General features: G+C 65.1%; 49 protein-coding genes, 2 tRNA genes, 2 rRNA genes, 1 pseudogene and 1 riboswitch (2 of these 55 only partly in view). Of the genes and pseudogenes, 31 read left to right on the top strand and 23 right to left on the bottom strand.

Translation table 11 applies throughout. The annotated features are described in order from the left end of the window. The 3 genes from ACVINW_RS05975 to ACVINW_RS05965 all read left to right on the top strand — a co-directional run. A protein-coding gene (locus tag ACVINW_RS05975) for an electron transfer flavoprotein subunit beta/FixA family protein (RefSeq protein WP_456750440.1) crosses the window boundary here: on the top strand, positions 1–657 show its 3' portion. It extends 93 nt beyond the left edge of the window; the window shows 657 of its 750 coding nt (coding positions 94–750); its start codon lies beyond the left edge, outside the window; its stop codon occupies positions 655–657. Then, positions 657–1,607 carry an electron transfer flavoprotein subunit alpha/FixB family protein gene (locus tag ACVINW_RS05970; protein ID WP_456750439.1) on the top strand — a complete coding sequence of 317 codons (951 nt, stop codon included), beginning with the start codon at positions 657–659 and terminating at the stop codon, positions 1,605–1,607. The genes ACVINW_RS05975 and ACVINW_RS05970 overlap by 1 nt, the downstream gene beginning before the upstream one ends. A 246-nt stretch (positions 1,608–1,853) precedes the next feature. Continuing rightward, positions 1,854–2,735: a 3-hydroxybutyryl-CoA dehydrogenase gene (locus ACVINW_RS05965; RefSeq protein ID WP_456750438.1), complete on the top strand. Its 882-nt coding sequence runs from the start codon at positions 1,854–1,856 to the stop codon at positions 2,733–2,735. Positions 2,736–2,746: 11 nt separating this feature from the next. On the opposite strand, the gene ACVINW_RS05960 is transcribed toward ACVINW_RS05965, so the two are convergent. The 3 genes from ACVINW_RS05960 to ACVINW_RS05950 are packed head-to-tail and all read right to left on the bottom strand — an operon-like array spanning position 2,747 to position 4,460. Further along, positions 2,747–2,872: a hypothetical protein gene (locus tag ACVINW_RS05960; protein WP_456750437.1), complete on the bottom strand. Its 126-nt coding sequence runs from the start codon at positions 2,870–2,872 to the stop codon at positions 2,747–2,749. Beyond that, positions 2,869–4,080: an aminotransferase class I/II-fold pyridoxal phosphate-dependent enzyme gene (locus ACVINW_RS05955; protein WP_456750436.1), complete on the bottom strand. Its 1,212-nt coding sequence runs from the start codon at positions 4,078–4,080 to the stop codon at positions 2,869–2,871. Before ACVINW_RS05955 ends, ACVINW_RS05960 begins: the two co-directional genes overlap by 4 nt. Then, the gene (locus tag ACVINW_RS05950) at positions 4,077–4,460 is read right to left on the bottom strand and encodes a tautomerase family protein (RefSeq protein ID WP_456750435.1); all 384 of its coding nucleotides are present in this window, start codon (positions 4,458–4,460) and stop codon (positions 4,077–4,079) included. The genes ACVINW_RS05955 and ACVINW_RS05950 overlap by 4 nt, the downstream gene beginning before the upstream one ends. A 108-nt stretch (positions 4,461–4,568) precedes the next feature. Between ACVINW_RS05950 and ACVINW_RS05945 the strand changes: the two genes are divergently transcribed. Together ACVINW_RS05945 and ACVINW_RS05940 are read left to right on the top strand one after the other, a co-directional pair. After that, the gene (locus ACVINW_RS05945) at positions 4,569–5,420 is read left to right on the top strand and encodes a LysR substrate-binding domain-containing protein (protein ID WP_456750434.1); all 852 of its coding nucleotides are present in this window, start codon (positions 4,569–4,571) and stop codon (positions 5,418–5,420) included. Positions 5,421–5,517: 97 nt separating this feature from the next. Then, positions 5,518–5,706: a putative motility protein gene (locus tag ACVINW_RS05940; protein ID WP_456750433.1), complete on the top strand. Its 189-nt coding sequence runs from the start codon at positions 5,518–5,520 to the stop codon at positions 5,704–5,706. Here ACVINW_RS05940 and tlpA read toward each other — a convergent pair whose 3' ends face one another. Further along, positions 5,707–6,399, bottom strand: a complete 693-nt coding sequence (tlpA, locus tag ACVINW_RS05935) for a thiol:disulfide interchange protein TlpA (RefSeq protein ID WP_456750432.1) — start codon at positions 6,397–6,399, stop codon at positions 5,707–5,709. Positions 6,400–6,516: 117 nt separating this feature from the next. Here tlpA and argH point away from each other — a divergent pair, with 117 nt between their 5' ends. From argH to lysA, 3 genes are all read left to right on the top strand, one after another. Next, the gene (gene argH / locus ACVINW_RS05930) at positions 6,517–7,914 is read left to right on the top strand and encodes an argininosuccinate lyase (protein ID WP_456750431.1); all 1,398 of its coding nucleotides are present in this window, start codon (positions 6,517–6,519) and stop codon (positions 7,912–7,914) included. A 92-nt stretch (positions 7,915–8,006) separates the two neighbouring features. Then, positions 8,007–8,276 (top strand): LPS translocon maturation chaperone LptM, encoded by a 270-nt coding sequence (gene lptM / locus ACVINW_RS05925; protein WP_456750430.1) that lies wholly within the window; start codon positions 8,007–8,009, stop codon positions 8,274–8,276. A 99-nt stretch (positions 8,277–8,375) separates the two neighbouring features. Continuing rightward, entirely contained in the window at positions 8,376–9,641 is a 1,266-nt protein-coding gene (lysA, locus tag ACVINW_RS05920; RefSeq protein ID WP_456750429.1) for a diaminopimelate decarboxylase, read from the top strand. Positions 9,642–9,735: 94 nt separating this feature from the next. On the opposite strand, the gene ACVINW_RS05915 is transcribed toward lysA, so the two are convergent. Next, positions 9,736–10,647, bottom strand: coding sequence for an NAD(P)-dependent oxidoreductase (locus tag ACVINW_RS05915; RefSeq protein ID WP_456750428.1), 912 nt, complete (start codon positions 10,645–10,647; stop codon positions 9,736–9,738). Between the two features lie 198 nt (positions 10,648–10,845). Next, positions 10,846–11,226 carry a carboxymuconolactone decarboxylase family protein gene (locus ACVINW_RS05910; RefSeq protein WP_050629459.1) on the bottom strand — a complete coding sequence of 127 codons (381 nt, stop codon included), beginning with the start codon at positions 11,224–11,226 and terminating at the stop codon, positions 10,846–10,848. Positions 11,227–11,398: 172 nt separating this feature from the next. Here ACVINW_RS05910 and ACVINW_RS05905 point away from each other — a divergent pair, with 172 nt between their 5' ends. The 4 genes from ACVINW_RS05905 to ACVINW_RS05890 all read left to right on the top strand — a co-directional run bounded on the left by ACVINW_RS05905 (position 11,399) and on the right by ACVINW_RS05890 (position 16,405). Continuing rightward, on the top strand, positions 11,399–14,035 hold the full coding sequence (locus ACVINW_RS05905) for a TIGR02302 family protein (RefSeq protein ID WP_456750427.1): 2,637 nt from the start codon (positions 11,399–11,401) through the stop codon (positions 14,033–14,035). A gap of 166 nt (positions 14,036–14,201) precedes the next feature. Continuing rightward, complete coding sequence (locus ACVINW_RS05900; protein WP_456750426.1) at positions 14,202–15,518, top strand: TadE/TadG family type IV pilus assembly protein; 1,317 nt, start codon at positions 14,202–14,204, stop codon at positions 15,516–15,518. Between the two features lie 48 nt (positions 15,519–15,566). Next, complete coding sequence (locus tag ACVINW_RS05895) at positions 15,567–16,031, top strand: TadE/TadG family type IV pilus assembly protein (RefSeq protein ID WP_456750425.1); 465 nt, start codon at positions 15,567–15,569, stop codon at positions 16,029–16,031. Then, on the top strand, positions 16,028–16,405 hold the full coding sequence (locus ACVINW_RS05890; RefSeq protein ID WP_456750424.1) for a TadE/TadG family type IV pilus assembly protein: 378 nt from the start codon (positions 16,028–16,030) through the stop codon (positions 16,403–16,405). The genes ACVINW_RS05895 and ACVINW_RS05890 overlap by 4 nt, the downstream gene beginning before the upstream one ends. A gap of 94 nt (positions 16,406–16,499) precedes the next feature. On the opposite strand, the gene ACVINW_RS05885 is transcribed toward ACVINW_RS05890, so the two are convergent. Together ACVINW_RS05885 and ACVINW_RS05880 are read right to left on the bottom strand one after the other, a co-directional pair. Continuing rightward, positions 16,500–16,877, bottom strand: coding sequence for a response regulator (locus tag ACVINW_RS05885; RefSeq protein WP_456750423.1), 378 nt, complete (start codon positions 16,875–16,877; stop codon positions 16,500–16,502). A 37-nt stretch (positions 16,878–16,914) separates the two neighbouring features. Further along, positions 16,915–17,781, bottom strand: a complete 867-nt coding sequence (locus ACVINW_RS05880; RefSeq protein WP_456750422.1) for an MJ0042-type zinc finger domain-containing protein — start codon at positions 17,779–17,781, stop codon at positions 16,915–16,917. A 172-nt stretch (positions 17,782–17,953) separates the two neighbouring features. On the opposite strand from ACVINW_RS05880, the gene ftsE reads away from it, so the two are divergent. The 5 genes and pseudogenes from ftsE to ACVINW_RS05855 all read left to right on the top strand — a co-directional run. Then, a complete protein-coding gene (gene ftsE, locus ACVINW_RS05875) occupies positions 17,954–18,613 on the top strand; it encodes a cell division ATP-binding protein FtsE (protein ID WP_456750421.1) in 660 nt (219 codons plus the stop codon). After that, complete coding sequence (locus tag ACVINW_RS05870) at positions 18,606–19,577, top strand: cell division protein FtsX (protein ID WP_456750420.1); 972 nt, start codon at positions 18,606–18,608, stop codon at positions 19,575–19,577. The genes ftsE and ACVINW_RS05870 overlap by 8 nt, the downstream gene beginning before the upstream one ends. A 159-nt stretch (positions 19,578–19,736) precedes the next feature. Further along, the gene (locus ACVINW_RS05865) at positions 19,737–20,447 is read left to right on the top strand and encodes a YdcF family protein (RefSeq protein WP_456750419.1); all 711 of its coding nucleotides are present in this window, start codon (positions 19,737–19,739) and stop codon (positions 20,445–20,447) included. 124 nt (positions 20,448–20,571) lie between these two features. Next, positions 20,572–21,336, top strand: coding sequence for a lysophospholipid acyltransferase family protein (locus tag ACVINW_RS05860; protein WP_456750418.1), 765 nt, complete (start codon positions 20,572–20,574; stop codon positions 21,334–21,336). 14 nt (positions 21,337–21,350) lie between these two features. Further along, positions 21,351–21,691 (top strand): annotated as a pseudogene (locus ACVINW_RS05855) (cyclophilin-like fold protein); the annotation flags it as partial. Positions 21,692–21,810: 119 nt separating this feature from the next. Here ACVINW_RS05855 and ACVINW_RS05850 read toward each other — a convergent pair. From ACVINW_RS05850 to ACVINW_RS05830, 5 genes are all read right to left on the bottom strand, one after another. Beyond that, on the bottom strand, positions 21,811–23,292 hold the full coding sequence (locus tag ACVINW_RS05850) for an aldehyde dehydrogenase (protein ID WP_456750417.1): 1,482 nt from the start codon (positions 23,290–23,292) through the stop codon (positions 21,811–21,813). A 95-nt stretch (positions 23,293–23,387) separates the two neighbouring features. Next, positions 23,388–23,855: a peroxiredoxin family protein gene (locus tag ACVINW_RS05845; protein WP_456750416.1), complete on the bottom strand. Its 468-nt coding sequence runs from the start codon at positions 23,853–23,855 to the stop codon at positions 23,388–23,390. A 58-nt stretch (positions 23,856–23,913) separates the two neighbouring features. Further along, entirely contained in the window at positions 23,914–27,216 is a 3,303-nt protein-coding gene (locus ACVINW_RS05840) for an efflux RND transporter permease subunit (RefSeq protein WP_456750415.1), read from the bottom strand. A 136-nt stretch (positions 27,217–27,352) separates the two neighbouring features. Beyond that, complete coding sequence (locus tag ACVINW_RS05835) at positions 27,353–29,149, bottom strand: caspase family protein (protein WP_456750414.1); 1,797 nt, start codon at positions 29,147–29,149, stop codon at positions 27,353–27,355. 86 nt (positions 29,150–29,235) lie between these two features. After that, a complete protein-coding gene (locus ACVINW_RS05830) occupies positions 29,236–29,844 on the bottom strand; it encodes a gamma-glutamylcyclotransferase (RefSeq protein WP_456750413.1) in 609 nt (202 codons plus the stop codon). Positions 29,845–29,970: 126 nt separating this feature from the next. On the opposite strand from ACVINW_RS05830, the gene ACVINW_RS05825 reads away from it, so the two are divergent. Beyond that, positions 29,971–31,158, top strand: coding sequence for a DUF2125 domain-containing protein (locus ACVINW_RS05825; RefSeq protein WP_456750412.1), 1,188 nt, complete (start codon positions 29,971–29,973; stop codon positions 31,156–31,158). Between the two features lie 9 nt (positions 31,159–31,167). Here ACVINW_RS05825 and ACVINW_RS05820 read toward each other — a convergent pair whose 3' ends face one another. Further along, a complete protein-coding gene (locus ACVINW_RS05820) occupies positions 31,168–31,593 on the bottom strand; it encodes a GFA family protein (RefSeq protein WP_456750411.1) in 426 nt (141 codons plus the stop codon). A 365-nt stretch (positions 31,594–31,958) separates the two neighbouring features. Between ACVINW_RS05820 and ACVINW_RS05815 the strand changes: the two genes are divergently transcribed. The 3 genes from ACVINW_RS05815 (at position 31,959) to ACVINW_RS05805 (ending at position 36,004) form a co-directional block, all read left to right on the top strand. Then, positions 31,959–33,533, top strand: coding sequence for a hypothetical protein (locus ACVINW_RS05815; protein WP_456750410.1), 1,575 nt, complete (start codon positions 31,959–31,961; stop codon positions 33,531–33,533). Positions 33,534–33,572: 39 nt separating this feature from the next. Further along, the gene (locus tag ACVINW_RS05810) at positions 33,573–34,082 is read left to right on the top strand and encodes a hypothetical protein (RefSeq protein ID WP_456750409.1); all 510 of its coding nucleotides are present in this window, start codon (positions 33,573–33,575) and stop codon (positions 34,080–34,082) included. A 743-nt stretch (positions 34,083–34,825) separates the two neighbouring features. Further along, on the top strand, positions 34,826–36,004 hold the full coding sequence (locus ACVINW_RS05805; RefSeq protein ID WP_456749619.1) for an IS481 family transposase: 1,179 nt from the start codon (positions 34,826–34,828) through the stop codon (positions 36,002–36,004). Positions 36,005–36,084: 80 nt separating this feature from the next. On the opposite strand, the gene ACVINW_RS05800 is transcribed toward ACVINW_RS05805, so the two are convergent. The 3 genes from ACVINW_RS05800 to ACVINW_RS05790 all read right to left on the bottom strand — a co-directional run bounded on the left by ACVINW_RS05800 (position 36,085) and on the right by ACVINW_RS05790 (position 39,055). Next, on the bottom strand, positions 36,085–37,017 hold the full coding sequence (locus ACVINW_RS05800; protein ID WP_456750408.1) for a prephenate/arogenate dehydrogenase family protein: 933 nt from the start codon (positions 37,015–37,017) through the stop codon (positions 36,085–36,087). Positions 37,018–37,021: 4 nt separating this feature from the next. Beyond that, entirely contained in the window at positions 37,022–38,119 is a 1,098-nt protein-coding gene (hisC, locus tag ACVINW_RS05795) for a histidinol-phosphate transaminase (protein ID WP_456750407.1), read from the bottom strand. A gap of 87 nt (positions 38,120–38,206) precedes the next feature. Continuing rightward, the gene (locus tag ACVINW_RS05790; RefSeq protein WP_456750406.1) at positions 38,207–39,055 is read right to left on the bottom strand and encodes a chorismate mutase; all 849 of its coding nucleotides are present in this window, start codon (positions 39,053–39,055) and stop codon (positions 38,207–38,209) included. A 186-nt stretch (positions 39,056–39,241) separates the two neighbouring features. After that, positions 39,242–39,321, top strand: a riboswitch (SAM riboswitch). 86 nt (positions 39,322–39,407) lie between these two features. On the opposite strand from ACVINW_RS05790, the gene metX reads away from it, so the two are divergent. After that, a complete protein-coding gene (gene metX / locus ACVINW_RS05785) occupies positions 39,408–40,613 on the top strand; it encodes a homoserine O-acetyltransferase MetX (protein WP_456750405.1) in 1,206 nt (401 codons plus the stop codon). Next, entirely contained in the window at positions 40,610–41,275 is a 666-nt protein-coding gene (metW, locus tag ACVINW_RS05780) for a methionine biosynthesis protein MetW (protein WP_456750404.1), read from the top strand. The genes metX and metW overlap by 4 nt, the downstream gene beginning before the upstream one ends. Before the next feature lie 122 nt (positions 41,276–41,397). Here the strand turns inward: metW and ACVINW_RS05775 are convergent, their stop codons facing one another. Beyond that, entirely contained in the window at positions 41,398–42,270 is an 873-nt protein-coding gene (locus ACVINW_RS05775; protein ID WP_456750403.1) for an alpha/beta fold hydrolase, read from the bottom strand. A 244-nt stretch (positions 42,271–42,514) separates the two neighbouring features. On the opposite strand from ACVINW_RS05775, the gene ACVINW_RS05770 reads away from it, so the two are divergent. Beyond that, entirely contained in the window at positions 42,515–43,186 is a 672-nt protein-coding gene (locus ACVINW_RS05770) for a TIGR02594 family protein (protein WP_456750402.1), read from the top strand. Between the two features lie 83 nt (positions 43,187–43,269). On the opposite strand, the gene ACVINW_RS05765 is transcribed toward ACVINW_RS05770, so the two are convergent. The 3 genes from ACVINW_RS05765 to ACVINW_RS05755 all read right to left on the bottom strand — a co-directional run bounded on the left by ACVINW_RS05765 (position 43,270) and on the right by ACVINW_RS05755 (position 45,690). Further along, on the bottom strand, positions 43,270–44,190 hold the full coding sequence (locus ACVINW_RS05765) for a YARHG domain-containing protein (protein ID WP_456750401.1): 921 nt from the start codon (positions 44,188–44,190) through the stop codon (positions 43,270–43,272). 145 nt (positions 44,191–44,335) lie between these two features. Further along, complete coding sequence (locus tag ACVINW_RS05760; protein ID WP_456750400.1) at positions 44,336–45,118, bottom strand: MOSC domain-containing protein; 783 nt, start codon at positions 45,116–45,118, stop codon at positions 44,336–44,338. Positions 45,119–45,174: 56 nt separating this feature from the next. After that, positions 45,175–45,690, bottom strand: coding sequence for an N-acetyltransferase family protein (locus tag ACVINW_RS05755; RefSeq protein ID WP_456750399.1), 516 nt, complete (start codon positions 45,688–45,690; stop codon positions 45,175–45,177). Positions 45,691–45,746: 56 nt separating this feature from the next. Here ACVINW_RS05755 and ACVINW_RS05750 point away from each other — a divergent pair, with 56 nt between their 5' ends. From ACVINW_RS05750 to ACVINW_RS05740, 3 genes are all read left to right on the top strand, one after another. Further along, a complete protein-coding gene (locus ACVINW_RS05750; protein ID WP_456750398.1) occupies positions 45,747–46,310 on the top strand; it encodes a helix-turn-helix domain-containing protein in 564 nt (187 codons plus the stop codon). A gap of 191 nt (positions 46,311–46,501) precedes the next feature. Then, positions 46,502–49,153 (top strand): ATP-dependent chaperone ClpB, encoded by a 2,652-nt coding sequence (gene clpB / locus ACVINW_RS05745; RefSeq protein WP_456750397.1) that lies wholly within the window; start codon positions 46,502–46,504, stop codon positions 49,151–49,153. Positions 49,154–49,251: 98 nt separating this feature from the next. Continuing rightward, positions 49,252–49,413 (top strand): hypothetical protein, encoded by a 162-nt coding sequence (locus ACVINW_RS05740; RefSeq protein ID WP_456750396.1) that lies wholly within the window; start codon positions 49,252–49,254, stop codon positions 49,411–49,413. Between the two features lie 7 nt (positions 49,414–49,420). Here ACVINW_RS05740 and ACVINW_RS05735 read toward each other — a convergent pair whose 3' ends face one another. Continuing rightward, positions 49,421–49,678 (bottom strand): hypothetical protein, encoded by a 258-nt coding sequence (locus ACVINW_RS05735; RefSeq protein WP_456750395.1) that lies wholly within the window; start codon positions 49,676–49,678, stop codon positions 49,421–49,423. A gap of 107 nt (positions 49,679–49,785) precedes the next feature. Further along, positions 49,786–51,807: a M23 family metallopeptidase gene (locus tag ACVINW_RS05730; RefSeq protein ID WP_456750394.1), complete on the bottom strand. Its 2,022-nt coding sequence runs from the start codon at positions 51,805–51,807 to the stop codon at positions 49,786–49,788. Positions 51,808–52,858: 1,051 nt separating this feature from the next. Here ACVINW_RS05730 and ACVINW_RS05725 point away from each other — a divergent pair. The 4 genes from ACVINW_RS05725 to ACVINW_RS05710 form a co-directional block, all read left to right on the top strand. Beyond that, positions 52,859–54,347, top strand: a 16S ribosomal RNA gene (locus ACVINW_RS05725). A gap of 210 nt (positions 54,348–54,557) precedes the next feature. Further along, a tRNA-Ile gene (locus ACVINW_RS05720) sits at positions 54,558–54,634 on the top strand. A 110-nt stretch (positions 54,635–54,744) separates the two neighbouring features. Then, a tRNA-Ala gene (locus tag ACVINW_RS05715) sits at positions 54,745–54,820 on the top strand. A gap of 404 nt (positions 54,821–55,224) precedes the next feature. Continuing rightward, positions 55,225–55,919 (top strand): 23S ribosomal RNA (locus ACVINW_RS05710) (it continues 2,145 nt past the right edge of the window). Together the 16S and 23S rRNA genes with 2 tRNA genes alongside form the textbook arrangement of a ribosomal RNA operon.

Below are 55,919 nucleotides of genomic sequence, written 5' to 3'. Positions count from 1 at the left end.
AAGATGTCGATGAACCCGTTTGACGAGATCGCCGTCGAGGAAGCGCTGCGGCTGAAGGAAGCCGGCAAGGCGACCGAAGTGGTGGTGGTGTCGATCGGACCGGCGCAGGCCTCCGAGACCATTCGCACCGGACTTGCGATGGGCGCCGACCGCGGCATCCTGGTCAAGGCCGAAGGCAATGTCGAGCCGCTCGCGGTCGCCAAGATCCTGAAGTCGGTGGTCGAGGCGGAGCAGCCCGGCCTCGTCATCCTCGGCAAGCAGGCGATCGACGACGACAGCAATCAGACCGGCCAGATGCTGGCCGCGCTGCTCGGCTGGTCGCAGGCGACCTTCGCCTCCAAGCTCGAGGTCGACGGAAGCGACTTCAAGGTCACGCGCGAAGTCGACGGCGGCCTGCAGACCATCAAGCTGAAGGGCCCGGCGATCGTCACCACCGACCTGCGTCTCAACGAGCCGCGCTATGCGTCGCTGCCCAACATCATGAAGGCGAAGAAGAAGCCGATCGACGACAAGAGCGTCGCTGACTACGGCGTCGATGTCACGCCGCGTCTGGAAGTGCTGAAGACCGCGGAACCCTCAGGCCGCAAGGCGGGCGTCAAGGTCAAGGACGTCGCCGAACTCGTGAACAAGCTCAAGACCGAAGCCGGGGTTCTCTGATGACGACGCTGTTGATTGCTGAACACGACCACGAGACCCTGAAGGACGCGACCAACAAGGCACTGACCGCGGCTTCCCAGCTCGGCGGCGACGTCCATGTGCTGGTTGCCGGTGGCGGCCAGGGCACCAAGGCGGCGGCGGAAGCGGCCGCCAAGCTTGCCGGCGTCACCAAGGTGCTGGTCGCCGAAGGTCCCGCCTATGAGCACGACCTCGCCGAGCCGCTGGCTGCGCTGATCGTCGCGCTGGCGCCCGGCTACGACGCCTTCGTCGCGCCCGCGACCTCGCGCTTCAAGAACGTGATGCCGCGCGTCGCAGCGCTGCTCGACGTCATGCAGGTCTCGGAGATCATCAAGGTCGTCGCGCCCGACACCTTCGAGCGGCCGATCTATGCCGGCAACGCGATCCAGACCGTGAAGTCGAAGGACGCCAAGAAGGTGATCACGGTCCGCACCTCGACCTTCGCCGCCGCCGGCGAAGGCGGCAGCGCGGCGATCGAGAACGCCGCATCCGCCGCCGATCCCGGCCTGTCGACGTTCGTCGGCGAGGAAGTCGCCAAGAGCGACCGTCCGGAACTGACCTCGGCCAAGATCATCGTCTCGGGTGGCCGCGCGATGCAGAGCCGGGAGAACTTCGCCAAGTACATCGAGCCGCTCGCCGACAAGCTTGGCGCCGGCGTCGGCGCCTCGCGCGCCGCGGTCGATGCCGGCTATGCGCCGAACGACTGGCAGGTCGGCCAGACCGGCAAGGTGGTGGCCCCGGAACTTTATGTCGCGGTCGGAATCTCCGGCGCGATCCAGCATCTGGCCGGCATGAAGGACTCCAAGGTGATCGTCGCCATCAACAAGGATGAAGACGCGCCGATCTTCCAGGTCGCCGATTACGGCCTGGTCGCCGACCTCTACCAGGCGGTTCCGGAACTGACCGAAGCGCTCGGCAAGCTCGGAAAGTAGCGACAAGACACCGGCCGGGTGGCTAAGCTCCGGCCGGTGTTGATATTTTCGAGGCAATGATCCGGAAACGTTTTTCCGAAAGGATCATGCTCGACGGGGAGAATGGGGGTCTGACGTGATGATGGGTCATCACATCATGGTCCCGGGAAACGTTTTCCGGCGGATTGGGCAACCCGGAAGGCTTCACTTCGGGTATCGTTGGGATTGGGCAGGCGCGACATGCGCGCCGTTCCGGTGGATGACAAGATGACGGTGGCAATCAAAAAGGTCGGCGTGATCGGTTCGGGCCAGATGGGCAACGGCATAGCCCATGTGGCGGCGCTGGCCGGCTTCGACGTGGTGCTCAACGACGTGTCCGGCGACCGGCTGAAATCGGCACTGGCGACCATCAACGGCAATCTGACCCGCCAGGTGGCCAAGAAGGCGATCAGCGAAGCCGAGCGCAAGCAGGCGCTCGACCGCATCGCCTCCGCCGAGACGCTCGACGCGCTGGCCGATTGCGACCTCGTGATCGAGACCGCGGTCGAGAAGGAAGAAACCAAGCGCAAGATCTTCCAGGAGGTCTGCGCGGTGCTGAAGCCGGACGCGATCGTCGCGACCAACTCGTCGTCGATCTCGATCACACGGCTCGCCGCCTCGACCGACCGCCCGGAGAAATTCATCGGCATTCATTTCATGAATCCGGTGCCGGCGATGGAGCTGGTCGAGCTGATCCGTGGCATCGCCACCGACGACACGACCTTCGACACCGCCAAGGCGTTCGTCGCCAAGCTCGGCAAGCAGGTCGCGGTGTCGGAGGATTTCCCCGCCTTCATCGTCAACCGCATCCTGCTGCCGATGATCAACGAGGCGATCTACACGCTGTATGAAGGCGTCGGCAACGTCGAGGCGATCGACGCCGCGATGAAGCTCGGCGCACATCATCCGATGGGCCCGCTCGAGCTTGCCGATTTCATCGGCCTCGACACCTGCCTGTCGATCATGCAGGTGCTGCATGAGGGGCTCGCCGATTCAAAGTATCGGCCGTGCCCGCTGCTGGTGAAATACGTCGAGGCCGGCTGGCTCGGACGCAAGAGCCAGCGCGGCTTCTACGACTATCGCGGCGACAAGCCGATCCCGACGCGGTAATCACTGCGTCTTCAGGGCAGTGCCCGCAGCAGCGCGAGCGTCGCGGGCACGAGACCGACGATGACGGTCGCACCCATTCCAAGCCCGAGCAGATGCGCCGCCAGTGCGAGGCGCTGGCTTTGTGCGCGCGGCGTCATTGCAGGGCTCCGCAGGCGCGCTTCAAGCGCGTAGCCGCCTCCTCGATGGTCGCTGACGGGTTGGCGAAGCTGACGCGGACATAGGGCGACAGCCCGAGATCCTCGCCGGGGAACACCACCAGATCGGCGTTCTCGAGCAGATAGGCCGAGAAATCGCGGTCGGTCGCGATGATCTTGCCGTCGGGTGCGCGCTTGCCGATCACGCCGGCGCAACCGACCAGCAGATAGAACGTGCCGTCCGGCGGCGTGCAGGACAGCCCGGCGCATCCGTTGATCAGTTCGGCAAAGCGGTCGCGTCGCGCGCGCAGGATGGCTGCGCGCTCGGCCAGCACATCCTGTGGGCCATCGAGCGCGGCAATTGCGGCGGCCTGGCTGATCGACGATGCGCCCGATGTGGTCTGCGACTGGATCGTGATCATCGCGCGGATCAGCGCCGCAGGTCCGGCGGCATAACCGATCCGCCATCCCATCATGGCGTAGCTCTTGGCGAGGCCGCTGACGGTCAACGTCCGCGGCCTCAGGCGCGGCTCGATCTCCGCCAGCGTCGGCGCCGGCGCGCCATCGAACGTGATGTGCTCGTAGAGCCCGTCGGCAAGCACCCAGATATCCGGATGCCGCGACAGGACCGCGGCGATCTCGGAGAGATCCTCGCGTGAATAGCGCGCGCCGGAGGGATTCACGGGATTGTTGAGCACGATCCAGCGCGTCCGCGCCGTGATCGCCGCCTGCAGATCCTCGCCGCGCAGCCTGAAGCCGTTGTTCTGCGCGCACGGCACGACCACCGGCGCCCCGCCTGCGAGCCGCACCTGATCGAGATAGGGCGCCCAATAGGGTGCAGGGATGATCACCTCGTCGTCGGGCGCCAGCGTCGCGAGCAGCGCGTTGAACAGCGCTTGCGTCGAGCCGTTGGTGATGACGATCTCATCCAGCCGATAGTCGAGACGATGGTCGCGCAGCAGCGCGGCCTGCACCGCGCGCTTCACATCCGGCGTGCCGTCGACGTCGGTGTAGCGGGTCTCGCCGCGCAGGGCCGCGTCATGCGCCGCCGCGATCACATGCGCCGGCGTCGGAAAATCCAGATTGCCCGACGACAGCTCGATGATGTCGCGCCCATTGGCGCGCAGCTCGCGGGCGCGCCGCCGCAGCACCGATGCGGGCGATGCCTTGATGCCGCTCATCCGCGGCGAGAGGATCGGGGATGCGCTCATCGGACGTACTGCGCCTCGCCGTTGCCGAACGACCAGTTCTCGGGAAGCACCTCGACCAGGTTGATGAAGATGTCCTCGGTCCGCAGGCCGGGGCTGTCCGTCAGCAGCTCGGCGATCCGGCGATAGAGCCTCTGCTTCTGCGTCACCGGGCGGGTGTTGCTGACGGTGATCTGGATGATGACCAGATCGTCGCTGCGCCTGATGCCGAGATAGTCGGCGCCATAAGCGAAATCGTCGCCATCATGCTCGGAGACCGTCATGAAGGGGTCGCCGTCCGGCACATCGAAGGTCTCGCGCATGGCGCGATAAAGGCTGTCGAGAATGGCCTTGCGGTAGGCGGCGGGCTTGCCCCGTCGCAGCGAGACGCGGGTCAGCGGCATGATGGTGGCTCCTTGAAGATTTGCGTGCAGCCAATCCTAGGCGCTGATTGATCATTTAAAAACGGCATGGTAATTCATTTCAATGATTTCATATTGAAATGAATGGCCATGAAAGCTCTCGATGTCGAGGCGGTGCAGGCCTTTGTCCTGGTCGCCGACCTCAGCAGCTTCACCCGCGCGGCGCAGGTCATGGAGACCACGCAGTCCGCGATCAGCTTGAAGATCAGGCGGCTGGAAGACGGGCTTGGCCGGCGGCTGCTGGAGCGCACGCCGCGGCTGGTCCGGCTGTCCGCCGAAGGAGCGGCCTTCCTCGCCGCGGCGCGCAATCTGGTTGCCGCGCATCAATCGGCGATCGGGTCGTTCGCGGTCGAGCATCGGCGGCTGGTCGTCGGCATCAGCCACCACATCGTCGGAACGGAGCTGGCGTCGCTGCTAAAGCGGATGAACGCCACCGATCCCGGCCTGGTGATCCAGCTGCATGTCGACACGTCGCGCGCGGTGCTCGGCGCATTCGACGACGGCAAGCTCGATGCCGCGATCGCCCTCCGTCACGATGCCAAGCGCCGCGATGGCGACGTGCTGTTCGAGGAACCGTTCGGCTGGATGGCCGCGCCGGATTTTCACCATCGTCCCGGCGAGCCGCTGCGGCTGGCGACCCAGGCCGAGCCGTGCAGCGTCCGCGCCATGGCCGTCGAGGCGCTCGATGCCGCCGGCATCGCCTGGACCGAGGCCTTCGTCGGCGGCGGGCTCGCGACGATCGGGGCTGCGATATCCGCCGGGCTTGCGGTCGCCGCGCTGGCGCGCCGGGTGGCGCCGGCGGATACCGTCGACCTCGGGCCGCGGCTTGGCCTGCCGCCCTTGCCGTCGCGCGACGTCATGCTGCATTCGAAGCTGTCGGATGCGCGAACCCGGCAAGCGCTGCGCACGCTCGGCGCGGCGTTTGCGGCGAATGCGGCTTGAGCCTTATTCAGACGATGCGGCAGCCTGACGCGGCCATCCGTTACCCAGGCATTAACTTTGGCGCGCTACGCCAAGTTTGGAATTGGGAGTACCGCGTATGGACACGATGAGCATGGTCACCAGCATCCTGTCGATGCAGCAGGGCAACCTGCAGGGTGAGATCGCGACCCGGGTCACGAAGCAGAACCTCGACGCGGAGAAATTCGCGGTTCAGACCCTGCTTGGGACGCCGTCGACCGCCAATCTCGGCCCCGGCATCGGCGACAATCTCAACGCCGTCGCCTGATCAGAACCCGGCCGCGGCCGGCTGTAGCGCCGCCTTCACCAGCTTGATCGCATCGTCGCTCGCCCATTCGGCGGGACCGGCGATGTTGGCGATTTCGCAGCCCTTGCCGTCGACCAGCACCGAGGTCGGCATGCCCAGCGCCTTGCCTATGTTCTTAAGATCCTGAAAGACCTTGGCTTTCTGGTCGCTGAAATAGTCGAGCCGGGTCAGATTGGCCTCTTTGAGGAAGGTCTTCGGCTTGTCCGGGTCGCGGGTGTCGATGTTGATCGCGACCACCTCGAAATCCTTGCCGCCGAGCTTGGTCTGCAGGCTGTCGAGCGCCGGCATCTCCTTGCGGCAGGGCACGCACCAGGTCGCCCAGAGGTTGACCAGAACGGTCTTGCCGCGCCAGTCCGAGAGCTTCTTCGGCTGGCCGTTGGCATCCTCGAAGGCGAGGTCGGGCAATTTGAGCGGGGTGGTGGCCATGGTCAGCGCGGCGACCTCGCCCTGGGCGAGTGGGGCGATCTTCTTGGCCAGATCCACCGCGCTGTTGCAGGCGATATCGCCGCCCGCGGGATGCCTGAGGCCGGAGACCCCGACATAGCCGATCACGGCCCCGACCAGCACGGCGCCGATCACCAGCGGAATGCGCCATCTGGCCGCCGGCTTGGCGGTCGGCTCGCTCGGGGTCGTCTCGGGCATATCGTTTGTCATCCTGGGTCAGATGTGGGCTAAGCAGTGCCGGGAATTACGATCGGAACCGCCATGCTGTTTCGTCGCTCCGGCGATGAAACCGCACGGCCTGAAATACAAATTCGTGAGCGAGATGTCATGAGCAACAAGATGTGGGGCGGCCGGTTCTCGGAGCGTCCCGACGCGATCATGGAGGAAATCAACGTCTCCATCGACGTCGACCGGCACCTTTATGCCCAGGACATTGCCGCGTCCAAGGCCCACGCCGCGATGCTCGCCGCGCAAGGCATCATCACCGCAGCTGATGCGAAAAATATCGGCAAAGGTCTAGACACGATTTTGTCAGAAATCGGCAAGGGCGATTTCGATTTCAAGCGCGCGCTCGAGGACATCCATATGAATGTCGAGTCGCGGCTGTCCGAGTTGATCGGGCCCGCAGCGGGCCGGCTGCACACCGCACGCTCGCGCAACGACCAGGTCGCGACCGATTTCCGGCTCTATGTCCGCGACACCATCGATGAGACCAATGCGGCGCTGGCCGCATTCCAGCAGGCGCTGGTCGCCCGCGCGCTGGAGCACGCCGGAACCGTGATGCCGGGCTTCACCCATCTGCAGACCGCGCAGCCGGTGACCTTCGGCCATCATCTCCTCGCCTATGTCGAGATGGCCGGCCGCGATCGTGGCCGCTTTACTGACGCGCGCAAGCGGCTCAATGAATCGCCGCTCGGCGCCGCCGCACTCGCCGGCACTTCGTTTCCGATCGACCGCGCAGCGACGGCGAAAGCGCTCGGCTTCGACCGGCCGATGGCCAATTCGCTGGATGCGGTGTCAGACCGCGATTTCGTGCTGGAGACGCTGTCGGCGGCCGCGATCTGCGCCGTGCACATGTCGCGCTTCGCCGAGGAGATCGTGATCTGGACCTCGCCTTTGGTCGGGCTCGTCAAGCTCAGCGACAAGTTCACCACCGGCTCGTCGATCATGCCGCAGAAGCGCAATCCGGACGCCGCGGAGCTCGTGCGCGCCAAGACCGGCCGCGTGATCGGTGCGCTCACCGCGCTCTTGATCGTGATGAAGGGCTTGCCGCTCGCCTATCAAAAGGACATGCAGGAGGACAAGCAGGGCGCGATGGAGGCCTTCGAGGCACTGTCGCTCGCGATCCGCGCCATGACCGGCATGGTCGAGGACCTGGTGCCGGATGAGGCGAAGATGAAGGCCGCCGCCGGCGAGGGCTATGCCACCGCGACCGATCTGGCCGATTGGCTGGTGCGGACCCTGAAAATGCCGTTCCGCGACGCCCACCACGTCACCGGGCGCATCGTCGGCCTCGCCTCGAAGCAGGGCGTGGCGCTGCACGAATTACCGCTCAAGGCCATGCAGGAGGTCGAGCCCAAGATCACCGCCGAGGCGCTGAAGGTACTGAGCGTCGAATCCTCGGTGCAGAGCCGGACCTCGTTTGGCGGCACGGCGCCGAAGAATGTGATGGCGCAGGCCAAGGCCTGGGCCAAGCGGCTGGAAAAAGAGCGAAAATTGGGCTGAACCGGAAAATTTGGCGGTGATTTCTCGGGCCTCGGCCTCTCGCCAGAGCACGCCAATGTTTGTATGGTGCCGCCCGAATTGGGGAATTCGTCGTGATTAGCAAGAACCGCCTGACCCCCTCGGGATGGGCCATCATTGTGCTGAGCGTTTCCGCGCTGGCGCTCGGCGGCTGTGGCCGCAAGGGACCGCTCGACCTGCCGCCGACCGCCAACGCCGCGCCGGGTGCAGCACCGACCGACACCGAGGCCGAGCGGGCGGCGCAGCCCAGCGTGTTCAATCCGACCTATGGCTCGGATGCCGCGCCGGCCGCGTCGAGGGGCAATAAACGGCCCTTCATCCTCGATCCGCTGCTCGGCAACTAATATCTGGAGCATGATCCGGAAAAGTGGGAACCGGTTTTCCCTCGCGACAAACGCGGAACGCGTTTGCGCGGAGATCATGCTCAAACAATGTAGTGTGTCATGAACCATTTCGACTATCGCAACGGCGTGCTGCATGCCGAGGCGGTCAATCTCATTGAGCTGGCGGAAGCCGTCGGCACCCCGTTCTATTGCTATTCGACGGCGACGCTGGAGCGGCACTACCGCGTCTTCACCGAGGCCTTTGCCGGTGAGAAGGCGCTGGTGTGCTACGCCATGAAGGCGAACTCCAACCAGTCGGTGCTGCGCACGCTGGCCAAGCTCGGCGCCGGCGCCGACGTGGTGTCCGGCGGCGAATTGAAGCGGGCGCTGGCGGCCGGCATTCCGCCCTCGAAGATCGTGTTCTCCGGCGTCGGCAAGACCGAGGGCGAACTGCGCGCCGCGCTCGCCACCGACATTCTCTGCATCAACATCGAGTCCGAGCCGGAACTCGACATGCTGTCGCGCCTTGCGGTCGAGATGAAGACGACCGCGCGCATCTCGGTGCGGGTCAATCCCGACGTCGATGCCGGCACCCATGCCAAGATCTCGACCGGCAAATCCGAGAACAAGTTCGGCATCCCGATCGCCCGTGCCCGCGAGGTCTATGCCCGCGCGGCGAAGCTGCCGGGCATCAAGGTCACCGGCACCGACGTGCATATCGGCAGCCAGATCACCGATCTCGGTCCGCTGGAGGTTGCCTTCCGGCTGCTCGCGGAATTCGTCCAGACGCTGCGCGCCGACGGCCACGATATCTCGCATGTCGATTTCGGCGGCGGCCTCGGCATTCCCTATTACATGGACCGCGCCGCGCCGCCGGAACCGGGTGCCTATGCCGCGATGGTCAAGCGCGTCACGCACAATCTCGGCTGCACGCTGATGTTCGAGCCGGGCCGCATGATCGTCGGCAATGCCGGCATCCTGGTTGCCCGCGTGATCCATGTGAAGCCGGGCGACGCCAAGAACTTCGTGATCATCGACGCCGCGATGAACGACCTGATCCGGCCGACGCTGTATGAAGCGCATCACGACATCCTGCCGGTGCGCCAGCCTGCGCAGGGCACGCCGACCATGGTCGCCGACGTGGTCGGCCCGGTCTGCGAGACCGGCGACTATCTCGCACTCGACCGCGCGCTGCCGCAGCCGAAGGCCGGCGATCTCCTGGCGATCATGACCGCCGGCGCCTATGGCGCGGTGCAGTCCGGCACCTACAACACCCGGCCGCTGGTGCCGGAGGTGCTGGTCAAGGACGACCAGTTTGCCGTGGTCCGCCCGCGCATCGACGTCGACGCTTTGATCGCCATGGACAAGCCCGCGCCGTGGTTGTGAGGCCGTAGCCCGGATGTAGCGAAGCGAAATCCGGGACGGTCTCTGACGCGGCACGAACCCCGGATTACGCTACGCTCCATCCGGGCTACGCGTCTTACTTCGCGGCGTGACTGCCTTTTCCGCCCCCGCCCACGATCACGCCTGCGGCCTTCTCGATCGGCTTGATCGCCGCCGTAAAGTCCGAGTCCGGTCCTTCGTCGCGGATGATGACTTCCCAGAGCCGGCCGACCGCCTCGGCGACTTCCATCGACAGCCCGAGCGCGCGCATTTCCTCGACCGCGAGCCGCACGTCCTTCACCATCAGCCCGGTGGCGAAGCCGAAGTCGAAGCTGCGCGGCAGCACCGAGCGGGGAAACTTGTCGCGGCTCGCGGTGTTCAGCCCCGAGCCGGCATTGATGACGTCGATCATCACGGCCGGATCGAGCCCGGACTTCACGCCCATCACCACCGCCTCCGAGGTCGCGACCATCGCGGTCGCCGACAGGAAGTTATTGGCGAGCTTCATGGTCTGGCCGGAGCCCGGCTTGGTGCCGATGAAGAACACCTTGCCGATGACGTCGAGCGCGCCCTTCACCAGCTCGAAATCGGCGCGCGGGCCCGACACCATCACCGCCAGCGTGCCCTTCTCGGCGCCGGAGACGCCGCCGGACACCGGGCTGTCGATCTGCACGATGTTCTTCTTCGCGAGCAGATCGTGGATCTTCACCGCCATCTGCGAGCCGACGGTGGAGAGATCGATGAAGCGCTTGACGCGCTTGCCCTCGATCACGCCGCCCGCGCCCGTTGCCACCTCGAGCGAGGCCTGCAGCGAGGGCAGGCTCGCCATCACGGTCTCGACGCGGTCGGCGACGTCCTTCGCCGACGTCGCGGCCGCCGCGCCGCGCGCGACCAGTTGATCGACGACCTCCTTGCGGGTGTCGAACACGGTGAGCGTGTGACCGGCCTCGATCAGCCGGCGCGCCATCGGGAAGCCCATCTTCCCGAGGCCGATGAATCCGATTTCCATGGTTCGTTTCCTCTACGTCGTTATGTGTGCAGCAATTTGCCCCACCCTCGACGTCGTCCCTGCGAAAGCAGCGACCCATAACCCCAGGACTGCATTGTTTGGCTCAGCTGGGGCCACAGCCGTCGTAGCGACGACGAACTGTGGTTATGGGTCCCGGCTCGCGCTCCGCTTGGCCGGGACGACAACGAGAGGAGCCGCTCACGCCTTGTCGAGTTCGGCGAACACCTCGCGCGCGATGCGGAAGCTATCGACGCCGGCCGGGATGCCGGCGTAGATCGAGACCTGCATGAAGATCTCGCGGATCTCGTCGCGGGACACCCCGTTGGTCAGCGCGCCCTTGATGTGGGCCTTCAATTCGTGCGGTCGGTTCAGGATCGAGATCATGGCGAGGTTGAGCATGCTGCGGGTCTTGCGCGGCAGTTCCTCGCGGCCCCAGACCGCGCCCCAGCAATATTCGGTGACGAGTTCCTGGAACGGCTTGTTGAAGCTGTCCGAATTCTTCAGCGCATTGTTGACATAGGCCTCGCCCAGCACCGCCTTGCGGATTTCGAGCCCCTTGTCGTGCGTCTTCTGGTCCATATCGTTTCCTCATGCGTTAACGCGTTGGTTCGGGCCGGGACGTTACGGGGCCGAACCGCCGCAGTCACGCCTTCGTGTTATGCGTATTTCCCGGTGTGGGTTACGTCGGGGAACGGGTGCCTCAAAGCCGCCGCCGTGCTAGGCTGTCCTGCCGGCTACCCCGGAGATTTTATTGAGCGGAGCCAACATCGACCCGTCCGACAACGCCTCACGCGCCGTCCCCGACAGCGATGCGGTCGCGCGTCTGAAGCTCAACGAGGCTCTGCAGCGGGCGAGGCTGGCGATTGCGTGGGAACGGGCGTGGCCGCATCTGGCGCGGTTCCTCACGATCGCGGGTCTGTTCCTGGTCGTGTCCTGGGCCGGGCTGTGGCTGGTGTTGCCGTTTGCCGCACGCCTGGCCGGCGCCGCCCTGTTCGGGCTGGCCGCGCTCGCCATGTTGGTGCCGCTGGTGCGCTTGCGCTGGCCGAGCCGCGAGGAGGGCCTGAGCCGGCTCGACCGCGGCGCCGGGATCCGGCACCGCCCCGCAACCACGCTCGCCGATACGCTCACCAACAAGGATCCGTTTGCGCTGGCGCTGTGGCAGGCGCAACGCGAGCGCACCCTGGCCTCGATCAAGCGCATCCGCGCCGGGCTGCCGCGGCCGCGCGTCTCGCTGCACGACCCCTGGGCGCTGCGTGCGCTGGTCATCGTGATGCTGGTCGCGAGCTATGTCGCCGCCGGCGACGAGCGCGGCCTGCGGGTCGCCTCCGCATTCGACTGGAACGGCATCATGGCGCCGGCCAATGTCCGGGTCGACGCCTGGGTGACGCCGCCGAACTACACCGGCAAGCCGCCGATCATCCTGTCGAACGCCAACAAGGACGCTGCCGCGGCCGACACCACCCCGCTGGCGGTTCCGGCCGGCAGCACGCTCTTGGTGCGCTCCAGCGGCGGCAGCATCGACGTCGTGGTCGGTGGCGGCGTCGCCGAGGTCACGCCGGAAGGACAGGCGCCCAAGGGCACCAACGAGCGGCATTTCAAGATCACCGGCGACGGCACCGCGCATGTCCGCGCGCCGGCCGGCGAGCCGCAGTGGAAATTCACTGCGACGCCGGACCGGCCGCCGTCGATCGCGCTCGCCAAGGATCCGGAGCGGCAGGCGCACGGCGCCTTGCAGCTGTCCTACAGGCTCGAGGACGATTACGGCGTGACCGAAGCGCGCGCGCAGTTCGCGCCGCGGCCGACTGATGCGCCCAAGGATGCAGCGAAGGATGCAGCGAAGGATGCCGACGACAAGGCCACCCCGCCGCGTCCGCTGTTCGAGCCGCCGCAATTCCCGCTGGTGCTGCCCAATGCGCGCACCCGCAACGGGGTCGGCCAGACGGTGAAGGATCTCAGCGAGGATCCCTATGCCGGCGCCGACGTGACGCTGACGCTGACCGCAAAGGACGAGGCCGGCAATGAGGGCAAGAGCGAGCCGTTCAACATGCGGCTGCCGGAGCGCCTGTTCACCAAGCCGCTGGCGCGCGCACTGATCGAGCAGCGCCGGATCCTGGCGCTCGACGCCAACCAGAACGGCCAGGTCTACGCCGCGCTCGACGCGCTGATGATCGCGCCCGAAATGTTCATGCCGGAGACCGGCTATTATCTCGGCCTGCACACCGTGGCCCGCCAGCTCGAGGCGGCGCGCACCGACGATCAGCTGCGCGAGGTCGTCGCCAGCCTGTGGGCGCTTGCCGTCACCATCGAGGACGGCAACATCAGCGACGTCGACAAGGCGCTGCGCGCGGCGCAGGACGCGCTGAAGCAGGCGCTGGAGCGCGGCGCGAGCGACGAGGAGATCAAGAAGCTCACCGACAATCTGCGCGCGGCGCTGGACAATTTCCTGCGCCAGATGGTCGAGCAGTTCCGCAACAATCCGCAGCAGCTCGCCCGGCCGCTCGATCCCAACGCCAAGGTGCTGAGCCAGCAGGATCTCAAGAACATGCTCGATCGCATGGAGCGGCTGTCGCGCTCCGGCGACAAGGATGCCGCACGGCAGCTGCTCGAGCAGATGCAGCAGATGCTGGAAAACCTGCAGATGGCGCAGCCCAACCAGGGCGACGACGACATGCAGCAGTCGCTCAACGAGCTCGGCGACATGATCCGCAAGCAGCAGCAGTTGCGCGACAAGACCTTCAAGCAGGGCCAGGATTCCCGCCGCGACCGTATGCGCGGCAAGCAGGGCGAGCAGTCGATGGGCGACCTGCAACAGGATCAGCAGGCGCTGCGTGACCGCCTGAAGAAGCTGCAGGAGGAGCTCGCCAAGCGCGGCATGGGTCCGGATCAGCGCGGCCAGAAGGGCCAGCAAGGGCAGAAGGGCCAGGGTCAGAAGGGCGATCAGGCGCAGCAGGGCGACCAGGGCGGCGATCAGGGCGATGACGGCGGTGACGGGCTCGACCAGGCCGACTCCGCGATGGGCGATGCCTCCGGCCGGCTCGGCGAGGGCAATGCCGACGGCGCGGTGGATTCGCAGGGCCGTGCGCTCGATGCGCTGCGCAAGGGCGCGCAGAGCCTGGCCGACGCGATGCAGCAGGGCGATGGCGACCAGCCGGGCGACAGCCCCGGCAACCGCGCCGGCCGTCAGCAGAGCGGCGGCAACCAGACCGATCCGCTCGGCCGTCCGCTGCACGGCCGCGAATTCGGCGACGACTACACCGTGAAGATTCCCGGCGAGATCGACGTGCAGCGCGTCCGCCGCATCCTGGAAGAGCTGCGCCGCCGCCTCGCCGACCCGTCGCGGCCGCAGATCGAGCTCGACTATATCGAGCGCCTGCTGAAGGACTATTGAGCCCGGCCGCCAGGCCCGCCCGCATCTGGATGGGGCCGACCAGGTCCCCGAGGCAGCCCCGGCTGCCCGCACAATTTCTCTAAAACTCTCGGGTTCCCGTTGGCGCGCATTTAAGTCGCCTGCGTCATTCTGTTTCGGATAATTGGCATGCGTCTCAGGAGATCACATGAGGCAGTGCAGCCGTTTATTCATTGCATCGTCGTGCCGGCCATTGCGTGCAACTCGCCGGAACCTTGAGAAGACCAGCCTGCTCCGACGCTTCGTTCGCGACCGGTCGGGCAGCTATGTCATTATCTCGGCGCTGCTGATGCCGGTTCTGGTGGGCACGGCAGGGCTCGGCACCGAAGTGGGCTGGTGGTACTATAAGCACAAGAACATGCAGAGCGCGGCCGACTCGGGCGCCGTCAGTGCTGCAACCGCGGCCAGTGCAGGCGCAGACCTGTTGTCCGAAGCCAACGCGGTGACGGCAAATTACGGCTACGCCAACACGGTGAACAACGTCACGATCGCCGTGAATCAGCCGCCGAAGGCCGGCAATTACACATCCAATCTGCAGGCGGTCGAAGTCGTCGTGACCCAGCCGCAGCCGCGGCTGCTGTCGGCCTTGTTCGGCTCGAATCCCGTGCTGGTCACCGCGCGCGCGGTCGCGCTGCCGAATTCCGGAACCGGCTGCGTCCTTGCTCTCGATCCGACGGCGAGCCCCGCGGTCAATGTGAGCGGCAGCAATCAGCTCAACTTGATCAAGTGCAACCTCTACAGCAACTCGAGCGCAAGCCCGTCGCTCAACGTCGCCGGCAATGCTGCGGTTTCCGCCAATCAGGTCGGGGTCGTCGGCGATGTCTCCGGCGCGAGCAACATCACCACGACCAACGGAATCAGGACGCACATCCAGCCGATCGCCGATCCCTATGCAAACGTCTCACCGCCGGCGGAGCCGAGCTGCACCAACGCCAAGATCACGGTGAACTCCAACGGAAAGACCAACTCGATCAGCCCCGGCTGCTACAAGGGCAACATCACGGTCAATGCCGGCGCGACCCTGAGCCTCGATCCAGGCATCTATTACCTGGACGGCTCCAATCTGAGCGTCGCGGGAAACGCCACGATCACCGGCAGCGGCGTCACGCTTGTCTTTACGGGATCGGGAAGCAACTGGGGCACCGCTTCAATCGGCAGCAACGCGATCATCGACCTGACGGCGCCGACCTCCGGCACCACAAAGGGCATCGTCATGTATGGCGACCGCAACATGCCGGTCGGCACGGCCTTCAACCTCACCGGCGGCGCCACCCAGAACTTCGGCGGCGCCATCTACCTGCCAAGGGCCAATCTCAGCTTCAGCGGCGGCAACGGCACGAGCACATCCTGCACCAAGATCATCGTGGACACCTTGACGCTCACCGGCACGTCGAACCTTCAGGTCAATTGCGCAGCGCTCGGCACCGCGACGATTGGCACGCAAACCGCGCAACTCATCGAATGAGGCAGGCCGATGCAGGTCCAGAGATGCTCATCCAACAGCCATAGCCGATTGCTTCGCCCTCTCTTGCGGCGCCTGCGCGCCGGTGTTCGCGACCGGCGCGGCGTCGCCGCGATCGAATTCGGTGTCATGATCCCATTGCTGACCCTGATGGTGGTCTCGGTCACCGACATCGGGCTTGCGCTGTTCCGCAAGATGCAGGTCGAAAATGCCGCACAGGCGGGAGCGCAATACGCGATCGTGCGCGGCTTCGATACCACCGGCGTGTCCAACGCCGTGATCGCCGCCACGAATTCCACGGCCATCATGGCGTCGCCCCAGCCGCTTCAGTTCTGCGGATGCCCGACGAGTGCGGGGATCAGCACCGTCAGCTGCGGCGCGGTGTGCCCGAGCGGCGCGCAGGCCGGGACCTATGCAATGGTCTCGGCGCAGGGGACCTATTATACGCTGATCAACTACCAGATCGTGGCGACCAGCTACACCTACAACGCCCAGTCCACTGCGAGGCTGCAGTGAAACGCACGGCGTTGTGGCACGACGATCGGGGCGCCTCTGCGCTGGAATTCGCCCTGACCGCTCCCGTGTTCTTCCTGTTCATCTTCGGCATCATCGAATTCGGGTTGCTGTTCTGGACCCAGCTCGGGCTTCAGCACGGCACGGAAATGGCGGCGCGCTGCGCAACCGTCAACAGCACGCTCTGTCCGAACAGCAACGCGATCACGAGCTATGCCGCGCAGCAGGCGTTCGGCCTCACCTTCCCGACGCAGACCTTTACCCATGCCGCGTCGGCCTGCGGCAACCAGGTCAGCGCCAGCTACTCGTTTCAGTTCATGCAGTTTCTCAACGTGCCGCCGATCGTGCTGACGGCCCAGGCGTGTTTCCCGAGCTGAGCAGCGCGACGAGATTGGAATCTCATCGCGCTTTAGCTTCTTCGTTTTGCATGATCTTTTCGGAAAACCGCTTCGCACTTTTCCGGATCATGCGCTAACTCGCCTTGCTTGCTGCCAGCGCGTCGGCGACCGCGGTGCGGATGTCGGCCACCGAGAACGGCTTGGTCACCACGTCATGCACGATCGCCTCGAGCCCTGAGGCGCGCTCGCGCTGATGGGCGAAGCCGGTCATCAGCAGGATCTTCAGCGCGGGGAAGTCGCGCGCCGCGGTCAGCGCCAGCGCGATGCCGTCCATGACAGGCATCTGAATATCGGTGAGCAGCAGGTCGAACGCGCCTTCATCGCGCGTCAGGACCTCCAGCGCCTCGGCGCCGTCCTGCGCGGTGACGGTCTCGTGGCCGTCCATGGCGATAGCGCGCGCCACCAGCGAGCGCATCGAGTCTTCGTCGTCGGCGATCAGAACGCGGGTCATGGTGATGGATCAGGTCCCGAAAGTGTAAGCGGGCGGCTCAGGCGCGGCCGCCGGTGAGGTCGTGTTTGTTGAAGAAGCGTACGTCGATATTGCGGCCTTCGGGCGGCGGCGAGGCGAGACGCGACTTGAAGAAGGCGCGCTCGCCGGGATTGAGCACCGGCTGTTCCAGCACCGCATTCCAGGCGTAGATTTCGGCGCCCTTGGCATCGCGGACCGAGAAGCGCAGCCGCGGCAGTTCGACCGGCTTCCTGGTCTGGCCGACGATCGCGCCCTCGATCACCAGCACCGGCTTGCCGTCGACGGTCTCGTTGGTGATCTTGAGGTCCTTGAAAGCGAGCCCGCGCAGATTCACGTCGAGCCCGACCATTTTGTAGAACAGCGCGGTCTGCGGCAGCAGCCGCACCACGTCGTTGCGCCAGACGAACAGCGCGACGATCAGTGCGGCCATCGCCGCGCAGGTGGTCGGCAGGGCGCCGATCACAGGCACGAACGGAATTCGGGGCAGCGACGGCAGCCGGAACAGCCGGGGAAGCCGCGGCAGGCGGAAGCGGCGCCGGGTTCCGGCCGGTGCCTCACCGTCGGCATGGGCGGCGACATCCGCGGCGGCGACCGCCGGCCAGTCCGTGGCGGCATCGCTTCCCTCCGGCAAATCGGCCGAAATCGAGGGGCTGTCGACCAGCGGGGTCGCGTCGGCCTCCTCGCGGCCCATCGCCTCCCATTCGGCGGCGAGATCGGAGCCGGCGGCCTCATAGGCCAGGGTCGGCGCGGTCGCCCCGATCGCGTCCTCCGGCCGGGCCAGCCAGACCTCGCGGCAGCGGGAACAACGGACCGTGCGTCCGGCCTCGCCCAGGGTGGCCGGATTGATGGCGTAGGATGTTGTACAATGCGGGCAAACGATATGCATGGAGCCGAATCTCCACCGTGTGGTATGCCCGGATGCTACTGAGCGACCGTTAACGAATCGGAAACCATAACCGTCGCACAAGCTTTCTGAGCGGTTCGCGGCCGGTCGGCGGGGGTTCGGGCCGCCAGTTTTGGGTATTGGGCCACAGGCCCTCTCGAACGGAGCTAGCGCATTGGTTCGGTTCGAAAATGTCGGTCTGCGCTACGGGCTCGGCCCGGAGATTTTGCGCGACCTGTCCTTCATGATCCCGGCGCACTCGTTCCAGTTCCTCACCGGGCCGTCCGGCGCCGGCAAGACCTCGCTGCTGCGGTTGTTATTCCTGTCGCTGCGGCCGACCCGCGGGCTGGTCAATCTGTTCGGCAAGGACGTCTCCCTGCTCGGCAAGGACCAGGTCGCCGACCTGCGCAAGCGGATCGGCATCGTGCTGCAGGATTTCCGGCTGCTCGACCACATGACCACCTATGAGAACGTCGCGCTGCCGTTCCGCGTGATGGGTCGCGAGGAATCCAGCTATCGCCGCGAGGTGATCGACCTGCTGAAATGGGTCGGCCTCGGCGAACGGATGGACGCGCTGCCGCCGATCCTGTCGGGCGGCGAGAAGCAGCGCGCGGCGATTGCGCGCGCGGTGATCTCGCGGCCGCAATTGCTGCTGGCGGACGAGCCGACCGGCAGCGTCGATCCGACGCTCGGGCGCCGCCTGTTGCGGCTGTTCATCGAGCTCAACAAATCCGGCACCGCTGTTATCATCGCGACCCACGACATCACGCTGATGGATCAATACGAGGCGCGGCGGCTGGTGCTGCATCAGGGACGGCTGCACATCTATGAGTAGGGGCGGCGACGAGAAAGTGTCGTTGGTCGATCTCGGGCGCGAGCGCCCGCAGGTCCCGGCCACCGCGCGCAACATGTCGCCGATCGTGCCGCGCGCCTCGATCTCCGGCCGCGCGCTGGTCGCGGTGGTCGCGATCATGACCTTCCTCGCCTCGCTGACCACAGGCACGGTGCTTTTGGTCAGCGCCTCGGCCGCCGAATGGCAGTCGGAAGTGTCGAGCGAGATCACCATCCAGGTGCGCCCGTCGCCCGGCCGCGACCTCGACCGTGACGCGCAGGCGGCGGCGGATGCGATGCGGACGCAGTCCGGCATTCTCGAGGTCCGGCCGTTCAGCAAGGAGGAATCCGCAAAGCTGCTGGAGCCGTGGCTCGGCAGCGGGCTGTCGATCGATGATCTGCCGGTGCCGCGCGTCATCGTGGCGCGGGTGCAGCCCGGCACCACGCTCGATCTCGCCGGCTTGCGCGCGCGCCTGACCCAGGCCGCGCCGACCGCAAGCCTCGACGATCACCGTGCCTGGATCGAACGCATGCGCTCGATGACCGGCGCCACGATGTTTGCCGGCGTCGGCATCCTGATCCTCGTCATCATCGCCACCATCATCTCGGTGTCGTTCGCGACCCGCGGCGCGATGGCCGCCAACCGCCCGATCGTCGAGGTGCTGCATTTCGTCGGCGCCGGCGACAGCTTCATCGCCAACCGCTTCCTGCGGCATTTTCTGAGGCTCGGTCTCGAGGGCGGGCTGATCGGCGGCGGCGCGGCGATGCTGGCGTTCGGGTTCTCGGAATCGATCGCCAACTGGTTCTCCGGCACGCCGGTGGGCGACCAGTTCGCGGCGCTGCTGGGCACGTTCTCGCTGCGCCCGTCCGGCTATCTGGTGCTGGCGATGCAGGCGGTGCTGATCGCGGCGATCACCGCGTGGGCGTCTCGGCGCACCCTGTTCGCCACGCTCGACGACATCGACTGACGGCTCGCGACAGCGCAATCATGGAGCCGATGTCGTGATCGCATTTGGTCGTCCGGGTGTGATTTCGCGTGCATGCACGCGACCTTGGCCCGGCAAAACCGGTTTCCACTTTGCCGGATCATGCTCTAAAATCCCCGGGGGGAAGGACGACCGCATCACATGAGTTTGCAGACCGACGATACGTCGCCGAACGGCTATGCCGCGCGCCCGCGTGGCTGGCTGCGCGCCGCTATCGTCGCGCCGCTGGCGCTGGTGTTTGTCGCCGCAGCGGTCGGCTTCATCGGCTTCCTGTCGCAACTCCGCGGCGTCGAGACCGATCCGCCGCATAATGCCGACGGCATCGTGGTGCTGACCGGCGGCTCGTCGCGGGTGTCGGATGCGATGGAACTACTGGCCGCAGGCTACGGCAAGCGTCTGTTGATCTCCGGCGTGCACCCGACCAACGACGCCGGCGATATTTCCCGCTCGGTGCCCGACAGCAAGGGGTTGATGAGCTGCTGCGTCGATCTCGACCGTTCGGCGGTCAACACCCGCAGCAATGCGGCGGAGACGCGGCGCTGGGCGCGCGAGCGCGGCTTCAAGTCGCTGATCGTGGTGACTTCGAATTACCACATGCCCAGGGCGATCGTGGAACTGTCGCATGCGATGCCTGACGTCACGCTGATCCCGTTCGCGGTGGTCGGCGACAAATGGCGCGACGAGCCGTGGTGGACGAGTGGCGGAACCTTCCGTCTCTTGCTATCGGAATACGCCAAATATGTCGCGGCGGAGGTCCGGGTGCGGCTGGCCGATCTCGGCCTCGACCTGACTTCGGATCTTGCCGAGCCGGCAACCGCGCCACGCCGCCCGGCAACGGCGCAGGCGAATTGATGTATCAGGCTTGGCACCGTCATTCCGGGGCGCGAAGCGAACCCGGAATCTCGAGATTCCGGGTCTGGTCCTTCGGACCATCCCGGAATGACGGCGTGACTGCACAAGAGAGAATTTTTTGAGCATGACTTCGATCTTCCTGCGCTCGCTGATCTTCAACGTGCTGTTCTATCTGGTGCTGGTGGTGCTCTGCATCGTCGCGCTGCCGGCACTGCTGCTGCCGCGCGGCGCGCTGATGGCGCTGGAAGCCGCGTGGGCCAACACCAGCCTGTTCCTGATGCGCGTGATCTGCAACATCAGGATCGAGTTCCGCGGCGTCGAGAAGATTCCGGCGGGAGCGCTGGTGGTCGCCTCGAAGCACCAGTCGTTCTGGGAGACCTTTGCGCTGGTGCGCTTCTTCGAGCATCCGCTGTTCATCCTCAAGCGCGAGCTGATGATGATCCCGGTGTTCGGCTGGTACCTGAAGAAGGTCGGCATGATCTCGGTGGAGCGCGGCGGCGGCCCGCGCTCGCTGATCAAGACATTGAAGGCGGCTGCCGCCGAGGTGAAGCTCGGCCGCCAGCTCGTGATCTTCCCCGAGGGCACCCGCACCGCGCCCGGTGCGCCGCCGAACTACAAGGCCGGCGTCGCCCAGATCTACGCCGAGAGCGGCGTGCCGTGCCTGCCGATCGCGCTCAACTCCGGCCTGTTCTGGCCGCGCCGCACCTTCATGCGCTATCCCGGCACGCTGGTGGTCGAATTCCTCGATCCGCTGCCGCCCGGCCTGCCGCGCGACGAGTTCATGGCCCGCCTGCGCGAGGCGATCGAAACCGCCACCACGCGCATCGTCGACGCCGGCCGCGCCGAGCAGGCGAAGCTGTTCGGCGGCGTGCCGGGCTCGAAAGGCTAGGGCGCGATCTCGCTGATGGCAACGTCCGGGCTAGCTTGCTCGACAATCCGTCTGCGCGGGATTTCGCATCGATGCTCCCGCTCGATCTTTCCATCGAGGATTACTCCACCAATGAGAAGATCGCCTATCTGCCGCGCGAGCTCACGCAAGACGGTAGCGGGCCATTCGCGAATGAAGCGCCGGGCGATCTCTGCTACGACGCGCCGTGGGCAATTTGGCCTGCTTCCACAGCGGCTATCGCTATTCCAGCGGGCTCATCAGGCTCGGCCGTCTTGACGATGGTCCGGCGCCTCTGCGCACGCGCGGCAGCTTTGCCTTGCGCATCGAGGCTATTTCACAGCGTCGGACAGCATGACAGTGATGACAGCGACTGACCTCCAGAGCCTCGGCGATGTCCGTCACGTGCTGACCGGGTGAACTTCATGACTCGGGCATGGCGCACCGCTTCCGGTCTGGGAGAGGTGCTGAGCCGCATTACCGCATCACGAACGGATTGGCCGGCACGTCGGTCGCGGTCGAGATCCAGACGCTCTTGGTCTCCTGATATTCGCGCACCGCGTCGATGCCGCTCTCGCGGCCGACGCCGGAGTGCTTCATGCCGCCGAACGGCATCATGTAGCTGATGGCGCGGTAGGTGTTGACCCACACCGTGCCGGCGCGCAGCTGCTTCGGCACGCGGATGGCGCGGGCGAGGTCCTTGGTCCAGATGCCGGCGGCAAGGCCGTAGATCGTGTCGTTGGCGATCCGGATGGCGTCTTCCTCGGTGTCGAACGAGATGATCGACAGCACCGGGCCGAACACCTCCTCGCGCGCGATCCGCATGGTGTTGTCGACATCGGTGAAGATCGTCGGCTCGACAAACTGGCCGCCTTTGATGCCGTCGCCGGACGCCGGCTTGCCCCCGAGCAGGCAGCGGGCGCCTTCAGCCTTGGCGATGTCGATGTAGTCGAGCACCTTCTTGTACTGCGCCGGCGTCGTGATCGGGCCGACATTAGTGTCGGCCTGCATCGGATCGCCGATCTTGGCGGATTTCGCCAGCTCCAGCACGCGCGCGACGAACTTGTCCTTGATCGAGCTCTGCACCAGCAGGCGCGAGCCGGCGATGCAGGTTTGTCCCGTGGCGGCGAAGATGCCGGAGATCGCGCCGGCCGCGGCCGCAGTGAGATCGGCGTCCTCGAACACGATGTTCGGCGACTTGCCGCCGAGCTCGAGCGAGACGCGCTTCAGGCCCTTGGCCGCGGTCTCGTAGACCCGTGCGCCGGTGGTGTCCGATCCCGTGAAGGTGATCTTGGCGACGTCGGGGTGCGAGATCAGCGCGGAGCCGGCCTCGGGGCCGAAGCCGGTCACCACGTTGAAGATGCCGTCGGGAATCCCGGCCTCCTTGGTCAACGCGGCGAATTCCAGCGTGCTGGCCGAGGTGAATTCCGAGGGCTTGACCACCACGGCGCAGCCGGCCGCGAGCGCGGCGGCGCATTTCCAGGCGACGAACAGCAGCGGCGAATTCCAGGCGGTCAGCGCCGCGACCACGCCGACCGGCTCATGCGTGGTGTAGGCGAAGGTGTCCGCCTTGTCGATCGGCACCAGGCCGCCTTCGAGCTTGTCGACGAGGCCGCCGAAATACCACCACCACTCCGGATGGTAGCGCAGCTGGCCCAGCATCTCGGCCATCAGCTTGCCGTTGTCGCGCACCTCGATCTCGGCGAGACGCTCGGCATTGGCGGCGACGAGGTCGCCGAGCCTGCGCATCGCCTTGCCGCGCGCCGACGCTGTCATCTTCGCCCACGGCCCATTCCACATCGCTTCGTTGGCGGCCTTCACCGCCTTGTCGGCATCGGCGGCCGTGCCGCGCGGCATCCTGGCCCAGGCCTCGCCGCGATAGGGATCGATCGTGTCGAACCACTCGCCATTGGCGGGGTCGACATAGCGGCCGTTGATGTAGAGCTGATAGGTTTTCATGAGACGCTCCCGCACGATGCTTCTGGTTGATCGCAGGCTACCACGCTTCGCGCGACGCCGTCATAACGCAGCTGCGTGAGCGGGCTGCTCGGCTGTCAGCCGTGCGTTGCGGCAAGCTCGGCTGCGATGATCGCGCCGAGCGCCATATCGCTCTGCTGGCCGAAGCCGTGATGCACGATGCTGCCGTCGCGGCCGATCAGGATGCTGGTCGGGGTTCCCTGCATGCCGTAGCGCTGCATGGTGAGGGGGATCGGCGTGCCGTCGCCGGCCTCGTCGACGCCGATCGGGAAGGTCAGCCGGTACTCGTGGATGAAGGCTTCCAGCGACACGGGCGTCATCGCCGCGTGGTGCTCGAACACGGTGTGCAGCCCGATCACCTGGAGGTCGGAATGCTTGAACAACTCGAACGCGCGCTGGGTCTGCGGCGTGCCGTGTGCGACGCAGCCGGGACACAGCATCTGGAAGGCGTGCAGCAGCACCGGGCGGCCGCGCAGCGCGGCCAGGGTCAGCGGCTCGCTGGTGTTGAACCAGCGGGACGCGGCGATTTCCGGTGCTGGAGTCACTGCATGCTTCCTTGCGGCTGCCACCTCGCGGCAGGTTCGCAAGATCGGTGGCAGCCTGTCAACGACCGGCGGCACTTGACGCGGCGGCCCGCCTTGCGCGGCGCGCGGCGCGGCGCCGCTGGGTCCAGAGCCGGGCGCGATCGAGATAGAGGTAGACCACCGGCGTGGTGTAGAGCGTCAGGATCTGGCTCAGGATCAATCCGCCGAAAATTGCGATGCCGAGCGGCTGGCGCAGCTCGCTGCCTTCGCCGAGGCCGATCATCAGCGGCACCGCGCCGAACAGCGCCGCCAGCGTCGTCATCATGATCGGGCGGAAGCGCATCAGGCAGGCCTCGTAGATCGCATCGCGCGACGACAGCCCGCGCAGCCGCTCGGCATCGAGCGCGAAGTCGATCATCATGATGGCGTTCTTCTTGACGATGCCGACCAAGAGGATCACCCCGATCGCGCCGATCAGGTCGAAATCGGTGTGCGACATCATCAGCGCCGCCACCGCGCCGACGCCGGCCGAGGGCAGGGTGGACAGGATGGTCAGCGGGTGGATGTAGCTCTCGTAGAGCATGCCGAGCGAGATGTAGATCGTCGCCAGCGCGGCCAGAACCAGGAACAGCTCGTTCGCCAGCGCTTGCTGGAAGATTTTTGCGGAGCCTGCGAACCCGCCATTGATGCCCGCCGGCATGTTGATCGCGTGCATCGCAGTCTCGATCGTGGTGGTCGCCGTGCTCAGGGAGACGCCCGGCGGCAGATTGAACGAGATGGTGCTGGCGACCAGCAGATCCTGGTGGTTGACCGAGAGCGGCGTCTCGCCATGCTCGAAGCGGGCAACGCTCGACAGCGGGATCATCGTCTCGGCGCTGGTCGAGACCGCGGTCCCGGTCGAGGCGACGCCCTTGCCGGTGGCGCCGATCGAGTTGGTCGCCTGGTTGCGCACCACATTGGCGGCGACCGAAGAGACCGAGCTCTTCTGCGACGATGAGGCCACCGTTCCGGCCACCGCATTGGTGCTCTGGGTGCCGGTCGCCGATCCGCCCGAGGTCGAGATATAGACCTCCTTCAGGGTCTGCGGGTCCTGCGAGAAGCGCGGCGCGACTTCCATGATCACGTGATACTGGTTGCGCGCGACGAAGATGGTCGAGACCTGGCGCTGCCCGAACGCGTCATACAGCGTGTTGTCGAGCTGGGCGACCGTGATCCCGAGCCGCGAGGCGGCGTCGCGATCGATCACCAGATTGGCCTGCAGCGCCTTGTTCTGCTGGTCGCTGTTGACGTCCGTGAGCGTCGGCTCCTTCTGCAGGGCGGCGACGAGCTTCGGCGTCCACTCGTTGAGCTCCTCGAAGGTCGAACCCTTCAGCGTGTACTGATACGCGGCGTTGCCCGAGCGTCCGCCGGCGCCGAGATCGCCGATCGATTGCAGGAACAAGGTGGCGCCGGCGACGCTCGCCAGGGGCTCGCGCAGCCGCTCGATCACCTTGTCGGCGCGCAGCCCGCGTTCGTTCATCGGCTTCAGCGAGGCGAATACGGTGCCGGTGTTGGTGCCGCCCGGGCCGACGCCGCCGCCCCCGGTGAAGCCGACCGCGGTCTCGACCGCCGGATCCGACTTCACGATGTCGATGAACTGGGTCAGCTTCTGCCGCATCAGCTGGAACGAGGTGCTCTGGTCGGCCTGGATCGAGCCAACCAGCAGCCCGGTATCTTGTTGCGGGACGAAGCCCTTGGGCACGACCCTGTAGAGATGGAAGTTCAGATAGAGCGTCGAGGCCAGGATCAGCATCACCAGCAGCGGATGGCGCAGCGCGAGGCTGAGCGTGGTGCGGTAGCCGTTCAGCATCAGCTCGAAGACGTGCTCGCTGATCCGGTAGATCCGGCCGTGCGGCTGGCCTGCCTCCTTGCGCAGCACCACGGCGCACATCATCGGCGTCGTGGTCAGCGAGACCACCAGCGAAATCACGATCGCGATCGTGATGGTCATGGCGAATTCGCGGAACAGCCGGCCGACCAGGCCGCCCATCAAGAGGATCGGCACGAACACCGCGACCAGCGACACGCTCATCGACAGCACGGTGAAGCCGACCTCGCGGGTGCCGAGCAGCGTCGCCTCCAGCCGCGACAGCCCGGCGTCCATGTGGCGGGTGATGTTTTCCAGCACCACGATGGCATCGTCGACCACGAAGCCGGTCGCCACCGTCAGCGCCATCAGCGAGAAGATGTCGAGCGTGTAGCCGAGCAGGTACATCACCGCGAACGTCGCGATCAGGGACACGCCGACCGCCACGACAGGCACCAGCGTCGCCCGCGCATTGCGCAGGAAGGCGAACACCACCAGGATCACCAGCGCGACCGCGATCAACAGCGTGATCTCGACATCGTGCAGCGAGGCCCGGATCGTCTTCGAGCGATCCATCGCCAGCGTGATGTCGATCGCCGGCGAGACCGAGGCCTTGAGCTGCGGCATCAGCCCCTTCACATTGTCGACCATCTTGATGATGTTGGCGCCGGGCTGCCGGTACACGATCATCACGACGGCCGGCTTGCCGTTGGCAAGGCCCAGCGTGCGGACATTCTCCACGGAATCGATCACGTCGCCGACGTCGGTCAGCCGCACCGCGGCGCCGTTGCGGTAGGCGACGACCAGCGGCTTGTAGTCGTCCGCCTTGCGGGCCTGGTCGTTGGCGTAGATCTGGTAGCGCTGGTCGCCGACGTCGATGCCGCCCTTCGGGCTGTGCGCGTTGGCGCTGCTCAGCGCGGCGCGGACGTCCTCGAGCCCGATGCCGTATTTGTAGAGCGCCGGCGGGATCAACTCGACGCGCACCGCGGGCAGCGAACCGCCGCCGACCGAGACCTCGCCGACGCCCTCGACCTGCGACAGCTTCTGCGCCAGCACGGTCGAGGCGGCGTCATAGAGCTCGGCCGGGGTCAGCGTGTCCGAGGTCAAGGTGTAGATCAGGATCGGCGCCGAGGCCGGGTTGAACTTGCGGTAGGTGGGGTTGGCGCGCAGGTTGGTCGGCAGGTCGGCGCGCGCCGCGTTGATCGCGGCCTGCACGTCGCGCGCGGCGCCGTTGATGTCGCGGTCGATGTCGAATTGCAGCGTGATCCGCGCCGAGCCGAGCGAGGACTGCGACGTCATCTCGGTGACGCTGGCGATCTGGCCGAGGTGGCGCTCCAGCGGGCTCGCGACGGTCGCCGCAACGTCGGCCGGGCTGGCGCCGGGCAGCGTCGCCTGCACCATGATGGTCGGAATGTCGACGTCGGGCAGCGGCGATACCGGCAGCTTGAAGAACGCAATGACGCCCGCCACCACCAGTCCAAGCGACAGCAGCGTGGTGCCGACCGGGCGGCGGACGAAGGGGGCGGAGAGGTTCATTGCATCAGCGAGCGATGTTTGCGGATGAGCTTCTATCCGTCCGCGCCGCGATGCAAAAGCCTAAATGTCACAGGCCGCTGCCTTAGTGAAGCCGCGATGTGTCTGGCCGCAACAATACGCAGGTCACGGCCGCGCGCTACTTCGCCGTAGTCTGGCTCGCGCCGACGAAGTAGAAATCCTCGGCGCCCGGCACCGAGCCATAGCTGAACGGTTGTTGCCGGCGATCGGTCGCGGCCATCACGTCGTCGCGCACCAGGTCGAACAGCTTGCGGATCTCGATCCGCGGCGTCTGCATCCGCTTGATCAGGGCGGTCACGAACGGGCTGTGGCCGCCGTCGCCGTCGAGCGCGACCTGGCCGTGCTTGGCGGCGTAGACCACCAGCGTGCCGCTGTCGGGCTCGACCTGCGCCAATCCCCGGCCGATCGAGCGCGACGCGACGGTGCGCTTGATCTGGTTGGCGAACGGATTGTCGCGGCAGGCATCGAGAATCACGAGATGCAGCTTGCGCGCGCCTTCGGTGGCGCCCATCACCTGGGTCAGCGCGACCGCCTCGTACGGCACGTCGCGGTCGGTGGCGAGCTTGGCGTCAACAGGCACCAGATAGTTCTCGCCCGCCATCTCCAAGCCGTGCCCGGCATAGTAGATCACCGCCCAATCGGCGCCGTCGGCCGCGTTGGCGAACGACTTCAGCGCATCGACCAGGCCGTCGCGCGTGGCGTCGGTGACCAGGCGGACATCCTGAAAGCCCGTGGCGCGCAGCGTCTCGGCGATCGCCGCCGCGTCCTGGCCGGGGTTCGGCAGCACCGGCACCGAGCGGTATTTCGAATTGCCGACGACGAGGGCAACGCGCTTTTCGGTCATCGCGGCCTTCGGGGCCGCGCCGGCCGGCGCGATCGGAACGGTGGCTGCAACCGCGAGCGCAGCTTTGGCCGCGCCGTGATCCGCGACGACGCTCTTTTCGGTCGTCGCGACCGTGGCCAGCCGTTGCAGGCCGTCTCTGGCGACGCGCTGGCCCTGGGTGCGATCGAGCTGATCGAGGCCGATGACATCGAGCGCGTGGCGGAAGTCGGCGCGGGCGCCCTCGATATCGCCCTTCTTCTCGTCGGCGAGGCCGCGCCGCGCGTAGTTCAATGCGCCCTGGGCATTGAGTTGCGTGGCGTGGTCGTAGTCGTGCATCGCCTGGTCGAGCTCGCCTTTGCTCGCCAGCGTCAGGCCGCGCAGCGAGTAGAACTCCGGCTGGCTATCCTGGATCGCGATCGCGCGCTCGACGTCGCGTGCGGCATTGTCGATGTCGCCGGCGGACATCTCGACCACGGCCCGGCAGTAATAGGGGCCGCCGGCGCGCGGCGCGACCTTGATCGCATCCTGGCAATGCAGCGCCGCGAGTCGGTCCTTGCCGCTGAAATCATAGACCAGCGCGCGGTTGACATAGGCGTACCAGGAGCCGGGATCGAGCTCGATCGACTTGCCGTAATCGGCCAGCGCACGCTCATAGTCGCCGGTGGCGACGAACAGCTCGGCGCGGTTGTTGAACCAGCCGGCGCTGAACGGCCCGGCCGGCTTGAGCTGGATCGCCCGATCGAAGTCGCTCCGCGCGCGGTCGTAATCCTGGTTCTGCAGGAAGACCTTGGCCCGCTGGCCATAAGACGGCGCAAACGACGGATTGGCCGCGATCGACTGATCGTAATCTGCCTTGGCCTTCTCGAGATCGCCCTTGTTATGCCAAGCCAGCGCCCGGTTGTAATAGGTGATCGCGAGATCGCGTCCCCTCGGATTGGCTGCGATCAGGCGGGTGCAGGCCGGGATCACCAGGTCGGGCCGCGAATCCTTGGCGTCGCAAATCGCGCCATCCTCTCTCAGGCCGGCAAAGGATGGGGAGTTCAGCAGCAACACTAGGCCGATCGCGGCGAGCCTGAGCAATGAGGGGCGCATTCCAGTCATTCCATTCCAGCGACCGGAAATGGAGACCACAATGTTGTTCGCGCCGTGGCAAAAATTCGCGCGCCAGGTTCCGCGCCTCAGTTCGGATCCACGCCATCCGCTGCACGCGCATCCCGATGCAGCGGGCCGGAATCGTGCAGCATCGCCGCGAGCTGGTGCAGCTGCGCGTCGCGAAAGCCCTGCTTCTCGATCGAGGCGACGGTCGAGAGCACATAGTCGCGGTTGTTGCCGGAGCGGCCGTGGCCCTGCAGCACCAGGCGCTGCTGTTCGGCCAGCGACAGCCGCCCGGCATATTGCACATGGCCGCGATCGACCACATAGGCCAGCGCCGGGACGCGATCGCGCGCCGCGTTCTCCAGCCACACCGAGCGCATCACCTCGCGGTAGACATTGGTGGTCTGCTCGCGCGAGCGCAAATAGGCGATGGTGTCGTGGCGCAGCCGGGCCGCGACGCGGAACGCGATGCCGCGGCAGGCGCCGCCGCGGTCGAGCCCGAGCACCAGGCCCGGCTTCTCCGGCGTGCCGCGGTGGTCGAACGAATAGACGCAGAGCGCGCGATGCTCGCCGATCAGCCGCGCCGGCACCTGCTCGAGGTATTCGAAGCCCGGCTTCCACATCAGCGAGCCGTAGCCGAACACCCAGAGGTCGGCGTCGGGCGATTCGGAATGGGGAGGATTTGCTGACATCGCGCTGATGGGCTAGCAGAACAGGCCGTCGAAGCGAAGCAAATTTCGTTCTGTTTCCAACACTTAACCTTTAGAACGAGTGCCGCCGCTTCGATTTTGACAAATTCGCCCGCCAAAGGACGCCGCATGTCCGATACCACCTCCGCCCCCCGCCGCCGCTCGCGCTTCGGCCTCTACGCGGTCCCCGTCGCGGTCCTGATCGCCGCGATCGCGTGGAGCGGTTTCTGGTTCTACGCCGCCTCGCAGGTCGGCGTGCAGGCCGATGCCTGGCGCGCCCAGGAGGCGAAGGCCGGCCGGGTCTATGATTGCGGCAACCGTTCGGTGGCGGGTTACCCGTTCCGCTTCGAGGTCCGCTGCACCGATCCGAGCGTGATGCTGGTGTCGCAGACCGCTTCGCCCGAGATGGCGTTCGTGGCGCGGCTCGCCGAGATCCTTGTGGTGGCCCAGGTCTATGACCCCAAGCTCGTGATCGCCGAGTTCAAGGGCCCGGCCACCATCGCCGAGCGCAACGCGCAGCCGACGCTGCAGGTCGACTGGAGCCTCGGGCGCAGCAGCGTGGTCGGCCTGCCGGCGGTGCCGCAGCGCGTCGCGCTGGTGTTCGACAATCTCGCCGTCGACCGCACCGGCGGTCCCGCGCCGACGCCGCTGATGCGCGTCAACCATATCGAGCTGCACGGCAGGCAGGTCGATGGCTCGGCCGCCGACAATCCCGCGATCGAGACCGTGCTGCAGATCAATGGCGGCACCTTGCAGGACGTGCATCCGCTGCTCACCCAGCCGTTCAACGCCGACATCCACGCCCGGCTCAACGGCCTGAAGGATTTCTCGCCAAAACCGTGGCCGGATCGTTTCCGCGAGATCCAGGCGGCCGGCGGCAGCGTCGAGATCCAGCAGTCGCGGATCGAGCAGGGCGACGTGCTGTCGGTCGCGGCCGGCACGCTGCGCCTGAATGCGCAGGGGCGCATCGACGGCGAATTGCAGATGACGGTCGCCGGCCTCGAACGCGTGATCCCGGCGCTCGGCATCGACAAGATGCTGGAGGAGGGCGTGCCGCAATCGACGCTCGATCGCGTCGCGCCCGGCGTCAAGAGCCAGGACCTCAGCAATCTGTTCGGTGCGCTGGATCGCGCGATCCCCGGCCTCGGCAAGGTGATCAAGCAGAACGCCAATGCCGGCATCTCCGCCGGGATCAATTCGCTCGGCACCGAGGCGGTGCTCGAAGGCAAGAAGGCACGCAGCTTCCCGCTGCGCTTCGCCGACGGCGCGGTGTTCCTGGGCCCGCTGAAAGTCGCGCAGATCCCGCCGCTGTTCTGAGCGTTGCGCTCAGTCAGCCGGGATGAAGCGGAGCGTGCCGGCGCGACGGGTCGGCTTGCCGGTGTCGTTGGTGTGGTTGACGCCGTCCATGACCGGCACCTCGGGGAAATCGAACGGGCTGACGCCGTCGAGGCAGGCCACGTTGACGGCATAGAGGCTCTGGTCGGATCGCCGCTGGTGATGGGTGTAGATGCCGCAGCCGGAGCAGAAGAAGTGCTGCGCCGTTCCGGTGTGGAAGCGGTAGCTCGTCAGCTTATCCTCGCCTTGCAGGAACCTGATCCCGCCCATGTCCGCCATGGCGACGACGGCGCCGCGCATCCGGCAATAGGAGCAGGTGCAGCGGCGGATCGAATGGAAGCCGTCGCTCAGCGTCACCTCGAAGCGCACCGCGCCGCAATGGCATTGGCCAGCCCGAACGTTCGCCTTGTCCGCCATGTCGCGTGTCCCTGTTGATCGCCTGATCGCGACATGACGTATCGCCAAAATCCGAACCGGACAATCCTGCAAAAACTCGCGCATAGCGCGAGAAAAACTCACGCGAAGGCGCGGCGTGTTGTAGGGCGGGTTAGGCGAAGCCGTAACCCGCCATCGATCGGTGCCGGCTGCGCGGCGGATTACGCTGACGCTAATCCGCCCTACTGTTCATTATTCCCTCGCGCGCGATATCGTCCGTCGCGCCAAACTATTCCCGCGGTCGCGATGAGAAAAATGTGACCGGAATATTGCGGCCGACTGCGAATATCGTTCCCCGAGTGCCGCTCTCTCTCGCCTGAGGAAACAAACTCGTGTGGAGGGATGCGATGCGAATTCTCGGGGGGATTTTGCTCGGCAGCATGCTGCTGTCGGCAGGTCCGGCTTTGGCGGAGGACGATGCGTCCGAGCTGAAGGCGTTGAAGGCACGTCTCAGGCAGCTTGAGCAGAGGATGGAGGTGCAGGCACGCAAGGAGGAGGCGCTGGCGGCAAGGCAGAGCGCGATGCGCAACACGCAGATGGCGGCGAAGGCGCCGGTGCCGTTCGATCCCTGCGCCTCGGGCAAGCTCTGCTACAAGGGCGTCACCTTCACCTTCGGCGGCTGGATCGATCTCACCGGCATCTATCGCACCCGCAACCTCGCCTCCGATTCGGGCTCGATCTACAACTTCATTCCGTTCCCGCAGAGCAAGAACTTCAACACCGGCGAGTCGCGCTTCACCGCGCGCCAGACCCGCTTCTCGGTGCTCGCCGAAGCCAATGCCACGGAGACCATCTACGTCGCCGGCTATGGCGAGCTCGATTTCGAGGGCGCGGCGCAGACCGCGAATTCGGTCGCGACCAACTCGTTCAACCCGCGGCTGCGGCAGGCCAGCATCGAGATCGACCGCAGCGATCTCGGCTTGCACGTGCTCGCCGGCCAGTCCTGGTCGCTGAACACGCCGAGCAAGGCGGGCATCGATCCGCGTGGCGCCGATACGCCCGGCGTGATCGATTTCGAGCTGGTGCCGGGCTTCCTCGGTGCGCGGCAGCCCGGCGTCCGGGTCTGGCAGGATATCGGGCCCGAGTTCAAGCTCGCGGTCTCGGCCGAAAACCCGCAGACCTCGTTCTTCGGCGGCAATACGCCGCTGGTCGGCACGCCCGCGGTCGGGCCGCAGGGCGTCCTCAATCCGAACCTGCTGGTGAACCTGACCGGTCCTGGCGGCAGCTTCTTCAACAGCCTGAACAATGTCAGCCTCAACCACGTGCCCGATGTCACCGTGAAGGGAGCGTGGGATCCGCGGCTCGGGCCGTACAAGGTGCATGTCGAGGCATGGGCGCTATATCGCGACTTCTACGATCGCTTCAACTTCGCCAATCACGACGTCAACACGGTGAGTTTCGGCGGCCATCTCTCGGCCGAGATCGTGCCGAAGACGCTGGAAGTGCAGGCCTCGGCATCCTACGGCGCGCTCGGCCGCTTCACGGCGACGCCGTTCCCCGATGCGACGGTGCGCCAGGATGGCTCGATCCAGCCGTTGCCGATCACGGCCTTCCTGGTCGGCTCGGTCTGGCATACGACGCCGGAGCTCGATCTCTACGCCTATGCCGGGCTGGAGAAGACCAAGGCGACCTTCTCCAATGTCGGCACGGTGCCGTTCGGCTATGGCAATCCGCTCTACAACAATCTCGGCTGCAACATCGAGAACTCGCCGGCGGCGACCTGCAACGGCAACACGTCGGAGGTCAGGCAGTATACCGTCGGCTTCTACGACACGATCTTCAAGGGCGCCTACGGCACCATCAAGGCCGGCGCGCAATATTCCTACACCCAGCGCTTTGCCTTCGAGGGCGTCGGCGGCGCGCCGAGGACGGACGATCACATCATCATGTCGCAGCTCCGCTACTACCCGTTCTCGCCGTAGGAGCGGAGTGAGGAACGCAGAGCCGGAAGGAGGCCGCACATGAGGATCGTGACCAGACCGAAGGGCAGGGCCGTGATCGCCCGCGAGCTGATGATGATCAGCCGCGTCGCGCATGTGTTGCAGCGGACCGGGCTGGCGATGGCCGGTGCCATGGGCGGCACCTTCGTGGCCGCCCAGCTCGCGAAGGGGCACGTCGCCTTCTTCGGTACGCTGGCCTTCATCGCGACCACGATCGTGATCGGTGCTGTCGGCTTCTATCTCGGCATCGACATTCCGAAGCCGGCGATGCGCGTGACGGGCCGCATCGATGCCCTCGAGCTGATGAGCGCGGCCGGCATCTTCCTCGCCGCACTGGCCGCGCTGGTGTCGGTCTACGGCATCGTGTTCGACGAGATCCCGCCGCGGGCCTGGGAGTTCGTGATCGGCGCATGGTGGTTCGGCGGCATCGTCATGCTGGCAATCGCCGGCCTGGTCGGCCGTCAGCGGCTGACACAGAAGGTTGTGGCGATATCGGCGGGGCCGATCAGGGATCAGCGGATGCGTCGGTGACGGTCGCGAGCCCAGCTCCGTTCCGATTTTCAGAATTTAACTTGACATCCGACCCAACTCAGATGTTCAATACGCCCGTCTCACCCGATCGAGGGGCGCTGCGCATCGTCAGGAGTGTTGCGGTGAGATGCGGTGGACGCTGCTTGCGCACTGACGACGTGCACGATGCGGCGGACGGCGAAGTCGTGCAGACCTGACGCCCTAGCGGCAGGTGTCTCCTAGCGGAACGCGCAAGCGTTCTCGCGAAGGACGGTGACAAACAAGCCCAGTCTCACCGGGGCGAGCACGTATAAGCCGTAAAACCATCGCGCAGGGAAAGCCGGGTTGTTTCCGGTTACACCTGTGGTCCTACCTCCCGCGTTTTTCATTACGCGGGACCCATGGGTGCGATCGGCACCCGGCTTTCCCTGCGCCCTCTGATTTCAGGGCGGCGAAACGAAATGCAAAAGCTCGGACGATTCATGTCGCGAGAACGCGAAGCTGCGTCCCACCCACACCTGTCATCGCTCGGCTCGCCGCCTCCGCTGAAGCTTCGGCGAGCCCAAGACCGCAAGCCCCGTCGAAGCCTTGGCGTAGACGGGACCGGGCGATCCAGTACGCCGCGGCCTCTCGGCTCAAGCACAACCGTCTCTGGAATACTGGATCACCCGCTTTCTGTTTAGACCGGACAGATCACTGACAGGTGTTCGGAGACATAGCTGACACGTCAAAATTGGCTGGATTGGTCGATTCGGGAGCCGTCCATGCCGTGGAGCGAGGTGTCAGTGATGGATCAGCGACGAGAGTTTGTGCGGCTTGCTCTGCAGGAAGGCGCGAACCGGCGAGAGCTGTGCCGGCGCTTTGGGATCAGTCCTGATGTCGGCTACAAGTGGCTGAGGCGGTGGCATGCCGGCGATCGGGAACTGGCCAATCAGTCCCGTCGACCGAAGACGATGCCCAAGCGCAGTGCGATCGCGCTGGAGGCGCAGGTGGTGGCGGTCCGCGACAAGCATCCGGCCTGGGGAGCGCGCAAGATCGCCCATTGCCTGAAGCGGGACGGGCAAGCTGTGCCAGTGGCCTCCACGGTGCATCGGATCCTGTGCCGACATGAGCGGATCAAGCCGAGTGAGAAGGCACCGCCCGGTCCGCCAGGCCATCGCTTTGAGAAGGAGGCTCCCAATCAGCTGTGGCAGATGGACTTCAAGGGCCACATGCCTCTCGGCAACGGGACGCGGTGCCATCCGCTGACCATGGTGGACGATCACTCGCGCTATGCTCTGTGCCTGAAGGCATGTGCCAATGAGCAGCGCCCCAACGTGCAGAAGCATCTGACCGATACCTTTCGCCGCTATGGCCTACCGGACGCCTTTTACATCGACAACGGCTCGCCCTGGGGCGATACGTCCGGCGCTCGCTGGACCGCGCTGAAGGTCTGGCTGCTCAAGCTCGGCATCCATGTGGTGCATGCCAGGCCGTGTCACCCGCAGGGCCGCGGCAAGAACGAGCGCTTCCATCGCAGTTTGAAAGCGGAAGTGTTTGCCCTGCGCTCGTTCCGCACTTTGCCGGAAGTCCAGCGTGCCCTGGATAGCTGGCGCACACTCTACAATTTGGAGCGGCCTCACGAGGCGCTCGGCATGGCTGTCCCAGCCGACCGCTACCGGCCGAGTTCTCGCGCCATGCCGAACCGTGTTCCGAAGGTCGAATACGATACCGGAGAGATCGTTCGCATCGTCTCCTCGACACGGAGCTACGTCGCCTTCCGGGGGCAGATGTGGAAAGTCCCGCAAGCCTTCTGCGGCGAGCCTCTTGCGATCAGACCGCTCAACCGCGACGGCAACTACGGAATCTTCTTCGCCAGCTGGCAGGTCGCATCAATCGACTTGACCAATGGCAGACCTGTCAGTGATGTGTCGGAACAGGCGTCAGCCATGTCTCCGGTCTAAACATTTCGCGGGTGATGACATCGCGTTGTTTGGTTACGGCTTTCGCCAGGACGACACAGGAGAAAGCTGCGCGCTCGATCCTACTTCTTCAAATTCGCATGCGGGCGGCCGAAGTCGGGCGCGGCGGAATCCTGGCCGGTCTCGACGATGCCGCGGCGGATGGCGCGGGTGCGGGTGAAGTGGTCGAACAGCGCGTCGCCGTCGCCGCGGCGGATCGCGCGGGTCAGCTTCGACAGGTCCTCGGTGAAGGTGCCGAGCATCTCGAGCACGGCGTCCTTGTTGGCGAGGAACACGTCGCGCCACATCGTGGGATCGGACGCCGCGATGCGGGTGAAGTCGCGGAAGCCGCCGGCGGAGAATTTGATGACCTCGGATTCCGTCACCTGCGCCAGCTCGTCGGCGGTGCCGACGATGGTGTAGGCGATCAGATGCGGCAGATGGCTGGTGATCGCGAGCACGAGATCATGATGATCCGGCGTCATGATCTCGACCTTGGCGCCGAGCCCGGCCCAGAACGCGCGCAGCCGGTCGGTCGCGGCGGGATCGGTGCCGTTGGGCGGCGTCAGGATGCACCAGCGGTTGATGAAGAGCTCGGCGAAGCCGGAATCCGGACCCGAATGCTCGGTGCCGGCCACCGGATGCGCCGGCACGAAGTGCACGGTGTCAGGTAGATGCGGCGCCATGTCCTTGACCACGGCGCCCTTCACCGAGCCGACGTCGGAGATGATGGCGCCCGGCTTCAGGTGCGCCGCGATCTCGGCCGCTACCGCGCCGCAGGCGCCGACCGGGATGCAGAGGATGACGAGATCGGCGTCCTTCACCGCCTCGATATTGGTCGCGACGACGCGATCGACGATCCCGAGCTCGGCGACGCGCGCACGCGTCTTCTCCGAGCGCGCGGTGGTGACGATCTCGCCGACCAGGCCCTGCGCGCGGGCGCCGCGCGCGATCGAGCCGCCGATCAGGCCGAAGCCGATCAGCGCGATGCGGTTGAAGAGCGGAGCGGTGGTCACGATGTCACTTTCCAGCCAGGAAGTCGCGCAGCCCCTCGACCACGAGGCGGTTGGCTTCCTCGGTGCCAATGGTCATGCGCAGCGCATGCGGCAGCTTGTAATTGTTGAGCGCGCGCAGCACGAGGCCGCGCCGCGTGAGATAGGCGTCGGCTTCGGCCGCGGTCTTGCCCTGGTCGGTCGGGAAGTGGATCAGCACGAAATTGGCGACGCTCGGCGTCACCTTCAGTCCGAGCTTGCCGATCTCCTCGGTCAGCCAGTTGCGCCATTGTTCGGTGTGGGTCCGCGACATCTGCACATGCGCGCTATCCTCGATCGCCGCCACCGCCGCCAGCATCGCAGGCGTGGTGACATTGAACGGGCCGCGGATCCGGTTGCAGGCATCGACGATATGCGCCGGCCCGAACATCCAGCCGACCCGCAGCGCGGCAAGGCCGTGGATCTTCGAGAAGGTGTGCGTCACCACGGTGTTGTCGGTGGTCGCGACCAGCTCGATGCCAAGCTCGTAGTCGTTGCGCGAGACATAGTCGGCATAAGCCGCGTCGAGCACCAGCAGCACATGCGAGGGCAGCGCGGCGCGCAGCCGCTTGACCTCGTCGAACGGGATATAGGTGCCGGTCGGGTTGTTCGGGTTGGCGAGCCAGACCAGCTTCGTGCGCGGCGTCACCACCTTGAGGATGGCGTCGACATCGGCGGTGAAGTTGCTCTCGGCCGCGATTACGTTCTTGGCGCCGTTCGCCATGGTGGCGATCGGGTAGACCAGGAAGCCATGGGTGGTCGAGATCGCCTCGTCGCCGGGCGCCAGATAGGTGTGCGCCAGCAGATTGAGGATCTCGTCGGAGCCGGCGCCGCAGATGATGCGGTCGGGATCGAGCCCATAGGCGCGGCCGATCGCCTCGCGCAGCACCCGCGAGGTGCCCTCCGGATAATCCTCGAGATGGTCAGCCGCCGCCTTGTAGGCCGCGATCGCCTTCGGCGACGGCCCGAACGGGGTCTCGTTAGCGGACAGCTTGAACACCTTGCGGCCCGGTTCCGGCACCGGGCTCTTGCCGGGCGTATAGGGCGCAATATCGAGGATGCCGGGGTTCGGCACGGGGCGGGACATCATCAACTCCGAACAGAGCGTTTTCCAGCGAAGTGGATACCGGTTCGCGTCAAGAAAACGCGTCAAAACAAAAATCTATACGGGCGGCTAGCTCTTTGGCGACCCGTTGGAGGGCACCGTATAGCGCGTTGCGTGGCTGCCGACGAGGGCCGAGGAGCGCACCGAGGCGCCGGCCTCGATCAAAGCGAGCTTGATCTTCTCGAAATCATGGCCGGCGACCGAGACCAGCAGCGCCGCGCCGTCAAAAGCGGTGTCGGGCACTGCGACGATCTCGGCGAGCGGGGCGAGCGCGCGGGCGGTATCGGCATTCCAGCCGGATACCCGCACGCTCCACATCTGGACCTCCGTCACCATCGCATCGTCGGCGACGCGGGAGACCAGGAATACCGGCAGCGCGGCGGGATGGTCGGCGCGCTCCAGGAACGGCAGCCGCGCGATGATCTTCGGCGCGCCCTCGGCCTCCAGCGCATTCCACCACGGCGTGCGGCTTGCGATCGCGGAGACCAGCGCGAGGTCGCCCTTCGATTTCGCCACCGCCTCGACCGCGGCCTGCGCGCTGAAATGCGAGACGTAGGGCACCACGAAGCCGAAGTGAAACCGCGCCGAGTCGCGCATCGCGGACTCGCCCACCGACACGTCGGCATGCACCGCGAACGGTGCTTGCACATAGGTGAAGGTCGAGATGATGACGCGCCAGATGCCCTCGATGGTGTCGAGGGGCAGGATGCCGCGATGGCGCTGCACCAGTTCGCGCATCATGCTGGCCTCGCGCGCCGGGCGGAACGCCGAGCCGACCTCCTGGGTCTTCTTGACCTGGATCAGGCGGTCGATGATGTCGCCGCGCGCCATCAGCAGGCGGTGGACCTGCGCGTCGATCGCGTCGATCTCCTTGCGCAGCTCCTGCAGCGAGGGCGGCGACGGGGGTGGGTTGGACATGCTCTCAAACCTTGTCGTCAGGGCGGCCCGTTGCCGCCTCGGACAGGGCCCCTGATTAGGAAAGACGGCCGCCGAAAGCAAAGAGAAACGTCGCAGGCGTGCCTTGCGCATTCGGTTAACCATCGGCGCCCGATGGGGGGACGCTCGCCGGCCGCCTTGACGGCGGGGGGCCTGAGGACTAGGTTCGCTGCACTCCGTGGTCATTTGAGCCGGCCGGCTTGCAGCCACGTTAAACAACTCGCTAAACAGGCCGGGGACAGATCAGCTCCCGGCCGAACCTATGTTCAGGCCGGGTTTTTTATTGGCCTGATTTCTGTTCGAGCCCTCCCGCGCGGGAGGCAGGGTCGCTGAGATGAGCAACGTGCGTCCGATACCGAGCCCGCAAACCCAGAGCGATGATCGCGCCCATGAGGCCGATCATCCGTCGTCATTGGTGGCAAAGTTCGGCATGGACCAGCCGCTGAGGCTCGATTGCGGCGTCGATCTTGCGCCGTTCCAGATCGCCTATCAGACCTACGGCGAGCTCAATGCCGACAGGACCAACGCGATCCTGGTCTGCCACGCACTGACCGGCGATCAGCACGTCAACAACACCCATCCGGTCACCGGCAAGCCCGGCTGGTGGGAAACCATGGTCGGTACCGGCAGGCCGATCGATCCCGACAAGTACTTCATCATCTGCTCCAACGTGATCGGCGGCTGCATGGGCTCGACCGGCCCTGCCTCGCTGAACCCGGCGACCGGCAAGGTGTGGGGGCTGGATTTCCCGATCATCACGATCCCCGACATGGTGCGCGCGCAGGCGATGCTGATCGATCGCCTCGGCATCGCGACGCTGTTCTGCGTGGTCGGCGGCTCGATGGGCGGCATGCAGGTGCTGCAATGGACGGCGGCCTATCCGGAGCGCGTGTTCGCGACGCTGGCGATCGCCTGCTCGACGCGGCATTCGGCGCAGAACATCGCGTTCCACGAGCTCGGCCGCCAGGCCGTGATGGCCGATCCGGACTGGCGCGGCGGCCGCTATGTCGACGAGGACACCCATCCGCATCGCGGGCTCGCGGTGGCGCGGATGGCCGCGCACATCACCTATCTGTCGGATGCCGCGCTGCACCGCAAGTTCGGGCGGCGGATGCAGGACCGCGAGCTGCCGACCTTCTCGTTCGATGCGGATTTCCAGGTCGAGAGCTATCTGCGCTACCAGGGCTCGTCCTTTGTCGAGCGCTTCGACGCCAACTCCTATCTCTATCTGACCCGCGCGATGGACTATTTCGACATCGCCGCCGACCATAACGGCGTGCTGGCGAAGGCGTTCGCCGGCATCAAGACCCGGTTCTGCGTGGTGTCGTTCACCAGCGACTGGCTGTTCCCGACCTCGGAGTCGCGCGCGCTGGTGCATGCGCTGAATGCGTCGAGCGCGCGGGTGTCGTTCGCCGAGATCGAGACCGACAAGGGGCACGACGCCTTCCTGCTCGACGTGCCCGAATTCCTCGACATCTCCCGCGCCTTCCTGCTGTCCGCAGGCAAGGCGCGCGGATTGAAGGACGGCGGCCAGTCATGAGCATGCAGCAGACACTGCCCTTGCCGGGCGTCGCGCCGGAGCGCACCGGCGGCTATCGCAGGGATCATCTTCTGGTCGCCGAGATGGTGCGGCCGGGCTCGCGGGTGCTCGACGTCGGCTGCGGCGATGGCGAGCTGTTGCAGCTGCTGGAAAGCCGCGGCATCGACGGTCGCGGCATCGAGCTGTCGCGCGAGGGCGTCAATGGCTGCGTCGCCAAGGGGCTCGCAGTGGTGCAGGGCGACGCCGACACCGACCTCGTCAACTACCCCGACGATGCGTTCGACTACGTGATCCTGTCGCAGACCTTGCAGGCGACGCGGCAGCCCAAGGCGGTGCTGGAGAACCTGCTTCGGATCGGCCAGCGCGCCATCGTCTCGTTCCCGAATTTCGGGTTCTGGAAGATGCGGCTGCAACTGCTGATCGGCGGCCACATGCCGCGCACCGAGAATCTGCCGGCAAGCTGGTACGACACGTCAAACATCCATTTTTGCACCATCAAGGATTTCGTGCAGCTCTGCGAAGAGATCAACGTCAAGATGGAGCGCGCGGTGGCGCTCGATCTCTACGGCCGCCCGGTGCCGCTCAACCTGCCGTGGTGGGTGTGGAACATGTTCGGCGAGCAGGGCGTGTTCCTGCTCAGCAGGGGCGGGCAGGGGAAATGACGCCTGCGTCACTTTCGTCATTCCGGGGCGATGCGCAGCATCGAACCCGGAATCCATTCATCCATGGAGTCTGCGGCCTAATGGACTCCGGGTTCACGCTTCGCGTGAACCGGAATGACGGCTCAAACCGGCGCCGCCACCAGCGACCTCGGATCGCGCACCGGCCAGCGGCCGGCCTCGACCAGCGCGATGAAGCGCTCCACCATCTCGTTGAACAGCGCCGGCTCCTCGAGATTGAGCACATGGCCCGACTTCGGGAACAACGACAGCCCGGCGGCCGGCAGATGCCGCTTCAGGAACAGGCTCGGCGCGATGCAATTGTCGTCCTCGTCGCCGCACAGGATCAACGCCGGCGTCGCCGCGCGCCTGATGGCGTCGGTCATGGTGTAGATCGAGGGCCTCGCGCCCTGAAAGCTGCGCATCGTATTGGCCGAGCCCTTGGCGTCGTGGCGGGCGAGCGCGGCGTAGAAGTCGGCATGGCCGCGCGGGTCCTTCACCAGGAACGGGATCCGGCTCGGCGCCTCGCGCGTCACCTTGGCGACCTCGGCCGAGCCGATCGCCTCATATTGCTCGGCATTGGCGCGGCACTGCGCGCGGAAGGCATCGAGGGTCTCGAGCGGCGAGCCGGAGCCGACCGCGGCGAGCGTCATCGACAGCGCGCGCTCCGGCGCGTTGAGGGCGACTTGCAGCGACGAATAGGAGCCCATCGACAGGCCGATGAAGTGCGCACTTGCGATGCCGAGATGATCAAGCACCGCAAGCGCGTCGGTGTAGAAGTGCTTGTAGGTGTAGACCTCGGCACTCGCCGGCACGTCGGACGGCGTGTAGCCGCGCGCGGAATACGCGATGCAGCGGTGGCCGCGCGAGAAGTAGCGCATCTGCGGCTCCCAATTGGTGTGATCGGTTGCGAACTCGTGCAGGAAGATGATCGGGGAGCCGTGTCCTGCGTCCTCGAAATAGAGGCGGACATGATCTTTCGTGGTGGCGTAGGGCATTGGAATTCTCCTCTCGTTGGCCGGCCCCAGATTTGCAATTAATTTCCGCGGCTGCAATGCGGCAGTTCCGACTATTTTCGTCATGGAATTTGCCCGGAATGACCCAGAAATCGTTTCCGCAGCGCCGCATCAAATCTTCCTCTCGCCACATCCGGATTTTCAAAACCATCGCCGCGTTTTCCAGGGGAACTGCAAGGGGAACGCGACGGGGAGTTGGGGGGCGTTGCAGAGGATCTCGAGAAGTATGGTTCAGTTGCTTGCGTATCGCCGGTCGCTTCGTGTTTTGGCGCTGGCTCTGTGTTCGCTCACTCTTGCCGTGATCTTCGCCGCTCCGGCATCCGCCCGTCCGCATCATTCGCGTCACGCGCATTCGGCCCATGCCGGCCATCACGCGCGCTACGCTGGTCATCAGCACTATCGGCACGGCGTGCGGCTGTCGCGCGCCGAGCGCCGCGAACGGCAGATGCAGCCGGATGATTTCGCCGAGGCCAATGCGGCGGTGTTGCCGGGCAACGCCGAAGCCGTGCCCAACACCGGCGGCGTGAGCATGGCGGGCGGCTTCGGCTCGTCCGGCATCGTCGCCGCGGCGCGCCGCTATCTCGGCGGCGGCAACCCGACCGGCCGCTCCAGCCTGTGGTGCGCGCGCTTCATGAACATGGTGCTGCAGCAGACCGGTCACCGCGGCACCGGCTCCGACATGGCGAGCTCGTTCGCCAAATACGGTACGCGCGTCTCCGGACCGCAGGTCGGCGCCATCGCCGTGATGGGCCGCCGCGGCGGCGGCCATGTCGGCATCATCACCGGGGTCGACGCCAAGGGCAATCCGATCATGATCTCGGGCAACACCAGCCATCGCGTCCGCGAGCTGCCGGTCTCGCGCGGCCGGATCTACGCCTATGTGATGCCGACGAACTGAGGCAGGATCATCTAGCTCTCCCCGGGGGATGTGGGAGAGGTGGCTATTCGCGGCACGAGGTCAGCCGGCGCTGCCGGCCGGCTTCACTTCTCGTGCTCCTTGGCCTCGATCGTGTCGACGTTGGTGGCCTCGAGGTTGCTCAAGGGGACTTCGACCGCGGCGGGTTGATACCAGGCGAATTGCGAGAAGTAGTTCGCAAGCACCTGATCCTTGAAGAACCGGCCATGCCGCGCGAAGATCTCGTTCCGCGCGACGCGCAGCTCGATCGCCGACATGTCCTTGAGATCGGCGTCGGTGAGAAATCGCCGATCGGAATCAGGGAAGAGGAAGCCGTCATGCGCCTTGGCGCGCTGCGTGACCGAGGCCGGCACGGCGGGCGGCGTCGTGCGCCCCACGGTGGCCTGATCGTCCTGTCCGCCCGACGTCACCACCGTATGCTCGAACGCGGGCCCGACGGTCCAGATCGCCAGCGCCAACGCCGCGGCGGCGACGCCTGCGCCGTACGTCCAGTAGCGCCTGATCGGCGAAACCTCGCGCAGTGGCGATTGTCCGGCCTCGCTCAGGACCTCGTTGATCGTGTCGATCAGGCGGGTCATGTGCATGCGGAAATCCTGACCGGAGTCGACCCGGGCCGCGTTGCAGAAGTGCAGAAAGCGAAGCGATTCCGGCAGTTCGGCTGCCTCCGGCATCGTTGCGCCGTTCACCAGCAGCGGCAGCAGCGTCTTGTTGTGCTTCAGCGCCGTCTCGATCTCGAAGCGCACGGAATCATTGGGATCCTCCAGGCGCGTAGGCTTCCCGTCATCGCTCTTGCCGGTCCAGAGCGGGCCGATCACGGCGATGACGATGTCGCAGGCAATGATCGCCTTGGCGATCCGGTCGACGAAGTTGGCGCCGGTGCGAATGCTGTTGACGTCGAAGAAGACGGACTTCTCGCCGTACTTCTCGATCAGATGGTCTGCGATGCGGCCCGCTGTGTCCTGATCGACCCGCCGGTACGAAACCATGATCATGCTCATGGCAACCCCGTGCAATCAATTTCGACAAATTTTGCTGCAATTCAAAATGTCGGGTGAAGTCTATTTCACGCAACCGAACATTGCAATGGATGCGCGTCTATGCGTGTTCAAGGAATACGGAGCGGACCGTGACCTACTGCGGTTCCGCAGCAATGGTGTCGCCGACCGCCGCGCCGCCGTCGCTGATGATCTCGGCGTAGATGCCGCATTCATTGTTGCCGAAGCGCTGCATCAGCGTGTTCGGGACCGAGAGATCGCGCGCGCCGGTATCGGGATCGACATTGACCGCGGCACAGCGTGTGATCCGCTTCACAACTTTTGCCCGTGCACTGCCGATCGCAATGGTCTGGTCGAGCAGGCTCGCCTCATGCCAGGCCGGCCAGCCCTCGACATAGAGATTGGCGCGGAAGCGCAGCGGATGCACCGGCGCGTGCACCATCTCTTCGATCGCCCGCAGGCTCGCCAGGTTGATGATCGAGACCACCTTGCGCGGCACGTCGGAGAAGCTGTGGCCCGGGCTGACCAGCACCTTCGGCGGTCCCTTGATCTGGCCGGCATGACCGTCGGCGAAATAGCGCTCGATCGCCGCACGGCCGGCTTCCGTCTCGAGGTCGCCCTGGGCCAGCATCGCGCCGTCCCGGCGCAGCGTCAGCACGTGGCTGTCATCGTCGAAATGGGCGCGCAGCGGCGCCAGCCACTCGTCCCGTTGCAGCATCAGGAAATGCGGCTTCGCCAGCCATGTCGGCGCCGACGGATCGAACCCGCTCGGGCCGTTCTCGATCGCGTAGCGGCGATCCGAGCGCAGCGTCTCGCCGACCCTGAGCTCTGCACGGGGCAGGGCCTCGGGCGTCAGACCCTTCACGGGGTAGCGGTAGATGCCGGTGATCCGGGCGGAGGAGGTGAGCGTCGTGTCCATCCGTCCGCTCTAGCCTGTTTGGCGGGCGGGGAGAACTGCCGGGAGCGGTGAGGCAGCTAGTCGGGCCGCGCCGCGCCTGGCATGTCCAGCACGCGCTGCATGAACACGAGTTCGAGCCAGCGGCCGAACTTGCGTCCGACCTCCGGCATCCTTGCGACCTCGACGAAGCCCAGCTGCGCGTGCAGCCTGAGCGAGGCGGGATTGCCGCCGTCGATGCCGGCGATCATGACATGCTTGCCGAGCGCGGTGGCTGCGGCGATCAGCTCGTCGACGATGAGGCGGCCGAGCCCGCGGCCGCGATGGTCGGCATGGATATAGACGCTGTGCTCCACGCTGTAGCGGTATCCCGGGAAGGTCCGGAAGTCGCCGAACGCGCCATACCCAAGCACCACAGGCCCCTCGGCCGCGACCAGCACCGGGTAGCCCAGCGCCAGCCGGGCCTTCATCCAGGCCAGCCGCTCGGCCTCGGAATCCTGCTTCTCCGTCCAGATCGCGTTCGAGTTGACGACCGCCTCATTGAAGATCGCGGTGATCGCAGGGATGTCCTGCTCCGTGGCGGGGCGGATAATCATTGGTCTTCCTCGACAAGCCGCTTGAATGGACCCCATCGTCTACTATATAAGACGGTATGTCAATTATAGAGGACAAGGCCGATGAGGCTCTCGGGCGGCGGGTTCGTGCCGAACGGGAGGGGCGCGGCTGGTCGCTGGCGGAACTCGCCGGGCGGGCCGGTGTGTCCAAGGCCATGCTGAGCAAGATCGAGCGTGCGGAGGCCAGCCCGACGGCGGCGACGCTATCGCGGATCGCCACGGCCTATGGCCTGACCATGGCCGCGCTGTTCGAGATTGCCTCAGCCGGTTCCCGTTTGCAGCGGGCGAAGGATCAGCCGGTGTGGCGCGATCCCAAGGCGGCTTATCTGCGGCGGCAGGTGTTCCTGCATCCGGCCAACCCGCTGGAGCTGGTTGAGATCGAGCTGCCCGCCCAGCAGGAAGCCGGCTTCCCCGCCAGCGCCTATCACCTGGTCCGCCAGGTGGTTTGGGTGATCAGCGGCCGCCTCACCTTGATGGAGGGGGCGGAGCGCCATGAGCTCGCGGCGGGTGACCGCGTCGAGCTCGGGCCGCCGTCGGACATCGTCTTCCGTAACGAAACTGCTCAGCCTTGCCGCTACCTTGTCGCCATCGTGCGGCGCTGAGATCGAGCAGGCGAAATCGCAGACTGTGGCTCTTCCGTTTTGGAACCAAGTGCCCACATCTGCGGCAAGCCTGAAAAATGATGGCGACGACCAGAGGCTGGTTGAGGAACGTCAACGCGGCCCGCGGAAACCCAATGAAGATGCCGGAACCATGCCTCAATGGGTGGTGACGGCAGGCCGAGGGAAAACGAATGAACATTGAGAAGTACACCGAGCGCGCGCGCGGATTCATCCAGTCTGCCCAATCGCTCGCAATGCGCGACGGTCACCAGCAGTTCTCACCGCTGCATCTGTTGAAGGTGCTGCTGGACGACAATGAGGGGCTCGCCGGCGGTCTGATCGACCGTGCTGGCGGCAATTCCAGGGCGATCCTGAAATCGACTGAAGAGGCACTGAACAAGCTGCCGAAGGTCTCGGGCAACGGTGCCGGACAGATCTACCTGTCGCCGGAGCTGGCGCGCGCCTTCGATGCGGCGGAAAAGGCCGCCGACAAGGCCGGCGACAGCTTTGTCACGGTCGAGCGGCTGCTGCTCGGGCTCACGCTCGAGAAGGGCAGCGAGGCTGCGAATATCCTGAGCAAGGGTGGCGTCACGGCGCAGAACCTGAACGCGGCGATCGAAGCGCTGCGCAAGGGCCGCACCGCCGATAGCGCGACCGCCGAGAATGCGTATGACGCGCTGAAGAAATATGCCCGCGACCTCACCCAGGCTGCGCGCGACGGCAAGCTCGATCCCGTGATCGGCCGCGACGAGGAGATCCGCCGCACCATCCAGGTGCTGTCGCGGCGGACCAAGAACAATCCCGTCCTGATCGGCGAGCCCGGCGTCGGCAAGACCGCGATCGTCGAGGGCCTGGCGCTGCGCATCCTCAACGGCGACGTGCCGGAGAGCCTGAAGGACAAGAAGCTGCTGTCGCTCGACATGGGCGCTTTGATCGCCGGCGCGAAATATCGCGGCGAGTTCGAGGAGCGGCTGAAATCCGTGCTGCAGGAGGTCTCGACCGCCGAGGGCGGCATCATCCTGTTCATCGACGAGATGCACACGCTGATCGGTGCCGGCAAGACCGACGGCGCGATGGATGCGTCCAACCTGTTGAAGCCGGCGCTCGCGCGCGGTGAGCTGCACTGTATCGGTGCGACCACGCTCGACGAGTACCGCAAGCATGTCGAGAAGGATGCCGCGCTGGCCCGCCGGTTCCAGCCGATCTATGTCAGCGAGCCGACGGTCGAGGACACCATCTCGATCCTGCGCGGCCTGAAGGACAAGTACGAGCAGCATCACGGCGTGCGCATCACCGACTCGGCGCTGGTGGCCGCGACCACGCTGTCGAACCGCTACATCACCGACCGCTTCCTGCCCGACAAGGCCATCGACCTGATGGATGAGGCGGCGGCGCGGCTGAAGATGCAGGTCGATTCCAAGCCTGAGGAGCTCGATTCGCTGGATCGCGACATCATCCGGCTGAAGATCGAGCAGGAGGCGCTGAAGAAGGAGAGCGATGCCGGCTCGAAGAGCCGCTTGCAGACGCTGGAGAAGGAGCTCGCCGGCCTCGAGGAGCGGTCGACCGCTTTGACGGCGCGCTGGAGCGCGGAGAAGAACAAGCTCTCCAACGCCCAGAAGCTGAAGAGCGAACTCGATGCGCTCCGCGTCGAATTGGCCAATGCGCAGCGGCGCGGCGAATTCCAGAAGGCGGGCGAGCTGGCCTATGGCCGGATCCCCGAGCTGGAACGGAAGCTCGCCGATATCGAGGCAGCCGAAAGCAGCAAGCCGAGCGGCGGCGAGATGATGGAGGAGGCGGTCACCGCCAACCACATCGCGCAGGTCGTCTCGCGCTGGACCGGCGTGCCGGTCGACAAGATGCTCGAGGGCGAAAAGGACAAGCTCCTGAAAATGGAGGATGCGCTCGCCAAGCGCGTCGTCGGCCAGGCCGAAGCCGTGCGCGCGGTAGCAACCGCGGTGCGCCGTGCCCGCGCCGGCCTGCAGGATCCGAACCGGCCGACCGGCTCGTTCATGTTCCTGGGGCCGACCGGCGTCGGCAAGACCGAGCTGACCAAGGCGCTCGCCGCTGACTTGTTCAACGACGAGACCGCGATGGTCCGCCTCGACATGTCGGAGTTCATGGAGAAGCACTCGGTCTCGCGGCTGATCGGCGCGCCTCCCGGCTATGTCGGCTACGACGAGGGTGGTGCATTGACCGAAGCCGTGCGGCGCCGGCCCTACCAGGTCGTGCTGTTCGACGAGATCGAGAAGGCGCATCCCGACGTCTTCAACGTGCTGTTGCAGGTGCTCGATGACGGCCGCCTGACCGATGGTCAGGGCCGCACCGTCGATTTCCGCAACACGCTGATCATCATGACCTCGAACCTCGGTTCGGAATTCCTGGTGAATCAACCGGAAGGCGAGGACACTGCTGAGGTCCGCGATCAGGTGATGGGCGTCGTGCGGGCGCATTTCAGGCCGGAATTCCTGAACCGCATCGACGAGATCATCCTGTTCCACCGGCTGCAGCGCACCGAGATGGGCCGCATCGTCGAGATCCAGTTCGCGCGGCTCACCAAGCTGCTCGAGGATCGCAAGATCGAGCTGACGCTCGACGCCAAGGCGCGGGACTGGCTCGCGGAGAAGGGCTGGGATCCGGCTTACGGCGCCCGTCCGTTGAAGCGGGTGATCCAGCGCAACGTGCAGGATCCGCTGGCCGAGATGATCCTCGCCGGCGAGGTCAAGGACGGCGATCGCGTGCTGATCTCGGTGAAGGGCCACGTGCTGACCTTCAACGGTCAGGTCTCCAAAACCGCAGAGATCGTGCAGTTCGACGCCCCGGTCTCGAAGCGCAAGCTGAACTGAGCATTTCAGTCACGAAACTGGATGCGGCCTGGCGACGGGCCGCATCCGCGGGCATTCGACAGCCGCCGCGACGGGGTTCCTGTCGGGCAGCCTGATTCTTGGGGCCGGATTTCGGCCGGAGGGGCGAATTCGCGGTCTGGGGCAGCACGATCAACAGCACCCATGCCACGATCAACATGCTGCTGCCGCTCGCGGCCGTCGCGTTCGGGCTGACCGCGATCGGAATCGTCTTCCTGATCTGCGCGAGCCTTGCACCGTAAAGCACCGTCACTCCTGCGGGACGATCGGCGGTGAGGGGTCGTCATCCTCGACGGGCTCCAGCTCGGAGAGGATATCGACCAGCTCGCGCGCGCGGCCCGTGGCCAGCGGCCTGCCCTCATTGATCAGCGGTTCGTCATTGGCGAGCCAGGCCTTTGCCTCGGCAAGCTCGGCGGGGGTCGCTCCGGACGCGATGATTCTCGCGATCGTGACGTCGTCGGCGTTGCCGACGGCTTTCAGCACGTCATCACGGGTGAGGCTGGCCATGCGCTCCTCCTCCTCTGCAAGGGGGATTTTGAAGGGGGCCTTGGCCGGGACAAGCCGAATCGGCGGCGGATCGTTCCGTCCGGAACGGCCCGAAGCAGGTTCCGCCGTCAGCGGTTGGTGGTGGAGCGGGTCTGCGACGTCGAGCTCGTGGCATCCGAGACGATGCGCGAGCTGCCGCGGCTGGACATCTGGGCTTCGATCTTGTCGCGGGCCTGTTCGAAGCTCGCCAGCATCGGGCCTTCGAGCGAACGGCCGCGCGGCAGTTTCACGCGCATCGGGTCGACGAAGCGGCCGTTGACCAGGATTTCGTAATGGACGTGCGGTCCGGTCGACTGGCCGGTCGAGCCGACGAAGCCGATCACCTGGCCCTGCCGCACCTTCTTGCCGATCTCCATGCCCTTGGCGAAGGCCGACATGTGGCCGTAGGCCGTCTCGTAGCCATTGGCATGCTTCATGCGGATATATTTGCCGTAACCGCCCTCGTATCCGACTTTCTCGAGCACGCCGTTGCCGGAGGCGAAGATCGGCGTGCCGTAGGCGGTGGCCCAGTCGACGCCGGTGTGCATCTTCACATAGCCGAGGATCGGGTGGCGGCGGCCGCCGAAGCCCGAACGCATGATCGCGTTGTTGACCGGCTTGCGCACCAGGAACTTCTTCGCGCTCTTGCCGGTCTCGTCATAGTAGTCGACGAGGCCGTCGTCCGAGCTCTGGAAGCGGTAGTATTTCTTGGTTTCGCCGCCAACCGTCAGCGCGGCGTAGAGCACTTCGGTCTTTTCAGTGCTGGTGACGCCTTCGTCCTCGCCGGCAAAGAACACGTCGAAGGAATCTCCGGGCTGCACCTTGCGCTGGAAGTCGACGTCGTAGGAGTAGATCTTGACCATGTCCTCGATGACGCTCGGCGGCACCTTGTTGCGCAGCGCGGTCTCGTAAATGCTCTGATAGAGCCGCACGCCGCTGCCATCATCCTCGTCATCGTCGCTGGAATTGTCGGCGGTGTCGGTCGTGGTGTTCATGCTCTGCACGTCGACGGCGACGTATTTGCCGAGATCGGACAGTGCGGCGACGGCTTCGACCACGGAATCGTTGGCGACGACGACGCGATAGGGCTGCAGCCTGACATTCGGTCCGGGAGCTGCCGGCGCCATCAGGATCCGCACCTTCTGGCCTTCCTTCAGGCCGCCGTCGCGGCCGCGCGGGCCGAGCGTTGCGGCAATCGCCTTCGCCTCGTCTGATGTCGCGCCCTGATCGCGCAGGATCGAGGTGATGCTGTCGCCCTTCTTGACGACATGGACCCGTTCACCGACCGGATTGCCGCCGGTGACCTGCTCCTTGGTCTTCGGCAGCAGGGTGACATTTTCCGGCACCACGCGGGTCTCGAAGCCGGCATAGGGATCGGAGGTGTTGCCCTCGGCGGCGTAAGCCATCCGCATGTCGGGCCCGGCGCCGCTTGCGTCGGCCGTGGCGTTGGCCAGCGAGGCGTAGCGCACTGAACTGCCGGAGCCGCGCCAATTGGCGGCGTCGCGCACCCGCATCAGGATGTCGTCGAGCCCGACGCCGGCGGCGAGCTTGGCCTTCGGCAGCACCGATCCGAGATCCCTGGTGACGAAAGAGACCTCGGCGTCCGGCTCGGCGGCATCGGCCGCATTCGGATCCTCGGCCGCCGTCGGCGTGTCGGAGCCGACATCGGTCAACAGTCGCTGTGCATTGAACGGCGGTATCTTGGACGACAGATCGCTCGTGGTCATCGAGAGATTGCCGGAAATCCGGATGAAGGGCCGCACCCGCATCACGTCGCGATTGCCGACACGGGTCACGGTCGAGACGCGCACCAGGCTGCGCGAGGCGGAGGATTCGCTCGGCGGCGGCAGGCGGTCACCCTTGTGCAGGCTGACGACGCGATCGGTGCCGGTGAAGGCGCCGCGCAGCGCGCCTTCGACGCGCTCCGGCACCTTGGCGAAGGTCATCTCGCCGTCGAGCGACGCAAAAACGGCGCCGCCGATCAGGGCCGCGCCACAGAGTCCGGTGAGAATGGTGCCGCTGAACCATTGTACGGAGACACGGCGGCGATCGATCACCGCGGCCTCGGTGCCGTCGACCGAAAGCGGCGGTTCGTGACCGAGATCGATCATCCCGGTCTCGCGCCCAATGCCGCTTCCGCGTGACGCCCGTTGGCTCAACCCTGCATCCCCCCAAATTCCAGCAACTGCGATCGTCCTCTGCTCGTCCTCATCTCCACCTTGATCCTCCGAGGAGGAATCCCGGCAGCGTGGCGAGCCACACGCATCGATGTCGAAGAGACGAAGGCCATTCGCCGGCCGCACGCTCGAACATCAATGGTGTGCAGATCTCTCGATATTGCTCGGCCGCGTAGGAAAGAGGCGACTGGTTCTCGAAGAAATCGCCTGGTCCCCAGAAAAACCCCCCGTGCCCCCACAGGTTACGAGCGGCTCAGTGCATCTCTTATAGCCAGAACGTCGCAGGATTGTGGCTCAAGTGCGGCATTTAAGGTGGAAAAGTTTCCTGAGACGGGCCGGTGCCACAGCCCCACCTGGAGCGGCTTGGAACCCGTTCCGACGGGCCTGACGGGCTCCCCGGGGACAAACTTTTTTTGAAGTTTTTTACCAAGCGGGTTCGGTGGCGAATTTTTACCGCCGACCTAAGCCACGGAAAGCACGAGAATTTCTTCGCGCTGCACAACGGATTTGGGCGTGCGACGATTTGTTGACAATGGGCGTTGACAATCCGGAGGGGTGGGGACTATAAACCAACCACTGAGCGCGGCGCCGCCGGGTCACTGACCAAGGCGAGCGAACGCGCCTCTGATGCTCCTCACTTAGATGAGTGACACAACAGCCGACAACAATCGGTTGAGGTTCACTGTCTGCCGGTGAAGGGTAGAACCACCCTCTAAGGGTGTGGGGTCATCTGATCCCGGGCTGTTTGACAAGTGAAGATGAAGAAAGAGAAACGTGGACGGCGGAGTCCTTGCGTCTCTCGGGATACTCGAAAGCTTCGGCTTTTGACTTCTGAGAGTGGACGAAAGACTTCGGCGGTACACGTTTAAAGGTTACACCATCGCTGCCAACGATGTGAATCGCGGGCGGCTCGTTGACTTCGGTCGACGAAGAATGGTGGGACCTCGTCAAACGTTGTGATCAGCCGGTTCAAAGGTTTCAAGTCCAACTTGAGAGTTTGATCCTGGCTCAGAGCGAACGCTGGCGGCAGGCTTAACACATGCAAGTCGAGCGGGCATAGCAATATGTCAGCGGCAGACGGGTGAGTAACGCGTGGGAACGTACCTTTTGGTTCGGAACAACTGAGGGAAACTTCAGCTAATACCGGATAAGCCCTTACGGGGAAAGATTTATCGCCGAAAGATCGGCCCGCGTCTGATTAGCTAGTTGGTGAGGTAATGGCTCACCAAGGCGACGATCAGTAGCTGGTCTGAGAGGATGATCAGCCACATTGGGACTGAGACACGGCCCAAACTCCTACGGGAGGCAGCAGTGGGGAATATTGGACAATGGGCGCAAGCCTGATCCAGCCATGCCGCGTGAGTGATGAAGGCCCTAGGGTTGTAAAGCTCTTTTGTGCGGGAAGATAATGACGGTACCGCAAGAATAAGCCCCGGCTAACTTCGTGCCAGCAGCCGCGGTAATACGAAGGGGGCTAGCGTTGCTCGGAATCACTGGGCGTAAAGGGTGCGTAGGCGGGTCTTTAAGTCAGGGGTGAAATCCTGGAGCTCAACTCCAGAACTGCCTTTGATACTGAAGATCTTGAGTTCGGGAGAGGTGAGTGGAACTGCGAGTGTAGAGGTGAAATTCGTAGATATTCGCAAGAACACCAGTGGCGAAGGCGGCTCACTGGCCCGATACTGACGCTGAGGCACGAAAGCGTGGGGAGCAAACAGGATTAGATACCCTGGTAGTCCACGCCGTAAACGATGAATGCCAGCCGTTAGTGGGTTTACTCACTAGTGGCGCAGCTAACGCTTTAAGCATTCCGCCTGGGGAGTACGGTCGCAAGATTAAAACTCAAAGGAATTGACGGGGGCCCGCACAAGCGGTGGAGCATGTGGTTTAATTCGACGCAACGCGCAGAACCTTACCAGCCCTTGACATCCCGGTCGCGGACTCCAGAGACGGAGTTCTTCAGTTCGGCTGGACCGGAGACAGGTGCTGCATGGCTGTCGTCAGCTCGTGTCGTGAGATGTTGGGTTAAGTCCCGCAACGAGCGCAACCCCCGTCCTTAGTTGCTACCATTTAGTTGAGCACTCTAAGGAGACTGCCGGTGATAAGCCGCGAGGAAGGTGGGGATGACGTCAAGTCCTCATGGCCCTTACGGGCTGGGCTACACACGTGCTACAATGGCGGTGACAATGGGATGCTAAGGGGCGACCCTTCGCAAATCTCAAAAAGCCGTCTCAGTTCGGATTGGGCTCTGCAACTCGAGCCCATGAAGTTGGAATCGCTAGTAATCGTGGATCAGCACGCCACGGTGAATACGTTCCCGGGCCTTGTACACACCGCCCGTCACACCATGGGAGTTGGTTTTACCTGAAGACGGTGCGCTAACCGAAAGGGGGCAGCCGGCCACGGTAGGGTCAGCGACTGGGGTGAAGTCGTAACAAGGTAGCCGTAGGGGAACCTGCGGCTGGATCACCTCCTTTCTAAGGATGATCCTTCAGCGAGCTCACGCTCACTATCGGATCGTTTTAGAAACATTCAGGGGCCAACAGTTTCAGGATTGTTGAGCTCCATTGGCGGGATTTCGCCGTCTTCGTTTCTCTTTCTTCGCGGACGAACACGCGCCAGGGGCTGAGCGCTGTGCGATGCATCGACGTCACGTCGGGTGCGCGCCGGCATGTCTCTCGTGTTAGGGGCTTGTAGCTCAGTTGGTTAGAGCGCGCGCTTGATAAGCGTGAGGTCGGAAGTTCAAGTCTTCCCAGGCCCACCAGCCTTCGCGCTTCGCTGCTTCGGCTAGGCAAGCCTTTCAGGATGAAGGCTGCTGCGCCGTAGCCTTGGCGAAGGCGAGCGGTATCAACAATGCGCTTCGTCTTCTGGTACGGGGCCATAGCTCAGCTGGGAGAGCGCGTGCTTTGCAAGCATGAGGTCGTCGGTTCGATCCCGTCTGGCTCCACCAGATGGAATTGAAGCTCGATAATGCCTCGTTCATATCGTCCGCGAAACATCACTTCGCACTCATTGGTCCGGATGGACGGTGACGTGCGTGTTTTCTGACATCGTAAAGAGGAGATCGATCCGAGTTTGGATCCGGCGAAGCAATTCGCGGGTACCATTCCTAATCTCCAGATCGTTTTCGGCGCTCGCGCATCGCGGCTCATCGCAAGATGAGCGGGTGAGCGAGTTGTAAAACGATCTTTGTAGCGAAGCTTGACCGCCTCGCTATCGGGCCGATCTTACGAAGCAAGCTGGTCTTTCTAGTCAATGTCCGGCTGCGCGATAGCACTCATCGAGGGTGCGCGCCTTAACCGGCAATCGTGCAGACAACATTCTGCCGAGTGTGTGGACATTGATAATGAGAGCAATCAAGTGCCTTAAGGGTGTTCGGTGGATGCCTTGGCGCTGAGAGGCGATGAAGGACGTGCTACGCTGCGATAAGCCGTGGGGAGCTGCGAAGAAGCTTTGATCCACGGATTTCCGAATGGGGAAACCCACCTTCGATAGCCGGAACTCCAAGACCTTGTGTTTTGGGGTTCGACCAGAAATGGAAGAAATCAGACCGCGAGGTTTTGGATTTCCGGTTATCAAGAGAAGGTATGAGACTTCCGAATAAAATAGGAGGTTTTAAGCAAACCCAGGGAACTGAAACATCTAAGTACCTGGAGGAAAGGACATCAATCGAGACTCCGTTAGTAGTGGCGAGCGAACGCGGACCAGGCCAGTGATACATCAAAGACAATCGGAACCAGTCAGGAAAGCTGGGCCTCAGAGGGTGATAGCCCCGTACGAGTAATGCGATGATGTATCCACGAGTAAGGCGGGACACGTGTAATCCTGTCTGAACACGGGGGGACCACCCTCCAAGCCTAAGTACTCCTCAGCGACCGATAGCGAACCAGTACCGTGAGGGAAAGGTGAAAAGCACCCCGACGAGGGGAGTGAAATAGACCTGAAACCGGACACCTACAAACAGACGGAGCCCAAGATACGTTCTGGGTGACGTCGTACCTTTTGTATTATGGGCCAGCGACTTAATTTAACGAGCAAGCTTAAGCCGA

The organism is Bradyrhizobium sp. USDA 4461 (genome assembly GCF_054055655.1).
This window is presented reverse-complemented; position numbering and strand designations above follow the sequence as displayed.

Bases quoted from the DNA above. Each gene is read 5' to 3' on its own strand.
- ACVINW_RS05870 (WP_456750420.1), top strand. From the start codon at position 18,606: ATGAGTAGGGGCGGCGACGAGAAAGTGTCGTTGGTCGATCTCGGGCGC.
- tlpA (WP_456750432.1), bottom strand. From the start codon at position 6,399: ATGACAAACGATATGCCCGAGACGACCCCGAGCGAGCCGACCGCCAAG.
- ACVINW_RS05865 (WP_456750419.1), top strand. From the start codon at position 19,737: ATGAGTTTGCAGACCGACGATACGTCGCCGAACGGCTATGCCGCGCGC.
- ACVINW_RS05860 (WP_456750418.1), top strand. From the start codon at position 20,572: ATGACTTCGATCTTCCTGCGCTCGCTGATCTTCAACGTGCTGTTCTAT.
- ACVINW_RS05790 (WP_456750406.1), bottom strand. From the start codon at position 39,055: ATGTCCAACCCACCCCCGTCGCCGCCCTCGCTGCAGGAGCTGCGCAAG.
- ACVINW_RS05735 (WP_456750395.1), bottom strand. From the start codon at position 49,678: ATGGCCAGCCTCACCCGTGATGACGTGCTGAAAGCCGTCGGCAACGCC.
- ACVINW_RS05900 (WP_456750426.1), top strand. From the start codon at position 14,202: ATGAGGCAGTGCAGCCGTTTATTCATTGCATCGTCGTGCCGGCCATTG.
- ACVINW_RS05770 (WP_456750402.1), top strand. From the start codon at position 42,515: ATGGTTCAGTTGCTTGCGTATCGCCGGTCGCTTCGTGTTTTGGCGCTG.
- ACVINW_RS05810 (WP_456750409.1), top strand. From the start codon at position 33,573: ATGAGGATCGTGACCAGACCGAAGGGCAGGGCCGTGATCGCCCGCGAG.
- ACVINW_RS05940 (WP_456750433.1), top strand. From the start codon at position 5,518: ATGGACACGATGAGCATGGTCACCAGCATCCTGTCGATGCAGCAGGGC.
- clpB (WP_456750397.1), top strand. From the start codon at position 46,502: ATGAACATTGAGAAGTACACCGAGCGCGCGCGCGGATTCATCCAGTCT.
- ACVINW_RS05820 (WP_456750411.1), bottom strand. From the start codon at position 31,593: ATGGCGGACAAGGCGAACGTTCGGGCTGGCCAATGCCATTGCGGCGCG.
- ACVINW_RS05760 (WP_456750400.1), bottom strand. From the start codon at position 45,118: ATGGACACGACGCTCACCTCCTCCGCCCGGATCACCGGCATCTACCGC.
- ACVINW_RS05805 (WP_456749619.1), top strand. From the start codon at position 34,826: ATGCCGTGGAGCGAGGTGTCAGTGATGGATCAGCGACGAGAGTTTGTG.
- ACVINW_RS05950 (WP_456750435.1), bottom strand. From the start codon at position 4,460: ATGCCGCTGACCCGCGTCTCGCTGCGACGGGGCAAGCCCGCCGCCTAC.
- ACVINW_RS05840 (WP_456750415.1), bottom strand. From the start codon at position 27,216: ATGAACCTCTCCGCCCCCTTCGTCCGCCGCCCGGTCGGCACCACGCTG.
- ACVINW_RS05885 (WP_456750423.1), bottom strand. From the start codon at position 16,877: ATGACCCGCGTTCTGATCGCCGACGACGAAGACTCGATGCGCTCGCTG.
- ACVINW_RS05815 (WP_456750410.1), top strand. From the start codon at position 31,959: ATGCGAATTCTCGGGGGGATTTTGCTCGGCAGCATGCTGCTGTCGGCA.
- ACVINW_RS05955 (WP_456750436.1), bottom strand. From the start codon at position 4,080: ATGAGCGCATCCCCGATCCTCTCGCCGCGGATGAGCGGCATCAAGGCA.
- ACVINW_RS05960 (WP_456750437.1), bottom strand. From the start codon at position 2,872: ATGACGCCGCGCGCACAAAGCCAGCGCCTCGCACTGGCGGCGCATCTG.
- lysA (WP_456750429.1), top strand. From the start codon at position 8,376: ATGAACCATTTCGACTATCGCAACGGCGTGCTGCATGCCGAGGCGGTC.
- ACVINW_RS05910 (WP_050629459.1), bottom strand. From the start codon at position 11,226: ATGGACCAGAAGACGCACGACAAGGGGCTCGAAATCCGCAAGGCGGTG.
- ACVINW_RS05850 (WP_456750417.1), bottom strand. From the start codon at position 23,292: ATGAAAACCTATCAGCTCTACATCAACGGCCGCTATGTCGACCCCGCC.
- hisC (WP_456750407.1), bottom strand. From the start codon at position 38,119: ATGTCCCGCCCCGTGCCGAACCCCGGCATCCTCGATATTGCGCCCTAT.
- ACVINW_RS05750 (WP_456750398.1), top strand. From the start codon at position 45,747: ATGTCAATTATAGAGGACAAGGCCGATGAGGCTCTCGGGCGGCGGGTT.
- ACVINW_RS05830 (WP_456750413.1), bottom strand. From the start codon at position 29,844: ATGTCAGCAAATCCTCCCCATTCCGAATCGCCCGACGCCGACCTCTGG.
- ACVINW_RS05835 (WP_456750414.1), bottom strand. From the start codon at position 29,149: ATGCGCCCCTCATTGCTCAGGCTCGCCGCGATCGGCCTAGTGTTGCTG.
- ACVINW_RS05970 (WP_456750439.1), top strand. From the start codon at position 657: ATGACGACGCTGTTGATTGCTGAACACGACCACGAGACCCTGAAGGAC.
- metW (WP_456750404.1), top strand. From the start codon at position 40,610: ATGAGCATGCAGCAGACACTGCCCTTGCCGGGCGTCGCGCCGGAGCGC.
- ACVINW_RS05965 (WP_456750438.1), top strand. From the start codon at position 1,854: ATGACGGTGGCAATCAAAAAGGTCGGCGTGATCGGTTCGGGCCAGATG.
- argH (WP_456750431.1), top strand. From the start codon at position 6,517: ATGAGCAACAAGATGTGGGGCGGCCGGTTCTCGGAGCGTCCCGACGCG.
- ACVINW_RS05775 (WP_456750403.1), bottom strand. From the start codon at position 42,270: ATGCCCTACGCCACCACGAAAGATCATGTCCGCCTCTATTTCGAGGAC.
- ACVINW_RS05945 (WP_456750434.1), top strand. From the start codon at position 4,569: ATGAAAGCTCTCGATGTCGAGGCGGTGCAGGCCTTTGTCCTGGTCGCC.
- ACVINW_RS05730 (WP_456750394.1), bottom strand. From the start codon at position 51,807: ATGATCGATCTCGGTCACGAACCGCCGCTTTCGGTCGACGGCACCGAG.
- ACVINW_RS05755 (WP_456750399.1), bottom strand. From the start codon at position 45,690: ATGATTATCCGCCCCGCCACGGAGCAGGACATCCCTGCGATCACCGCG.
- metX (WP_456750405.1), top strand. From the start codon at position 39,408: ATGAGCAACGTGCGTCCGATACCGAGCCCGCAAACCCAGAGCGATGAT.
- ACVINW_RS05915 (WP_456750428.1), bottom strand. From the start codon at position 10,647: ATGGAAATCGGATTCATCGGCCTCGGGAAGATGGGCTTCCCGATGGCG.
- ACVINW_RS05825 (WP_456750412.1), top strand. From the start codon at position 29,971: ATGTCCGATACCACCTCCGCCCCCCGCCGCCGCTCGCGCTTCGGCCTC.
- ACVINW_RS05765 (WP_456750401.1), bottom strand. From the start codon at position 44,190: ATGGTTTCGTACCGGCGGGTCGATCAGGACACAGCGGGCCGCATCGCA.
- ACVINW_RS05880 (WP_456750422.1), bottom strand. From the start codon at position 17,781: ATGCATATCGTTTGCCCGCATTGTACAACATCCTACGCCATCAATCCG.